Genomic DNA, 50,883 nt, shown 5'->3' with positions numbered 1-50,883 from the left:
GAAGGTCACGCCGTCGCGGCGGTCGCCTTCCGGCGCCTTCCGGCTCGTTCCCACCGTCTCGAAGCCCGCTGCGGCGAGCGCGAGGGCGGCCGCCTTTCCGATGCCGGTGGACGCGCCTGTTACGAGTGCTACCGGCCGAGTTGTCGCCATTACTAGCTCCCTTGAGTTTGCAGTACGTTCGTATGTCTTACGTTCGTACGACCATACGGGGGTCGTCGGTCGCTGGCAAGTGGCCGCATCCGGTGATCCGGGAAAGATCTGAGAAAGGTCCGCAAGCGTGGGGTGCGTTAGAGGAAAGAGCATGAGCAGAGGCATAGTGGACGTCTTCCACCGCGTGCCGTCGGTGCGGGGCGGTGTCGCCCGGTCAGCGGATCCGGCAGGGCCTTGTCCGGGTGCGCGGCGTGTACGTACTGCACGGCGATGCTGGGACGGATACCGAAGCGGTGGGCGAGGTGGACCGGATCGGCGCTCTCTCGGGCCTCGTCCCAGGATGGGGCCGGCCCGTACCTGCCGTGGCAGTGGCCCTATCTGGTCGAACGCGGCCACCCTTGAGGGACGCCTCGAACAGGGGTCTCCTGCCTGCTGACTTCGCCTGATCGCGCCCCTGGTCGCCGCTCAGGAACCCGTGCGTACTCCAGTGACGACATGGGCGGGCAGGTCCTCGGCGAGACGGTGCGCGGGCTGGGGTGGACAGGGCGCGTGGGTGCGCGCCGCGAAATCGATCCTGCCGTGGGCGTAGAGCACGGCTTCGCCAGTCCAGTGCCGTCGTGTCCGGCAGTCGGCTGCTCCCGGATTCGATCTGCGGGAACGAAGCCGCCAGGTTCGTGCCCCGCCGTGAGTGCAGCACTGCTCGGCCCGCGTCGGCACCGACCAGGGCCCGCCCCTCGTCCCGCTTCGGCTCACCCGCCCGCCCGGCGGCAGCGGCGCGGGGTCGGACACAGGGGCGGCGGGCATCGGTTGCGGCGGTGTACGTGTCACAGGCGATGCCTTCCGCCCAGTCCGCCCGTCGGCAAACCGGGTGCGCGTACGCACCGGGCTACCGGCCCGGCCATGGCAGGTCAGCGCACACCCCGGCGCACTGCGACACCTCGCCGGGGTGTCGCAGTGCGCTGAGCTCCTGGCGCACGTCCGGGTAGCGGCGCGGCCGGACACCGGCTGCCGCGGGTCCCGTGTCGTACCCTCTGGCGTCGCGCTCGCCCACCGTCCCGGGCGGATCTCACCGCACCCGGCGGGTGCCGCCGGGTGCGGCCGAGAGATCTGAACCAGTACCGGGAATCAGGCGGCGACGAGCTCCTGCTCGCGGTCCGGCGTTTTGACCGTGGGCTTCTTGTTCGGCAGCGAGAGCCGGAAGACCTTGTGCCACGCGGAGAACACCTGCTTGGGCAGCGGACCGGTGACGTACTCCAGCTCGTACTTCTCGAACAGGGCGCGCACCTTCACCGCGACCTCGGCGTACCGGTTGCTCGGCAGGTCCGGGAAGAGGTGGTGCTCGATCTGGTGCGAGAGGTTGCCGCTCATGAAGTGCAGGGCCTTGCTGCCGCTGATGTTCGCCGAGCCCATCATCTGGCGCAGATACCACTGGCCGCGCGTCTCGCCCTTGATCGACCGGCGCTCGAAGACCTGTACGCCCTCGGGGAAGTGCCCGCACATGATCACCGAGTGGGTCCAGATGTTGCGGACCAGGTTCGCGGTGAACGTGGCGGCGAGCGTGGGCAGGAACGACGGGCCCGACAGCAGTGGGTGGATCACGTAGTCCTTGAGCACCTGCTTGCGGATCTTGCGTCCCACGGCCCTGGCCCGCGCACGGAACTCCGGGTTCTTGCGGCGGCGCTTGTTCAGGTTCTTGCCGAGCTCCAGGTCGTAGGCGGCGATGCCGTACTCGAAGAAGCAGGCGTTGAGGAAGTTCCACAGCGGCTGGCCGAGGTGGAAGGGGTGCCACCGCTGGTCCTCGTCGACGCGCATGATGCCGTAGCCGAGGTCGTTGTCCTTGCCGATCACGTTGGTGTACGTGTGGTGCAGCTCGTTGTGCGAGTGCTTCCACTGCTCGGACGGCGAGACGTGATCCCACTCCCAGGTGGTGGAGTGGATCTTCGAATCCCGCATCCAGTCCCACTGGCCGTGCAGGATGTTGTGGCCGATCTCCATGTTGTCCATGATCTTCGCCACGGACAGTCCGGCGGTGCCGAGCAGCCACGCGGGCGGGAAGATCGAGAACAGCAGTACGCCCCGGCTGACCAGTTCGAGCTTGCGCTGCGCCGAGATGACCTTACGGATGTAGGCGGCGTCTTTCTCGCCGCGGGCGGCGATCACCTCGTCGCGGATCGCGTCCAGCTCGCGGCCCAGCTCCTCGATCTGCTCCGCACTCAGGTGGGCGGTGGGGTCGATGGCGGTCAAGGTGCTCCTACCGTTCGATGTCGCAGGGGCCCGCCGCGGCGGACACGCAGGTCTGGATGAGGACGCCGGGTTCGGCCTCGGTGATCTCGCCGGTGCGCAGGTCGCGGACGGCGCCCGCCTTGAGCGGCGTGACGCAGCCGAAGCAGATGCCCATGCGGCACCCGGAGGGCATGAGCACGCCGGCCTCCTCACCGATGTCCAGCAGCGGCGTGGCGCCGTCCGCGGCGACGGTCTTGCCGGTGGCGCTGAACGTGACCTCACCGCCGCCGTCGCTTGCGACGACGATGCTGGGGCGGAAGCGTTCGGTGTGCAGGCGCTCTGGGACGCCGTGCTCGCTCCAGTGCTCTTCGGCGGCGTCGAGCAGGCCCGCGGGCCCGCAGGCCCAGGTCTCGCGCTCGGCCCAGTCGGGCACGAGGGCGTCGAGACGGGTGATGTCGAGCTGGCCGTCCGTGTCGGTGTGCACCTCGGTGAGCCGCAGTTTCTTGTCCGCGACCAGGTCGTGCAGTTCGTTGCGGAAGATCACGTCGTGCGGCTGTGGCGCGCAGTGGACCATGACGACGTCGTCGAACTCGGTGTCGCGCAGCATGCCCATCACGGGCGTGATGCCGCTGCCGGCCGTCAGGTAGAGCACCTTGGCGGGCTTGGTCTGCGGCAGTACGAAGTCACCGGTCGGCTGGTCGAGATGGATCAGCGTGCCCGGTGTGGCCTTGCGGACCAGGTGGTTGCTGACCTTGCCGTCCAAGATCGCCTTCACGGTGATCGTGACGCGGCCGTCTGGGCGGTTGGTCGGAGAGGTGAGGGAGTAGGCACGCCACAGGCGCACCCCGTCGACGTCGACCCCGATCCGCACGTACTGACCGGCGGTGTGGCCGCGCCAGCCCCGTCCCGGCCGGATCACGATGGTCGCGGCGTCACCCGTCTCGGGGTGCACGGCCTCGATGCGCCCACGCAGGTCGGCGCCCGCCCGCAGCGGGCTGACCAGGTCGAGGTAGTCCGACGGCAGCAGCGGCGTCGTGACCATCTCCAGCAGTTTCCACGCCCTGCTGCGGAGGGCTGTACTCGTCATGACTCCAGCTTGCTGCGCCTGAAGGCGTAAAGTCCTGACCGCAGGACGTAAATCTGGTCGGCTGAATTGTTCGCAGGGAACAAAAAAGTGAGCTATGCAATCCGGAGGGCCAGCGAACTGGCCCTGGATGAGACGACGGTCACCGCACTGCGGGCCGTGCTGAGGAGCACCGCCGACGAGGTCGTCGAGGCGATCATCGACGAGGTCCCTCCCTACGCCAACGCACTTTCGGGCCGTATGGGCGCCACCATCCGCCGAGCCGTCCGCACCGCCCTGGGGCACTACCTGGACCTCGCGAGCGGGAACGCCACAGGCGGCGACGCCGGTGACGCGGCCTATGAGCTCGGCCGCGGCGAGGTGCGCGACGGCCGTTCGATGGACGCCCTGCTCAGCGCTTATCGCGTCGGCGCCCGCGTGGCCTGGCGTGGCCTGGCGGCGGGTGCCGTGCCCGCCGGTCTGCCCGCCGCCGAGGTCGCCAAGTTCGCCGAGCTGACCTTCGCCTACATCGACGAGCTCTCCGCCGCGAGCGCCGCGGGCCACGCCGACGAACTGGCCGCCCGGGGCAGGGACCAAGAGCGCCACCTGGAACACCTGGCCCGCGACCTCCTCGCCGGCGCGAGCCCCGACGTGCTGCTGGCCTCTGTTCAACGGGCAGGGTGGCAGCCTCCGGTTTCGCTGACCGCGGTCCTGCTGCCCGCCGCCCAGGCCCGGCCCGCCTACCGCACGCTCGACCCGAGCACCCTTGTCCTGGACGATCTTGCGGATGCCACGGGTGTGCTGCTCGTCCCCGATGCCGACCGATCACATCTCCTGCGGCTGCTGACCGACCGCACCGCCGTGGTCGGCCCGGCCCGGCCATGGACTCGTGCGTCCGCCTCGTACGCGCGAGCCGTACGCGCCCGCCTGCTCTCCGCCGATATCCGCGACACCGAGGACCACCTGCCCGAGCTGGTGCTGAGCGCCGACGCGGAGGCGTTCGCCGACCTGCGTGAGCGGGCCCTCGCACCGTTGCGGACCGTGCCCGACGCGACCGCACGGCGGCTGGAGGAGACGTTGCGGGCGTGGCTGCTGCACCAGGGCAGGCGGGAGGAGGTGGCGGCGGCGTTGTTCGTCCACCCCCAGACAGTCCGGTACCGGATGTCGCAGGTGCGGGAGCTGTTCCCGGATCTCGCATCGCCCCACCGGGTCCTTGAACTGACGCTGGCGGTCGGCCTTCGGGTCAGCTGACGCGTACGTCGGCCGTCCACGACTGCGTCCGCGAGCGGTCCAGTAATCGTGCCTCGTTCCCGGTTGTGAGCGTTCAGGGATTTCCCCACGATCGAGGCCTTGAGCGTCACGTAATTCCCCAGGCGGAGACGCTCCATGGCGAAGGGGTGCCTGTCTGGAGGGAGTGATGGGGCAATCCCTCATGAAGGGCCCTACTCCTGTGCGGGTGTAACTCAACGCAGCAGGAGCACGCTCCTGACTCCGGCGTGGTCGGAGGGCCACAGTCCTGACGGAGTGCGGTCGGCCTGAGTGTCGCCCACCCGGTTGCTCGTCAGTGCGGTGACATTGCCGCGGAAGAGCACGTAGTCGATGCGCTGGGCGAGGCTGGACGTGGGATTGATCAGGTTGGCGGCCTGGCAGCAGGTGAAGCCGGGGTTGCCTGGGCGGGTGGCGGTCCAGGCGTCGGTGAAGCCGGCGGCCAGCAGGTGGTTGTAGGTCTGGGTGGCGGACCCCGGTGTTGCGCCGACTCCGCCGGCGGCCGAGTTGAGGTCGCCGAGAAGCACGGTGGGGAGTGCGGTGTTCAGCGGGCCGGTGAGCAGTTCGTCGGCCTGTGATTCTTGGACGGTGGGAGAGGCGGGCTCCAGATGGGTGGTGACCACCCGGGTGGTGTTGCCACGCACGGTGGCGTCGGCAGCGACCCAGCCACGCTCGACCCGGATGGGAACGTTGGAGGGCGGAACGCAGCCGAACAACGGGCGGCAGATGGGCACGTGGGCCTGGAACCGGGCCGCCTGAGGGTTGGCCACGGAGAAGACGCGCGCGGGCAGGTCGGTGCGGGCCAGGAGCACGTCGCGGTCGGTGAGCCGGATGTCCTGCAGGCCGCCGCCGGGCAGGGAGCGCGGGGCCTCGAAGTCGCTGCCGACGGTGACGGTGGCCACGGCCGCGTAGTGCTTGCCCCGGGAGGCCAGCTTGTCGAGCAGGATCTGCAGGAAGTCGTACTCGACGTGGGTGGCGCTGCCCGGTCCGGCTGGGGTCTGGCTGCGCCACAGCACGGCTTCTTGGAGGCCCACGAGGTGGGGGTCGCTGTCGGCGATCTCGTCGGCCAGTGCCTCGGCCCGTTCGGGGAAGTTCGTCGCCTGGACGTTCGCGTATACCGCGGTCACCGCGGCGACGAGCGCTTGTGGGTTACCGGCGGCGAGGACGGGCGCGAGGTCGGCACCCAGGTAGAGGTTGCGGGTCATGACCCGAAAGGGGACGGGAGCCTCGGCGGCAGAGGCCGCAGTGAGTGCCCCGGGCGTGAGGAGCAGGAACGCGCCCAGGACGGCTGTGAACCAACGGCGAACCATGCAAGCAGACCTTTCGGCGTATAAGTGGGTGAAAACGCCCATCTTCGGCAACAGCTAAGACGGCCGGACGCGATGTGTCGATCCAGGTGTAGGCCGGGTAGCCGAAGCTCTTCGCAAGGAAGGGCCGCTCTGATGGGCGGGCGCGCCAACGGAGTCGGCTCCGGGATCCCCATGGGGAAGCACGGGAACTTCTGGCTGGGGAAAGGGGAAATACGTGACCGTCTACACCGGTGCCATCAGCCGGCTCGTGCGGCCCGTCGAAGAGCGGTATGAGCCGGCGGAGACGGGGGGTTGACGTGAAGGCCGGGCAAGGCCTCGTCAAGCCCGTCGGGGGCGCTGCCTCTGACAAGCGCGGTGACGGATACGGCTCGACCGGATCCGGTGGACGATGCGCACCGGCCCGCTCGTCGACGCCCTCAACGAGCATCTGGACGGTGATCTGGACCGCTACGCCCTGGAAAACAGCTTTCATGCCGTCACGGAGGGCGCTGTCCTGGCACGAGCTGACCCACGGGCGAGGGCACGGGCGCGCGGCGGGCTGCAGCCGGGTGACCGGCCAGGCGGCCAGGCCGGGTCACGAGGGGCCGGGAGCCGGGCCGCTCGCGCCGGGGACCACCGTGGTTCTGCGACGGCCCCGTGCCTGCCTTCCGGCAGGTCGGCCGGACGACCGACCGGGTCGGCCCGGCACACCGCGCGAGGGATGATGGGGAGGGAATGACGGAACGTGAGGTCAGGAGCTTCCATGGCGAAGACGGTTCACCGCCCCCGTGAGGACGCGGAGTTCGATTTCATCCTCGGGATGAGCGCAGTTCCGGTCCTCGCATACTTCACCGGGACATGGCCCAAGGCGATCGAGCCCTGCCGGGTGATGGACCTCGTCGTGGGCGGTATCGCCGACGACTACACGGGCCGCCTGACGGCCGTCCGCACCGACATCACGCGTTGTCCGGCCGCAACCGAGCGATACGGGATCACCGCAGCCCCGTCCTACGTGCTGCTGAAGGAGGGGGAGACGGTGGCGCACGGCACGGGGCCCATGACCATCGCCGAGGTACGGAAGTTCCTGGACGGCCACCTCTGAGCGGCCGCTGCGGCGCCACCGGTTGAGACACCCCCACAGATCACATGACGCCGTCGAATGCGACGTCCTCACCTATCGCCGAGGCGGCCTCGGTGATCTCCGGGCACGATGACTCGGAAGCCGTCGGGTCTCTGCTCTGTGCCGAGGTCGCCGGGAAGTGCCCCATCGGGAGGCAGTTGGTCGCGCGCGGCGGCGAGCATCGGTCGAGAGCGCCGGTATCAGGGGCACTTTTTCCCGCGTACGCCGCTCCGGCCGACTTCGCTCGCTGGGGACAGATGTGATCCGGCTACCCGACCACAAGGTGACGGAGCACCGTGGCTTGCGAGGTGGCGAGGGAGGACCTGGTCGGGGGCCTGGAGGTGCGCGATGGCTTGCGAGTCGGGCAGGCCGAAAATTGCGAACCCGTAGTCGTTTCGGTCACCTGCCGTGACGGTGAAGTGGCCTGGTGGGCTCTGTTCATCAGGACGGACAGCAGATGTTCACCGCCTTCAAGCACTCGGCGGTCACCTGCGGCGCCGCCGCGGTCGAGGCCGCGCAGAACGTCTTTGCCGACCTGTGCCTCCTCGGCGTCACCGGCGTCCACCCCGAGGCCGGACTGACCACGGGGGACGCCGAGGAGGCGGCGATGAAGCGTGCCCTGTCCGCGCGGGGCGCGGACACCTACATCCTCGCCTCTTGCGAGAAGATCGGCACGGCCTCGCCGTACCGCGTCCTGCCGCGGGAGAAGATCACCGGGCTGATCACCGACGCCGATCCTCACGACACGGTCATCGAGCAACTCAAGACACTCGGCGTGGAGGTCCTCGTAGCCTGATGAGAGCCGAATGGGGGATCTCGGACCAGCAGGAGCGCCCTCTGAGGTGCTGAGCCCATAGCGAATCGCACAATCCCCACGCGCAGTGCCTCCCGACGTGGTGGACATCTGCTGTCCGTTCTGATGAGCAGAGCCACCCGGTCGGGCGCTCGGTGAGGGTGCCTCGCAACGCCAGGCGAAAACGGGGCGAGCAGCGTGGGACCGACCCCGTAGACAGGACACGGAGAACCAGGTCACCACCTGGCGCGCAGCAGACGGTATCGAGGCTGTTCTCGGTGAGACGGTGTCGGCGGGTGGCGTTGCGGAGGTAGGTCTCCTCCAGGAGAGGAGCATCTGCGGTGGGGCCAGTTCTGCGCGTGCTCGTTCCCAGGACTCCTTGTCCGCAGCCTGTGTCACCTCTGGTTCCTCAAGGTCTGCGGCGTAGGCGATGCGGTGATCGGTTTTGCGAACAGGCCGGGCTCGCGGGTCAGGGCGACGGCTGCTTCACAGGGCTGGGCGCTGCCGACGTACAGGTATGGATCCCACCCGACGTGCACGGTGAACATGTCCTGCTGCTCCAGCCGGCACCAGGCGTCCTGGTCACGGAGCATGGCCCGGACCAGCTCCGGCGCGACCGGCGCTGCTCCCGGCCGGAGCCCGCGCATTCGTCGCCGAGGTGACGGACATCCGGGTGTGAACCCCGTCGGATTGTCGATGAGTTGTCGATGTAACGACAAAATCTGACCCCTGCCGATAGGCTCGGACAATCTGTCACCGACAAGCCCATGGGGGGTCTCGTGACACAACGTCAGCTCGCCGGATCATTCAGAGGGTTACGCCGTATCGCGGTCCTGACCGTACTCGCCCTGACCGTCCCACTGACGGCCACCACCGCCGAGGCACACAGCGGTGTGGAGGCCGCCCCGGGCAATCCCGTCATCGCCTGGAACATCCATGCCCAGACCGCCATCTACGACACCGCCAGGCAGTCGCCCACCACCAGCACCCGCAGCTTCGCCATCGTGCAGGGCGCCGTGTACGACGCGGTGAACGCCGTCGCCGGCCGTCCGTACGAGCCCCTGGTGAGCGCGCCCCGCAGCCGCCCCGGGGACTCCACCGCGGCGGCGGCGGCGGTGGCCGCGGCCGCCCACGACACGCTGCTGTGGCTCTTCCCCGGGCAGGCCGAGTCGCTGAACGCCCGGTACGACGAGGCGCTGGCCGCGATCCCCGACGGCCGTGCCGAGGACGGCGGGGTGGCCGTCGGCAGGGCCGCCGCCGCGGCGATGACCGAGAGCCGCCGTGACGACGGCTTCGACCCCACCGCGCCGTGGACCGTCGGCACCGAGCCGGGCGAATACCGGCTCACCCCGCCCGGCTACGTCAACGCCGGCGCCTGGGTGCCGAACCTGAATCCGTTCGTCGTCCCCGACGCCGGCGCCTACCCGGTCAAGCCCCCGCCGGCCCTGACCAGCGCCGCCTGGGCCCGCGACCTGAACGAGGTCAAGAGCCTCGGCGCGGCCACCAGCACCGTCCGCACCTCGGATCAGACCGAGGCGGCGATCTGGTGGGACGACCCCCGGATGGTCGAATGGTCGATCACCCGGCAACTCGCCGGCGCGCACCGCCTCAGCAGCCTCCGGACGGCCCGGCTGCTCGCCATGGTGTACGTGGCCTCCGCCGACACCCTGATCGCCTGCTACAAGGCCAAGGCGCACTGGAACTTCTGGCGACCAGTGACGGCCATTCCGCTCGCCGGCACCGACGGCAACGCGGCCACCGATCCCGACCCGGGCTGGACGCCGCTGCGGGTCACCGCCCCGTCGCCGGAGTACCCGTCCGGCCACGCCTGCTTCACCACGGCGGTCACGACGGCCCTGGGGTCGTTCTTCGGCCGTGACGACCTCACGTTCGCCGCGTACAGCCCCGCCTCCGGCACGACCCGCCACTACGACAGTCTTCGGGCGGCGACAGCCGAACTCCTGGAGGCGCGAATCTGGGCCGGCGTGCATTACCGCTTCGCCTCCGAGCACGGGCACCGGCTCGGGCTGGCGGTCACCCTCGACGTCCTGAATCGCGCCTTCCAGCGGCGCTGATGCGGCCGTCCCTTCCACCACCGCCGGGAGGACAGCCTCGGGACAGCACCCGACACCGGCGCCCTGGCCCGTCGCCTCGAAGCCGACAGACACCGCTTACGGCCGGTCCGTCGCCGTATCCGGTCATGCTGCCTGGTTGGTGCGGGCAGGGTGCGACACCGAGCATCCAACGGAGTTCCTCGTGCGACAGAAGGATCTTGGCCGATCTCCTGTCTGTGGGGAACTCCGTTGCCGCGTGGGGCTTTCGCCGGACAACCGCCCAAATCGGGGCAGAGTTCACAGAGTCAGAGCCCTTACAGACTCGCTCACCAACCCCTGCCACCTGTGGAAACACGCTAAGTAACCGGCATCGCTGTGAGCGGCACCGGTGGTGGTCGGCGGACGGCACGTGGGACAAGATCTTCGCGGTCGTGCCGGCCGACGCTGATGCCGAGGGCCGTATCGACTGGTCGATGGTGAGCGTGGACTCCACGTTCTGCCGGAGCCATCAGCATGCGGCAGGAGCGCGCAGCAGACCTCCGCGGGTGCCGGGAAAAGAAACATGCCCCGCCACCAACGCCCAGACGAGGGACTCGGATGCTCCCGGGGCGGCCTGACCTGCAAGATCCACCTGGCCAGTGAAGGCGGACGCCGCCCGCTGGCGTTGCTGATCACGCCGGACCAGTGGGGCGACGCCCTGCAGCTCATCCCGGTCATGGAACGCATCCGTGTCCACCGCCCGGGCGGCGGGCATCCGCGCACCTGGCCCGACCACCTGGGCGCCGACAAGGCGTATTCCTCGCCGTCGCCAGATCACGCACACCATCCCCGAGTCCCGAGATCAGCGGGCCCACCGCAACAGACGCGGCAGCAGGGGCGGACGGCCCGCCGGCTTCGACAAGACGATCTGCAAACGCAGGAACGAAGTGGAACGGACGATCAACGCGTTGAAGAACTTCCGGGCCGTGGCCACACGCTTCGACGAACGCGCCTACGTCTTCCGCGGGACCGTCACCCTCGCCCTGATCCGGCTCTGGCTCCGCCCATGATCAGCCGGACAGGCCCCAGGCCTGCCCGGCGAGGGGACGCCTTCACGTCTCGGCGCGGCGGAACTTACGGTTTGTGGGTTACCCAGAGCAGTTCCGCCGGCCAGCGGTGTGCCCAGTCGGCTGGGTCGGTTTCGTTGTAGCCGTTGGGTGTTCCGAGTTCGGGCCGCGGCTCAATGAGGTCGTCGATGATGAGACCCGCGCCGCGCAGGACCCTGACCCAGTCGCCGTAGGTGAGCTGATAGCTGGTGGCGCCGTCGTCTTCGGCGATGGTGTTCAGCCCGAAGTAGTCCTGCTGCAGCGTCGTGGTCACGCGGCTGGCGGCTTCGTCGTAGCAGGCTTCGAACCATGGGCTGGCGACGTTGAACACCAGGCGCCCGCCTCGGCCCAAGACGCGTGCGGCCTGCGGGACGGCCAGGTGCGGGGGCGCCCAGCTGAGCCCACCGAAGTCGCAGAACACCAGGTCGAAGCTGTCGGCGGCGAAGGGGAGTTGTTCGGCGGCGCCTTGCACCAGCGGGTAGCGGGCCGCTCCCATCGCGCGGGATGCTGCGGCGAGTTGGGCTTCGGACAGGTCGAGCCCGACCACGGTGGCGCCCTCGGCGGCGAGAGCCCTGGACCACTGGCCGGCGCCGCAGCCGAGTTCGAGGACGCGCTTGCCGGTGACGTCGCCCAGGGCGTGCAGGTGCGCGTCGGGGATGGAGTACATGCCCCACAGCCTGGGTGTGGCGCCGATCTGCGGGTCGTGCTCGTGCTGATAGGCGCTGCTGATCCGGTTCCAGAGCCGCCGGTTGGCGGGGATGCTGTCCACGTGCCGACTCCAGCACTGCCTGCCGGGGGCGGTCAACACGATTAGGGCACTGGCCGGCCCTCGCCTCGGTCCGGCCGGGACTTCCCCACGCTGATGGCAAGCCGCCTCGACGATCAGGAGTGGAGGGTCGTAGCACTCTCTGTCACGGAGTATCGCCCACAGAACGTTGACACGGCGGCGGGCGAGGGCCAGCAGAGCCTGCTTGTGTCCCTTTCCCTCGCTTCTCTTCCGCTGGTAGTACGCCGTGGACGCGAGGCAGGACTTCAGGCTGGCCATCGCCGACAAGTACATGGTCCGCAGCAGGCCGCGGTGGTAGCGGCGAGGTCTGTGCAGGTTTCCGCTGACGCGGCCGGAGTCACGCAGGCGCCGGGCGGTCAAGTCCCGTAAGTCATCCAGCGGCTCAGCCTTTACAGCCATACCCGAAGCCCCGGGCTCTCCGGTCCTACGAATGATCGGATCAGATCCACGCGTGAAAGGCAGGACAGCTTTTAGGGTCTTTCGTTTGAACGGCCTGACCAGGGTGCGGTGCCAGACCCGGCGAGCCCGGCCTGTCCGACCCCCGCGAGCCCGGCGTGTCCAACGAGAGGCCCTGGGACCGGGGCAGAACGGCGTGGCGCGGGCGGGGGCGGCCCACATGCGCCGCACGCGCACGGACCGGGCGCCGTCGAAACGCTGCCTCACGCGAACCCTTGACGCTGAACCGTTTCATTGCTTCTCTCGGAAGGCTGCTTTTGGGAGCGCTCCCACCCCATGCCGAAAGGGATCCCGTGCAGACCACCCCCCACGCCACCCCCCACGTCACCTCCTCACGCCGCCTCGCCCGTACCCTCCCCGCCCTCGTCACGGCCGTTCTCGTCGCCTGCCTGCTGTCCTGGGCGGGGAGCTCTCCCGCCCAGGCCGCGGCGGGTGACGGCTCGGTCTCCGACCCCAACATCGTCTACGTCGGGCGCTGGGACACCAGCGCCGGCACGGCGGCGGTGCCCTCCTGGACCGGCGCCTATCTGCAGACGGCCTTCACCGGCACCACGGTGAAGGTCAAGGCGAGAGACGCGGTCAACCTGTACGCCAGCATCGACGGCGGCCCCGACGTCTTCCACCCCGGCGTGCGCGGCACGGTGAACCTCACTCCCCAGCCGTTGTCCGCCGGCACCCACACCCTGCGCATTTCGTACCGCTCCGGCGACACCGTCTTCCAGGGCCTGGTGCTGGACCCCGGTGCGCGCACGGTCGCGCCGAACGCCCCGTCCCGGCTCGTCGAGTTCGTCGGCGACTCCATCACCGCCGGCGCGCTCACGGACCGGCTCGCACTGGACTCGTACGCCTGGAAGACCGGCGAGCAACTGGGGGCGCGCCACACCCAGATCGCCCGGTCCGGCTACTGCCTCGTCGCCCAGTCCGGATGTACGGGCCTGAGCACGCAGTTCTTCAGGACGGCGAGCACGGGCAGCCAGAACTGGGACTTCTCCCGCTACCGGGCGGACGCCGTCGTCATCAACCTGGGCACCAATGACATCGGCCACGCAGTGAGCGGCGCCTCCTTCCAGTCGGCGTACACCACGTTCCTCGCCGATCTGCGTGCCACCTACCCGAACGCGCGTCTGTTCGCCGTGCAGACGCTCAAGAAGCGCTACGTCACCGAGACCAGAGCGGCCGTCACCGCCCGCACCAACGCCGGTGACAGCAGGGTGCACTACGTCGACACCACGGGCTGGCTGACCGACACCACCGACTACGAGGACGGCAACGGGCATCCCAACGAGGCGGGCCACACCAAGTTCGCGAACCGCCTCGCCCCCGTCATCGCCGCCCGACTCGACACCCCCGCGTCCACCCTGGCGGCCGCTCCCGGCCAACCAGGCGACCCGAACATCAAGTTCGTGGGCCGCTGGGACACCAAGACCTCCGCCACCGCTTACACCCCGTACTGGGCGGGCGCCTACTACAGGGTCGGCTTCACCGGCCGGACCGTCCAGCTCAAGCAGCGCGGGACGATCGACTTCTGGGCGAGGATCGACAACGGCCCGGTGAAGTTCTACGACGACGTCAAGGGAACGGTGAACCTGACCCCCTCCCCGCTGTCCGCCGGCAACCACACCCTCCAGGTCAACTACCAGGTGGTCGCCGGTTCCTACCGGGGTGACGCCGTCTTCCAGGGACTGGCCCTCGACAGTGGCGCCACGACGTTCGCACCGCAGGCGCCCGGCAAGCAGATCGAGTTCGTCGGCGACTCGATCACGGTGGGGACGACGTCGTCGCAGAACGCCCGCACCGCGTACGGCTGGCTGATCGGGGAACGGCTCGGCACCGAGCACACCCAGATCGCCCAGGGCGGCGCCTGCCTGGTCGCCGCGGCGGACGGATGCGTCGGCCTGGAGCGGCAGTTCACCAAGCTCAACCCGAACGCGGCCACCCCCGACTGGGACTTCTCCCGCTACCAGGCGAACGCGGTCGTCCTCAACCTTGGCACCAACGACGTGGGCCACGCAGTCAGTTCCGCGCAGTTCCAGGCGGCGTACACCAGCCTGCTGGGCAAGGTCCGCGCCGCGTACCCACAGGCGTGGATCTTCGCATTGGAGACCTTCCGCGGCCGGTACGTCCCGCAGACCCAGGCGGCGGTCAAGGCCGCCGTCGACGGCGGCGACTCCCGGGTCTCCTTCGTCGACACCACCGGCTGGCTGGGTTCGGGCGATCTGACGGACGCGGTCCACCCCAACGACCAGGGACACCGCGTCATCGCGGACCGTCTGGCGCCGGTCATCGCGGCGCGGATCGGTATGTGAGGGAGGGCCGGGGCCGCCGGACCGCGACGAGCAGACGGGCGCCTCCGCTGCCCTGCGCGGGCCCTCGGCCCCGGCACCACCATCGGTGACCGCCGGAGGACGGAACTTCAGGCAACCGACGCCCTGAAAGGATCGGTGGGGATGATCTCTGCCTCGTCGAAGAGCTGCTCCAACGCCTCGTGTCCGTGACGCCTGCGGAACTCGATCTCGGCTGTCGTTACGGGCAGGGTCCACAGGATGCGGGCGTGGCCCTCGGGAACGGGACAGTGTTCAAGGTCTGGTCCGTGGAGGTAGGGCAGGCTGATCAGCAGGTGATCGCAGGTTGACCCCGGCACCCACGGTTCACCGATCGGCATGCTGTGCTCCAGGTCGAGCTGATGTCCTCCGCAGTGGTAGTAGGCGATCATCGACATGAGCTCGATGAACCGCTGGTCGCGGACGTGGGCGGTCATGACGAACTCAAGGCCGTGACCGTCCTTCTCCATCACGGCCCAGCACCCGGCGGTCACATAGGCCCAGCTGTCGCTGCGGGGACCGGGCCCCACAACGAGAACGCGCAGATCGGGCGCCACCTCTCGCCGTTCCGGCCCGAGGTCGTAGTCGACGACCTCCACTGAGTGCCCTTCGAAGAACGCCCGGACATGGGACTCCACGGCCTCCGCGGCCAACACACTCGCATCACTCACCGCGCGATCATCCCACCGCGATCGACCGCCCCTGACGGCTCACTGAGCGTCACGGGCGCAGGGGTACGGAGTCGAGCGGTACCGCAAGAACCAGGACCCGCCCACCAATGAGGGCATGGTTCACGCCGCGTGCCGGGACGTTCGCACCGCGCTCGCTGACCGCCGCGCCGAACTCAACGATGACGTAGACGAGTTGCGCGCGCTGGAGGCCGACCGACTCGACCGGCTGTTCTTCGTTGCCTACAAGAAGGCCGTCCGGGAGCAGGACTTCGCTGCCATCGACCGCACCCTGCGGATCACGGAGCGCCGCGCACGGCTGCTCGGCCTCGACATACCCGTCAAGGCGGAACTGTCCGGCCCGGACGGCGGACCGGTCCAGGTCGAGAACGTGACCGTCGACGAGCTTGACGCCCTGATCGCGCTCACCGATTCGGACGGCGAATGACTCCGCGCGACCACGAAAGCGTCGTCGCCCACTACAGGACCCTTCCGCCGGCGCAGTGCCGCACCATCGCGCCGGCCGCATCTCCCACGCTGCGCGCCGAGTTGGTGCGCGTCGAACGCCAACTCGCCATGGACCGCTCGCCAGGCGCGCTCGCCGCCGTCCTCACCGGCGGGCGCGAGATGCAGGCCCCCCATCTGGATCTCATCGACCAGGCGTTCATCGACATGGCCGCAGGCCGATGCGACCGCGTGATGTTGACCATGCCCCCGCGGCACGGCAAGAGCCGACGTGCCTCCCGCTGGGCGCCCCTCTGGTACCTGCGGCGCACCCCCGGTCGCCGCATGATGATCGCCAGCTGCTCCGCCAACCTGGCTGACGACCACGGCCGGTGGATCCGGGACGCCATCAACACCTGGCGCGACGACCTCGGCATCCAGCTCAAGGCAGGCAGCCAGGCCGCCAACCGCTTCGACATCGTCGGCGGCCAAGGCGGCCTCCTCGCGGCCGGGTATCGGCGGCGGGCTCACCGGACGCGGCGCACACATCGCCATCGTCGACGACCCGGTCAAGGACATGGCCGACGCCGACAGCCCCACCATGCGCAAGCGCGCCTGGGACTGGTGGACTTCGGTACTGCAGACCCGACTCGAACCAGTCGGCGCCATCTGTCTCATCCAGACCCGGTGGCACGAAGACGACCTCGCCGGACGCACCTTCGCCACCGAACGCGCCAAGCAGATGATGGCGCCGGGGCGTCCCGGCGGTCGGGCCGGAATGCGTCCAGACGGCCACGCCTCCGAAGTGATCTGGCTCACATGCTGTCACAGGGATCGATGAGGCGGTGTCTTGTGCTCGAACCGCTCGAACCGCTCGAAACGGGGGAGACATCATGGCTGAGAACACCGATGTGGTGGTGATCGGCGGCGGGTACGCCGGCGTCATGGCGGCCAATCGCCTGACGCAGCGCGACGACGTGACCGTGACGCTGATCAACCCGCGCCCGACCTTCGTCCACCGGGTCCGCCTGCACCAGCTGGTGGGCGGGACCGACGCCGCCGTCGTCGACTACCGGGAGGTCCTGGCGGAAGGCGTCCGGCTGGTGGTCGACAGCGTGACACGGATCGACGCGGCCGGGCGCGGTGTGGAGCTGGCGAGCGGTGGTGCGGCCGGCTACGACTACCTGGTCTACGCGGTAGGCAGCGGCAGCGCCGACCCGCAGGTGCCCGGAGCGGCCGAGTTCGCCTGTCCGATCGCCACCCTGGAGGAGGCGGAGCGGCTGCGGCCGGTTCTCGACTCCGCGCCCACGACGGCCGCGGTGACGGTGGTCGGAGCCGGGCCCACCGGCATCGAGACCGCCGCCGAACTGGCCGAGCAGGGCCGTACCGTCACCCTGGTCTGCGGCGGCGTGCTCGGCCCGTACCTCCACACCCGAGGCCGGCGTTCCGTGGCCGGGCGGCTCGCGGCACTCGGAGTGACCGTGCTCGACGGCTCCGACGCCAAGGTGACGGCGGTGACCCGCGATGCCGTGCGGCTCGCTGACGGCCGGAAGCTGCCGAGTACGGTGACCATCTGGACCGCCGGCTTCGGCGTGCCGGACCTGGCCGTGCGCAGCGGGCTGAGCACCGATGCCCTGGGCCGCCTGCTCACCGACGAGACGCTGACCAGCGTGGATGACAACCGCATCGTCGCGGCCGGCGACTCGGCGGCACCGTCGGGCCTGCCGCTGCGGATGAGCTGCCAGGCCGCGATGCCGCTGGGTGCGCGGGCCGCCGACACGGTGCTCAGCCGGTTGACGCAGGAGCAGCCCGAGACCCTCAACCAGTCGTTCGGAGCGCAGTGCATCAGCCTGGGCCGCGGCACCGGCATCTTCCAGTTCGGCAACAGGTCCGACGTCGCGGTGTGGTTCCACATCGACGGTCGCCTCGGCGCGAAGATGAAGGAGGGCGTGTGCAAAGGGATCGTGAAGCACCTGGCCGATGAGGCGCACAAGCCCGGTGGGTACAGCCTGCACCGCGTGAAGGGAGGCGCCGGGCGCCAGGAGGCGCTGGAGGCCATGCGCGCAGAGGCGCCGGTCGTCGTCGAACGGGTTTCCTAGGTCCGGGTCGGCCAAGGGGGAGATGATCAGGACATGAGTGATGATCATGCCATTGACCGGGCGACTGGCACATTCGTCGCCCACCGCAATCTGCTCTTCACCGTCGCGTACGAGATGCTCGGCTCGGCGGCCGATGCCGAAGACGTCCTGCAGGAGACCTGGCTGCGGTGGGTCGAGGTCGACCTGGAGGAGGTGCGCGACCAGCGCGCGTACCTGGTCCGGATCACGACCCGGCAGGCGCTCAACCGGCTGCGCACGATGTCGCGGCGCAAGGAGTCGTACGTGGGCCCGTGGCTGCCGGAGCCGCTGCTGACCGCGCCGGACGTGGCCCAGGACGTCGAGCTCGCCGAGAGCGTGTCGATGGCGGTGATGCTCGTCCTGGAGACGTTGTCGCCGACCGAGCGGGCCGTGTTCGTGCTGCGCGAAGTCTTCGACGTCGGCTACGACGAGATCGCGGCGGCGGTCGACAAGACCCCGGCGGCCGTCCGCCAGATCGCGCACCGGGCCCGCCGGCACGTGGATGCCCGGCGCCCGCGCGAGGTGGTTTCCCAGAGCCAGACGCGGGCGGCTCTGGAGTCGTTCTTGCGGGCGCTGGAGGGCGGGGACCTGCAGGGTCTGCTCAACGTGCTCGCGCCTGAGGTCGTCTATATGGGCGACGGCGGCGGCGTGAAGCACGCTGCACTGCGGCCGATCGTCGGCGCCGACAAGGTGGCCCGCCTCTTGGTCGGCGGCCTCGGCAAGAGCACGGTCCCGATCACCTTCGGCCCCACCCTGGTCAACGGCAGCCCGGCGCTGGTGGTCCACATGGACGGTGAGCTGGACGGCATCATGGCAGCCCGCGTAGAGGCCCGCCGCATCACCGGCCTCTACGTCGTCCGCAACCCCGAGAAACTGTCCCGCATCGAATCCGAGACCCCGCTCGCCCTGCGATGAACTCCCAGCGGCGGATCAGCCACTTGAGGATCAGGCTCAGCACTGAACCCCGCACGGTTCACCTCGCGCGTCACAACATCGCCTGCCAGAACACGTCAAGCTCGCCTTGCCGTATGGCTTTGCGCCCCCAGGTATGACCGGGAGCGCAAAGCCATGTTCACCTGCTCGGCGACAGCATCGGCCCTTGGCGTGGGCATGCTGGCACAGCGGGGTGTGGATGGCCGGGTGGTTGAGCAACTCGCCGCGTACGCCGTCAGTTGAAGGTCGGCGACCCACGAGCCGAGGGCACGGTGGTCGGGCCGATGATCTAGGCGGCGCATCGGGACCGGGTGGGGGCGTACGTCGAACTGGGGCGGAAGGAGGGCGCGGTGGTCGTGGCGGAGAGTGAACGGCCGCCGTACGACCGGGGGGTCTACGTCGTCCCGACGCTGCTGGCCGACTGCACGAACGACATGCGGGTGGCGAGGGAGGAGATCTTCGGGCCGGTGGTGACGTCATCCACTTCGAGGACGAGGAGGAGGGCATGGCGCTGGCGAACGACAGCGACTACGGCCTCATCGACTACGTCTGGTCCGGGGATGTGGCGTGTGCGTTTCGTGTCACGCGGCGGTTGCGGGCAGGGGGAGCGGGCGTGAATACCGTCGGGCGGAACGTGGAGGCGCCTTTCGGGGGCAAGCGGGGCCGTCCAGGGCGAGAAACACCTCTGCTTATCGATATGCGTCCCCACTCAGCCTGGCTTTCGTGAATCGCAGGGGGTGGTGGAGTGGCTCCGCATCCCCCACGGCGACCCCGACGACCAGAGCCTCGATCGCCAGCAAAATCTGCCGGGTAGGGAACTCTGGGAAGTACGAGTCGTGAACAGTGATGGAGAGTATGTCGTTGCCGGCACTCCGGAGAGCGAACGACAGGAATCGGCTTCCGCCTTGATACGCGTATTCGCGCGATTCGATGTTCGTCTGTTTCGTGAGGTCGCGAATCTCGTCCGTGGCCCCGCGGTGGGTCTCCACCTCCGTGGAATTTCTCGTGTCGTTGAATGACAAGTCGAAAGCTCTCTTACACTCTCTGCCTTCGTCGAGATCTGTGATCACCGACTGAAGAGCCTGCTCGTCGTAGGAGCTGGATCTGTAACCCTTGAGGCTCGCTTTCCAGGCGTCAACAACTACTGCCTCGAATGGCATATCGAGCGATTCCAGCAGCCCGGGGGCAAATTGCACGAGCTCTCCGACGAACGAACGTTCTTCCTGGTTCAAACGATTGGAGGCCGGCAACAGAAAGGAGGTCTTGCTTCGCCCGATGAGTGCGCCAGTAACCACGGAGACGGCGGCCAGGTAGATAGCGGACGTACTTGTCGAATACTTCTTTGAGATGACGGAAACGGCAGCCCTCAGTGCGCAGGAATCCATTACCTCTGACCGGCCGCCGTCGTGCGGAAGCTTCTCCAGAACTGACTTCCAGTGTTCGAGGGAGCGGGCGCTCTTTTCTTGCCACTTCGTCGATCGCTCCAGCTGCGCTCGGTCCACCGGCTGCAGGCGAGGCACCGATGGTCGATCGTGCTCACCGAAAAAATAGCTATCGAGCGCCCCTCCCAGTGCTTTGAAACCTTGGCCGTCGACTGCGAGGTGAGAAACGAGACAAATAAGGTGTGTGGGAACGTCGGCGCGAGTCGCTATGGCGAACAGGGCCCCAAACTCGGTGGTAATGTCAAAGCGTTCCCACTTGAGGCGATGTATTGCATTTTGAATGTCAGTTTCGGCGGGCTCCCCGGTCGGAATTTTGAGGATCTCCGCTGATCCGACTTTTTCAACCTTTTGGTAGGGATCCCCGTCGGCACCTACCGGAAAAACCGTCCGCAGGGACTCGAACTCCTCGAATGCCCATTTGGCGGCGTTGCCGACCTCTTCGATACTTTTCCCTGGTGGCACGGATTGGGTATGCACGTACGACCGGTACTTGAGGCGAGAGCCTCGCCAAGTCCGCCGCTGGGCCCAGGTGAGAGGGGCGATCGCCCTGCGCTTGCCCTCGAAGCGGATCGTCACTTTTTCCATTTTCTCCCCGTCTCCTTCTCCTGGCCCGCCGACAACGTGTAGGCATTTTCTTGAGCTTTGTAGAGGGTGGCGTAGTGAAGCCCGGCAGACATCAGCTCTTCGTGATTTCCGTTCTCCAGGACCTTGCCGTCCTTGAGAACGACGATCTGGTCCACCATCCGCAGCGTGGAAAACCGATGTGAGATGAACACGCTGATGCCGCCTCTGCGTCTGCCGGCTTCAGCGGCTCGTTGAGCGATCCGCTCGAACAGATCATGCTCTGCTTGCGGGTCGAGAGCGGCAGTCGGCTCGTCAAGAACGGCCAGGAGCGGTTCCTCCCGCATCAGGGAACGGGCGAGGGCGAGTTTCTGCCACTGCCCGTGTGAGAGCTCGGTCCCTGCATGCGACGTGCCCAGCAGTGTGTCCAGTCCGTGCGGCAGCACGTCGATGACGCCGGCGGCACCTGCCCCGTCGACAGCCCGGCGTACGGCCGTCTCGTCGTCCTTGCGCGCCATGTCGCCGATGCCCACCACCTGGCCTGCGGGAAGGTGGAATTTGGAGAAGTCCTGGAACACGGCCGCGTTCCGCGCATACCACTGCGTGGGGTTCATGGCCGATGTCGGTATCCCGTCAAGAACGATCTCACCCTGCGCGGGACGGTACATACCGAGGAGCAGTTTGATCAGAGTGCTCTTCCCGGCGCCGTTGAGCCCCACAATGCCGACCGTTGATCCCGGTGGGACGGACAGGTTGATCCGCGACAGAACCTCGCGGTCGTGATGGGGATATGTGAACGACACGTCCTTCAGCAGAAGTCCCTGACCGATACGGGCCGGAGCGGGTTCCTGGCCCACGGGACGGCTCTTTGCGTAGTCCCGCAACCAGAGGTACTCGACGGCGACCCGCCGGACCTCGCCGATCTCTCCGACGCCGCCCACAGCGTCCGAGACCTGCGTGCGCAGCCGGACGGACAGGGTGATGACCAGTACGAGGTCTCCCAGACCCGCATGACCCCCTTGGACCAGCCGCGCGACGACGGCCAGCGTGCCAATGAGGCCCGCGGCATAACACGCCCAGCCGGCGACGTGCCACAGGGCAGCGTTGAACCGGGCCGTGCGCTCCACCACTCTGCTCTCCTTCCACCGCTGATCGGCGAGATCGGAGAGATAGGCGCCACTGCCCGAGATCCATATCTCCTTGGCCGAATCGGGAGAGACGCACAGCGAGTGGAGTTGCCGCTCATGCCGCATGGTCTCGGCCACCTGGTCCTCCGCGGCCGCCACGATGCGCTGTCCCCGTTTGCCGAACCAGATCGGCGGCGCGGCGAGTACCGCCAGCCCTATGACAACCGGGTTGATGGACGCGAGGAGGACCATCGACAGCAGAAGGCTCAGCGCGGCGGCGGCCGCGTCGGCGATCGTCCAGCAGGACTGGGCGAGTTTCCTGATGCCCCGTTGCAGGACTGCGATGCGATTGAGGCTCTCTGGATCCTCCAGGTGGGTAATCGTGGGAATGGCGGCCGTTGTCCGGAGCGTCTCGTCGGTGAGCAGCATCGCCACTCGGTCCGCCAGGTCGCCTTGCAGATGGGTCTGAATGCGTTGGCACGCCCCCCGGACGACGTGTCCGGCCACGCCGACGCCGACCGCGGCGATGACCCCGAGGGCGATTCCGCCCCGGCTGGACTCCACGATCCAGCGCTGACTCAACGCGATGGCGCTGATGGACAGCGCAAAGGCCACAGTGAGGACCACGATCAGCCGGGCAACTCTGGGGTCGGTGCGAACGGCAAGCCGAAGTACGTGGCGAAGGACGGTGAGGATCCGCGAGAAGGACGCCTCACCGCCATTGCCGTGGGTCGGCCCTGCTTTCGTGAACGGTTTCATGAGTTCGCCTCCATCGCCTGGAAGCGCGAAGCCTGCAACGTGAACAGTCGCGCGTATTCGCCGCCCGCGGCCATCAGCTCCGAGTGGTTGCCCTCTTCGGCAAGCCGGCCGTCCCTGAGGAGCAGGATGCGATCGGCGTTGCGGATCGTCGACATTCGGTGCGAGATGAGAATGACGGTGGCTGACGCCACACTCCGCACGACGTGCTCATAGAAGCCGGCCTCTGCCTGGGGATCCAGGTGAGCGGTCGGCTCGTCGAGGATCAGGCAGGTGCGATCGTGGTCGAGCGCGTACAAGGACCGGGCGATGGCGAGTTGTTGCCACTGGCCGCCGGACAGGCCGGTCGCCGATGCGCCGGCCGACCACAGAGAGGTGCTCATTCCGGCGGGCAGCCGGCTGAGGATCTCCCCGGCGCCGGCGCGCCGCATCGCGTCGGCCAACTGCGCTTCGTCGTCGCCGCCTTCGGGTGCCGACAGCCTCACATTGTCCGCGACGGACAGGGGATAGCGGACGAAGTCCTGGAAGACCACGGTCAGTCTGCGCCGCCAGTCGTCGGGGCGTACCCGTGCGAGATCCTGGCCATCGAGCAGGATCCGGCCGGCGGACGGCCGGTACAGCCCGGCGAGCAGCTTGATCAGTGTGGTCTTGCCGACTCCGTTGCTTCCGACGATGGCCGTCACCTCTCCGGGCCGCACGTCGAGCGTCAGACCGTCGAGTACCTTGCGCGGGGAGCCCGGGTAGCAGAAGGTGACCTCCTCGAAACGGATGGCAGGTCGTGCGGCAGCCGGGGTTGGCTGCCCCGTCCGGGCGGATGACCACTCCTCGGATCGCCGGCGCAGCCGGGACGCGGCCTCGAATCCGCGCAGCCCGATCTCGATGTCGTAGGCCTCACGTCCGATGAAGCTCATGCTGAGAACGGCCCACATCGACACCAGACACGTCGTCAGTGTGGCTATGGAGATCCTGCCGTCCAGTGCGGCAAGACCGGGCACCAGCATGCCGGCCAGCACGGATCCACCGACCAGGATCAGCGTCCAGTGCTGCCGGGCGAGTACGCCACGCAGCACAGCCAGATAGGTGTTGATCCACTGCTGAGTCTCCCGGTATCGCAGCTGCGCGAAGTGCGGGGCCAGCCCGTAGAGCCTCACCTCCTTCGCGTCGGTACCTTCGCTGAGGACCGACGACCAGTAGCGCGTACGTCGTTCGAGCGGGGCGGCGTCGTCCTGCGCACGAGCCAGGTAGAGCCACTGTCGGCGTAGCAGGGTGCGCGTGAGCAGGGCGGTGACCAGTACGGTGGCGGCCAGCGCCCACGAGAACGCGACCGCCATGACGGCGGCGGCGACCACAGCACTGAGCAGTCGGCCGGCCAGGCTCAGTTGTGCCGTGGCCGCTGTCCCCGGGGAACGTTCCCGTTCCTGGTTCGCCGGTCCGATGTCCGAGGCACGCACGATGTCTGCCTGCAGCGCGGAGTCCTCCAGATGAGCGATGGTGTCGGGTGACATCGTGAGGCGCCGGATGTTTGAGCGCAGCCACCCGTCCAGGCGTTGGGCGATGTCGACCTCAAGCACGCCTTTCGCCGCCTCCAGGACGTGCCCCAGCAGGAGAACTCCGCCGAGGCCCACCAGCAGCACCGTGGCCGAACCACCCGACGCCGTCCGCGGGTCGGTCAGCCTCGCCGAGATGGCCGATGTCAGGTGTCCTGCGAGCAGTGCGTTCGCTCCGGGCAACAACGAGTTGACGAGGACGACAACGACGAGAGACGGAAGGGCAATCGGACCGCCGTGCCTCAGGAACAGCAGTAACTCGCACCTGGAGCGCCAGGCCGTTCGGGCACATGGCCGAGCACCGTTTTTCACGCCTGCGTCTCCCCTTGGTCGGCCGACATCGAACGGTGTGCGCAGCATCTCGCCACCTGTGGTGTCCTCACGTGGTGCTGACCGCGATGGTCGGGCGACGAGCACGGTCGCACCGACCTCGTCCGAGTGCTTGTCGATGTCTCGGAAATGCCTGAATTAGCAGTGCTGAAGAGGGATGAATCGGCTCGGCCTCGCGAGCGATGACCAAACGTAGCCCTGGGTCCACGGCACGACAAGGCGTCGGCGACCCTCTATAGGAAATGTTTGCATCCCTTAAGAAAACCCTTACCTTTACATCGAAGATCACCTGAGGGACGGCATTGACACGACAGATCGCCCAGCCCACGATGGACACGTTTCATCTTCCGTTCGCTCTGGGCAACAGGCCGGTGAACAGGGCGAGTTGAACCGCTGATGTCGGCCGCAGACGTGTAGTCCGGCATGCTGTCGGGTAAATCGCGAGTGCGGCAAACGCATTCACTCGACAAGGTTTGCCAGTTTTTTGCAATGCTAATTTTTGAAAGCTTCCGACGCGCGGAACCTTTCTATTCCCGCGCTTGAGTCGGCGCGTACGTCGACAGTTGACCGCTGCGCCGAAAACTGGCCCCGGCATATGCATGCACGAATAGTCTGACGGGATTGGATTCATGGAAGACGACAGTACGGCTCGCGTCGTGGCACTGGTGTGCCAGGTGAGCGAGTCCGCCGCGGACCCGGATGCCATCGGGCTCGACGACGAGCTGCGCGACCTGGGTATCACCTCGTTACTCCTGATCCAGCTGATCACCCAGCTGGAGGAAGAGTTTGACCTGGAGCTCACCGAGGGCGACCTCCTGCCTTCGAACTTCCACACTGTCAGCGCAACTGTGCGACTGGTCGAGGCCCGCCGGAACGGCTCCAGCGAATGCCTCGCGCCTCGGCAGTCGGCCGCGGCGGCGGCCGAGCCCACTGCGAACCCACTGCCGCGTGTGAGCACACTGTCGCGGTGGTCGGATCTCCCGGTCGAGGCGCAACTGCTGCTCAGCACAGCGCGGTTGGACATGGCACCGGACCACGTGGACCTCGCCACGGCGATCCTGCACGACCGCCGACTGGACTGGGGCGCGTTCCTGGACCTGGCCACCCGCAATCGCGTGCTCGCGGTCGTGGCGCGCAACTTCGACCGCAAGCATCTGGGACCACTCGGGACGGTGCGGCGGTCCACTCTGCGTGCCGCCTACCTGTACAACCGCGGGCGCCATCAGGCGACTCTCGCGGAGTGGCGGTCCGTCTTCGCGTTGCTGCGCGAGCGCGGTATCAGCGCGGTGGCGCGGAAGGGGGCGTACCTGGCCAACCACGTGTACCCGGACCCCGCACTCCGGTACATGGAGGACCTGGACCTCTATGTCACCGACGAGGAGCTGCCGGCACTCGTCGAGGCACTCAGTGACCTCGGCTACCAGCAGGGCAGTGACTCCCCGGACCGGCGCCACGTGGTGCCCCTTCAGCGAGAGACGGCGGTGTTCTGGCAGCTCAACGTAGCCGCACTGCCTCCCTTCCTGAGGCCGACCAGCGATCCGTACATCGATGTGTTCTCGATCGACGTACGGCGAGACCTGATGGAACCCGCGAGTGGCAAGAGCGTTCCCGCCAAAGCCTTCCTGGCCAGGGCGCACACCACACAGATCGGCGGCGAGGACGTCCTCGTTCCCGGCAACGAGGACATGCTGCTCGACATCGCCGTGCACCTGCACCGGGAAGCGACGACGCTCAGCTCCATTCACGCCGGCAAGGACCTGGTCCTGCTCCGGTTCCTGGACGTGGCGCTGTGGGTGCGGCACACCGCCGACGTCCTGGACTGGGACGTGCTGGAGCGGGCGATCGACGAACACGGCTTGGCGGGGGAACTGTACTTCGCTCTGCACTGCACTGATGAGGTGTTCCCCGGCGTGATCGACACCGCGGCCCTCGCTCGCTTCCGCCCCGCCGACCTGGACTACCTCGACGCCTACGGCGCGCTCGACGGACAGCCGGCGCGCTGGGACGACGAGTTCCTCTCCCGTCTCGCCGACCGCCACCGTTCTGCGCGGGTGCTGGGGAGGTCCGCTCTGCCTCGGCCGCGGGTGCAGTGGACCGACGACCACGGGGGACGGTGAACGGACCATGGAGAGCGGAACACCACTGGTGGCCGACCGGTTCTTCGAGGCGGCGGCGGAGTGGCCCGACGTGACGTGCGTGTCGCAGGTGGACCACGAAGGGCGCGTGGTGCGCCGGGTGACCTACGGCGAGCTGGCGAGATCCGTCCGGAGGCGGGCCGGTGAACTGCGCGATGCGGGGATCGGCCCCGGTGCGTGCGTCGGTGTGCCGGTGCGCAACGACACCGACAGCGTCGTAGACCTCCTCGCGGTCGCCTCGGCCGGCGCCGCAGCCGTTGTGGTGGACGCGAACGAGCCGGTACTGCGTCGCAACGAGCAGCTCGACGAGTTCTGCACGCATGTGCTTCACGACCGTCGCGCGCACGTGCATCAACCACAGACACATCTGACGGACGACGACTTCGGGCGTACCGCGCTCGCGGTGTTCACCACCGGGTCAACGGCGGCTTCCCGCGCTGTGGCCCAGAGCCACAGCGCTGTCACGGCCAATGTGCTGGCCACTGCGGCGCACCACCGGATGGCGCCCGGGGAGGTCATGGCCTGCGCGCTGCCGATCTCGCACGTCAACGGTCTGCACTTCGGTCTGCTGGCGCCCCTCTACACCGGTGGGTCCTGTCTGCTGTTCGAGAAGTTCGAACCACTGACCTATCTCGGGGTACTGCGCCGAGAACGGGCCACCCGTGCCACGACTGTGCCGAGCCTGCTCCAGGCGTTGCTGGGGCGTAAAAGGTGGCCCGAGCTACCGGACCTGCGCTATTTCGTCAGCGCCGCCGCCGCGCTTCCCCGACAGACCGCATCCGCGGTGGTCGAGCGCTCCGGCCGGCCTGTGGTACAGGGCTATGGGCTGTCGGAGTGTATGAACTTCGCCACGACCCTGCCCGTGGACCTCCCGGAGGACGTGTACCACAAGTGGTTCCTGGCTGCGGACGTGCTGCCCGTGGGCCACGCCGTCGCGGGCTGCGAGGTATCGGTGCGCACGACCGAGGGGACCGATGCGCCGCTGGGTGCCGTGGGCGAGGTGTGCGTGCGCGGCGCGTCACTGATGACCGGCTACCTGGGCGCCCCGGAGGCGACCGGCCAGGCGCTGCGCGACGGCTGGCTGCACACCGGCGACCTCGGACGGCTGGACGCGGGGCCGGACGGGTCCCCGCCATGGCTCACACTGCTCGGCCGCAAGAAGAACATCGCCAAGTGCGGTGGCCTCGCGGTCTCCCTCGAGGAGATCGACCGCTGGCTCCTGACCCTGCCCGGCGTGCTGGAGGCATGCTGTGTCAGCAGACCGGACCCGCAGCGCGGCGAGGCGGTCACCGCGTTCTACGTGCCCAGCGCCGACGCGCCCGGCCACGACGAGATATCCCGGCACGTCGAGCGGTTGTTCAGCGCCGCCGCCCTGGGCCTGCGCCCGACTGCCGTGACCGCGCTGCCCAAGCTGCGGTCGGGGAAGTGCGACCGCCGCGCACTGTCCGCCGAGGCGGCTGCCCACCACGACGTGAACCAGCAGGGGACGGAGCAGAGTCGATGATCCGGATGAAGATGGTGCCCGACAACGAGGACGAATTCGTCAGCGTTCACAGCCACTCCGATTCACTGGCCAACCGGCTGACCCCAGTGGTGCAGCTGCCGGGGGACGTGGCACTGGCCGTGGTGTCCCACCTCGCCAACATGGTCCGCGACGCTCATGCGGACGAGGCCGCGAACCCGACCCCGCAGGGGGAGATCAAGCGGGCACAGCAGTTCGAGGAAGGCGACGTCTACATGCTGGAGGCTCCGTTCGAGGGCTTCTTCGCAGACCGGTACCTCATGGACTTCTACGACGTTCGCAGCCGTGACATCTGCTCTCGCATGCACCTGCACACCGGCCTGCGCTTCGTGCGGATGATGACCGGGCCTGGGACCAGCATCCGGGTGTCGAGTCTGACCGAGCCCGTCGTGACGCCGTCCATCGGGTGGTGCGGGCCGGAACTGCACGCGTTCACCGACCGGATACCCGGCGACGACGGCTCGCCGGTGACCCGTCACAACGTGATCGTGCCGGAGAACTCCTGGGTCGACATGCAGATTCCCCGCGGCGTCTCACACCAGTTCAACGCGGACGGGCCGCACGCGGTGATCGACTCGGTGCACCCGGAGGAGTCGCTGGAGACACTGCGGGAGGAGATGTCCGGCTACCGGATGATGGCGCAGACGATCTTCCTGGCCGAACACAAGAGTCCTGGAGCCACCTGCCTCCAGGACGACGAACGGTGACCGAGGCCGAGCGGTGGAAGGCCCTGGCCCAGGGCGGGCGGCTGACCAGCACCCTGCGTGCGGAGGACCGCGTCACCCGTTTCCGTCCGGACATCGAATACGAGGTCAAGCTCGATGCCCCAGACCACTGCGGGGACGACCCCGGCGAGTTGCTGAACCTGGTGTGCCGAGACATCGGCGACGGTCACCTCCTGCTGGATGCCTGCGGTACGCGGGCGCAGATGAGCCCGCGTTACCTCCTCGACGGCACTACGGAGTTGTCCCTGTTCCGGTACGAAGGCGAGGACTTACTGAAGATCAAGAACCACGAGGTGCTGGACTTGGCCGGCTGCCCGGTGATGCGTTCCTTCGAGGCGTTCCGGTACGGACGGCGGGACATCGACGCCGAGCTGGCCCGCCGCGACGCCCGTCCCATCGGCGGTCTCCACAAGCTGCGGGCCAAGAACTTCCTGCTCGACCTCGCCGAGACCGCTGTGTACTCGATCGCCGCCACCGTGTGCGTGAACACGTCCGGCGACGTCCAGCGTCAGGTCGAGATCGAGTACTTCGGCACGGTGCGGCCCGACGCGCTGCCGGCCGACGAGGGCGACTGCGTCTCCAGCCTTGTCGCTGTGGCACAGGCGGTCCGGCTCCGATCGGCGATCACGCTGACACCTACGTCGGCCCGCAAATTCGATCTGGTGCGGGTGGCGGCCGAGGGCCGGCACCCGCGGGAAAGAGGGTGATCACATGCTGAGCTCGGCGTTCTTCTCCGGCCCCCACGGAGGCGGCAAGACCACGCTCATCGACCGGTTGCTGGACACGTCCGACCGCTACCGTCCACCGGCGTTCGAGATCGACTTCCTGTCGGAGTTCCGCAGCTTCCCCGCCCTGGAGGACTGGGAGCGCTGCCTGCTGCGGCTGTACCACCGGATGTACATCGCCCAGAGCAACACCGAACCGTCCGAGCCCGGTACGTGCACGTTGGTGAGCCGCGGCGTGCGTGATTCGGAGGCGTACATCCGTGCCTACGGCAAGCTTGGCATCATCCCGGCCGAGAAGGTGAGAATTCTTGAGCACGTCCTGGCCGGTTACCGGCAGCCGTGCCCCACGGTGCTGCTGAACCCACCGCTGGAGGTCGTCCGGGAGCGGCTCGGCGGGCGACGCAAGGCCAAAGTGCGCGCCCAGCGCGACGCCGTGTTCTCCTTCGAGGACACCGACGACTTCCTCGTCGCCCTGTGGGAGGCGTTCGAGGACATGTCTTCGCGTGAGGACGTGCTGCTGCTGCGGGACAACGAAGCGGAGGACATCGCCCGCGTCAGGCAATGGCTCGCCGGGACCGCGTCATGACGGACGTCGTCAACCCGGAGCGCTGGGACAGGCTCACGTCCCGTTGGTACTCGCGCAGGCCGATCCATCGCTACATCCACCGGGACAAGGTCGAACGCCTGCTGCGGGTGCTGGAACCCGGCGACACCGTGCTGGACGTCGGCCGGGGCGGCTCCGTCGACGGCGTGCTGGGTGTGATGGCGGCGGCACGGGGCCACGACGTACTCATCTGCGTGCCGCACGAGGAGCAGGCACGGGTGGTGCGGCGTTTCGCCGCCGAGAACGGCGTGGCGGTGCACGTCTCCGTGACGCCGATCCAAGAACTCGATCAGTTGCTCACGCGGTACGACAAGGTCTTCGCGCTCCACATTCTGGAACACGTGGACGACTTCGGGGCCGCTCTTGCCGCACTGCGGCGCCGGACCGCCGGTCAACTCGTCGTCGGCCTGCCCACCTGCCTGAATCCGGCGGTGTGGTGCCGACTCGGCGGTGGCGATCCCTACGCGTTCGGCGCCGGCTCCGTACGGTCACTGCTGCGCGGTGCCTTGAGGGTGGCCCTCGCCCGTGTCCAGGGGTACCCGGGTGTGGACGAGAACGTCGTGGAGATGAGCGTGCCCTTGCGCCATCGCTGGTTGTTCCCCCGCCGTATGCGCACAACGCTCAGCGACGCCGGTTTCCGGGTTGACGCGTTCCGCCCGGACGGCGTCGTGCTGCCGTGGTTCGACCGACTCATCCCGCTCAGCCGCAGGCTCGACGCACTGGCGTTCCTGCCCCTCCTGCGAGACCTCGGTTTCGGCAGTCACGCCGTACTGACCCCCGTACCGTGAAAGGAGCCCATGGTGAATTGGAGTACGTTCGTCCGCTCCCTGGAGACCGACATCGATTGGCAGGGTGACTGGCTCTCCGGGCCTGCTCTCGAACTGGAAGCACTGCTGCGCGAAGTGCAGGTCACGTCGACGGCGATCACGGAGTGCGTTGATCACCTGCTTCAGGACGATGCCGCCTTCAACACGTTCGTGGACTACAGCCAGTACCCGCGGGTTCTCATGGACAAGTTCACGGTGCATGTGGACCAGGAGGACCGATTCCGGGTCCGGCTGCACCGGTTCTGGCCACGCAACATGACCGGGGGCGTGGTGGAGAAGGTCCACTACCACAAGTGGCACATGAGCACGGTCATCCTGTCGGGCTCCTACGTCGAGCGACGATTCGTGGTCGAGGGCCTGGACGAAGAGCGCAAGCACGCCAAGGTGGTGGAGACCTCCGCCGCGGAGCTGCGGGAGGGGATGAGCAACTCACTGCCCTATCGACAGCCGCACCAAGTGGTCAACGAGAGCTTCGAGGTGCCCTGCCTGACGCTCTTCGTGCGCGGGCCGTCCTTGCAGCCGAACGCGCGAATCTTCAACACCGAGGACGAGACGTTCTACGACACGTTCAGCCCTCGAAAGCAGTACCGGGACGCGCTGCGTTCACTGCGCGGTCTGGACGGCTACTTCCACCCGCTGTTCCCGAAATCGGTCGGCTGAGCCTCAGTTGTGCAGGCCCGTGAACACCACGTCGCCAAGCCTTGTGCCATCGGTCAGGATCGCGCAGCTCACCGCGACCCTGAACCGACCGTCCAACGCGTTCCACACCGCCTTGGGCAACTCACCCACCGGGTCCGCCACGGACAGCCAGCGTGGCGTGCCGTCGGTGCTGACGTTCTGGGCACCGCCCCGGTAGGTGTTGACCGTCAGCACCCAGCCGGGCGGTACGTCGTCTGCGGACACGCACACGCGGTCGGACTCGTCCACCGAAGCCGGGCAGGACCGCGCGCCACCGACGGCGACAGCCATGGCATCGCCTCGCAGCGACGCGACACCCGCGATGCGGGGCGTTCGGATGGGTGCGTCGGGTTCGAAATCGTGCTCGGCGAGGGCGGCCGGGAAGTCACGCGTAGTACGCACAGCAGCGGCGATGTCACTGACGTGCGTGCCGTTGCCCACGGTCACGATGCCAGGGCCGACCTCGTAGGCAGCGTAGTGACGGAGCGGGTCATCGGCCGAACCGGTGGTGTCGTGGACGAGAACCTGCCCGTCGGAAGGCCGGGAGAGGCGACGCTCCTGCGAGGCGGGACTGCGCCCGGTGAGCCAGTAGAGCGCGAAGGGCTGTCCGCCCGAATCCCGCCCCAGGGCAAGCCCGCGACCGGGGTACTCAACAGCAGCCAGCGACTCGACCAGTTCCGCAACACGCGATGACATGGCCGCCAGCCTATCCCGGCCACCTCGGTGCCCGGACCACCAGGCGTCGTCCGCCGGGACGGAAGACGGACCCCGGCGAACAAGGCCTGGAGGTCCCGTCGCGTCAGTCCTTGCAGTCAGGAGCGACCTGCTCCACCAGCCGCAGCAGCGCCGACCAGGCGAGTTCGTACGCCCTGTCGTCCTGGAGGTCCGAGCTGTCGTCCTCGCCCGTGAGCCGGCGGGCGGGGAGTTCGCAGATGTCGGCGGCGGGGATGACGAGCCGGGTGCCCGCAGCCGCGGTGGCCGTGGTCTGGATCTCGCAGGCCTTGTCCAGGTAGTACATGCGCAGGAACGCCTGCGCCGGGCTCTCGCCCACCGTGAGCAGGCCGTGGTTGCGCAGGATCATCGCGGGGTGACTGCCGAGGTCGGCGACGAGACGCCGCTGCTCGGCGTGGTTGAGGGCGACGCCTTCGTAGTCGGGGCAGCTGAGCCTGCCGTAGAACTCCATGGAGACCTGGTACAAACTGCTGACCGCCGCCCGGTGCCAGGCCGCCACCGACGCCGGCTGGCAGGACGAATACCGCAGATGGCGGCCACCCGTCGAACGCGCCATCGCCTGGCTCGTCGCCAAGGGCAACCGGCGGGTTCCCTACCGAGACGTCATCGCCAACAACCTCGGGCTCCACCACCGCGCCGCCGCCCTCAACCTCCGCCGACTGATCACCTTAGGACTCACCCGGAGCAGCAACACCTGGCACCTCGCCCCGGCCACCGCATAACGAAGAGGGCCGCCCGGCCCGCGGCCGGACAGCCCCTCGACAAGATTTTCAGCAGCCTTCTAGTGTCCTGAGTCCTTGATCCGTCGGCAGTACGCGGCGAGGGATTCGAGGATCTGGTCGGCGCTTTTGGTCCAGACGTAGGGGCGGGGGTTGTTGTTCCAGTCGGCGATCCAGGCGCGGATGTCACGTTCCAGGGCCTGGACGGAGCGATGGACGCCACGGCGGAGTTTCTTGTTCGCCATCTCGGCGAACCACCGTTCGACCATGTTGAGCCAGGACGAGCTGGTGGGTGTGAAGTGCAGCTGGAACCGGGGGTGGGCCAGCATCCACTTCTTGATCGCCTCAGTTTTGTGGGTGGCGTAGTTGTCGCAGATCAGGTGCACGTCCAGCCCGGCAGGGACCTCCCGGTCGATCTTGGCGAGGAACCGCTTGAACTCCGCGGCGCGGTGGCGGCGGTGGAGGGAGCCGATGACCTTCCCACTGGCTATGTCCAGGGCCGCGAACAAGGTGGTGGTGCCCGAGCGCACGTAGTCGTGGCTGGCGCGCTCGGGCACTCCGGGCATCATCGGCAGCACCGGCTGGGACCGGTCCAGAGCCTGGATCTGCGACTTCTCGTCGACGCATAACACCCAGGCCCGCTCGGGCGGGTCGAGGTAGAGCCCGACTACGTCGTGGACCTTGTCCACGAAGAACGGGTCGGTGGACAGCTTGAACGACTCGGCTCGATGCGGCTGCAGACCGAACGCGCGCCAGACCCTGGAGACGGTCGACTGTGAGAGGCCCACCCGGCTCGCCATCGACCGGGTCGACCAGTGCGTGGCGTTCTTCGGCTTCGTCTCCAAGGTGGCCCGGACCAGTTCAGCGACCTGCTCGTCGGTCACCGTGCGCACCCGGCCCGGACGAGGCGCGTCCCCCAGGCCGTCGAGCCGGCCCTGCAGGAAGCGCCGCCGCCACTTGGCCACAGTCTCCGTGGTCACGCCCACCCCGCCGGCCACCGCAGTGGCCGAACGCGGCAGACCGGTCGGCTCCGTCACGGCGCAGGCCAGCACGATCCGCGCTCTCAACGCCAGTGCCTGCGGAGTCGATTGCCCCCGCTCCCAACTGCCGCTCGACATCCGACAACACCAACTCAACCAGTTTCGGCCCAGAACGTCCCATGCACTGAAAACGACGGATCAAGGACTCAGGACACTAGGCATCTGGCGCCGCTCCTCAATTACTGCCAGAGCCAACGGACGAAAGCGATGAAGCCAACCACCCAGATGGCGAAGAACCCCAGCACCATCAGAACCACGCCAGCGACGACGAGACAATCGGTGAACGAGCTCCTCTCATCTTCCAGTTCATCGTCGCGGTCGAGGGGGATCGTGGCCCAGTCGACGGGACGGCCGACGTAGTCCGAGCTGGCTTTGCGCACGGCCGCAAGTTGTTGAGCTGCGAATGCGGTACTGGCGAGGGATTCAGGCGCGCGCCAGGCCAGCGCCCGCATCCGCCGCAGCGGCGTGGAATACCGCTCCTCGAAGGCGGAAGTCTCCGCAGGGTCCCGATCCGCTTCGAGATACATCCACCGCCCTGCTTCCGCCGGCTCTCTGTACAGCCGGTAGACCTCACCCAGACGGCGCCGCAGCAGCAAGTCCTGAGGGAAGGAGGACACCAGGCCGCGCAGACGCTGCCGCGCTATGGGTACCCGCCCCGCGGCAAGGTCCGCGTCCACACGAGCGAGGGTATCGATGAGGGTCATGGCTGCATGATCGCTGATGGAATGAGCTGGCCACCACAACGGTCCACGCGCCGGCGCCCTCCGGGAGCAGTGGCGCCAGGCGTCGCTCGATCAGGTGACGGGTTATCTCCCACCGGATCGCCGAGCAAGACCAATCGACTTGCTGTCACAAGGGTACAGGTGGCTTCCAATCTCGTTGCCCGGGTGGCTCTCATGGAACCTGTCGAAAACAATCCTGCCGATACGGCGGCGACGAACCCACCGCACTTTCGAGCACATCCGCAGAAGACGCTGTGGGTTCCCGGTGAAAGTCCCTCAGTCACGCTGAACTCACGGGCGTCGTGCCGGTAAGAACGCTGTCACCGATCCTGCTGGCTTATTCCGTGCCCGGAAGGGCTGGCAGCTCGTTGGCCAGGGCAGTAGCGGCCGTCCGGACGTTCCCGGTCGCGGGTGGGGTGTGGGATGACGACGCGGCCGAGGCCGTGGCCGAAGGTGCCCGAGCTGACCGCGCAGGTGGCGCGGGCGGTGGCGGCACGGGGCCCGTACCCGTTGGCGATGCGGGCCCGTGACGAGCTGGGCGAGTTGTTCGTGGACGCCGAGTTTGCCGAGGCGTTCGGATCCAGAGGGCGGCCGGGCTGGTCACCGGGCCAGCAGGCGCTGGTGACGGTGTTGCAGTTCGCCGAGAACCTCAGCGACCGGGCGGCAGCGCATCGGGTGCGGTACGGCATGGACCAAAAATACGCGCTCGGCCTGGAACTGGATGATCCCGGGTTCGACGCCTCGGTGCTGTCCGAGTTCCGCACGCGGTTGGTCGAGCACGGGATGGAGGAGAAAGGCTTGACCTGTTGCTGACCGCGCTCAAGGACCGGGGCCCGGTGAAGCCGGGCGGCAAGCAGGCCACCGATTCGCCCCGCGTGCTGGCGGAGGTACGCGATCTTCGCTTCCCGCAGTGGAACACGGCGACCGCGAACAGTCCCAGCCCTGTGCAGGAGGCGAGAAGCGGTGCATCCGGGGGAGGCAGACCGAGCCGGGACGAGGGCAGATGCCCGTGGAGATGGGCGCGGGTGGCACAGCGCCACCTCCTCCTGCCGCTCCCCGGCCCGGTTCGACACCCCGTCTACAGGCGCCAGCTGCGGGCGGCGACGAGCTTGCCCTGGGCGAATCCGTCCACTCGCACCGACTCGGCGGCCGTGGCCCCCGGAACCACGACTTCGGCCTGGCCGTCGGGGATGTCCACGGACGTGCGGGGCCGCTGGTCGAGGTACACGTCCACGCGGTCGACGTTGGCCGTCTTGAGCTTGAGACGGAGCGAGCCGTCGGCGCGTGTGGCGTCCGTGATGGTCAACTCCCGTACCGGCTGCGCCTTGAGGAGTTCACCGGCACGTGCCATGAGATCGACGTTGCCCTCCAGGAGGTCCCGGCGAGTCATCCGGTGACGTTCGTCCGGTACAACGCCGAGGTCCTCCAGGGGCGTACCGGCCCGGTCACTGACCCGCAGAGACCGGCGGATCGCCACACGCATGCCCGCTCCGTTCGGCAGGGGGCGGTACGGCGAGGGGGTGACCGGGAAGAGAGTGATGATGTCGCCCTGCGCCCAGACATTGGCGCCGCCGGCTCCCGTGTTGTCGTCGGTGCCGAGCACGGTGCCGATTTTGTGGTCCTGGAATCCGGCGGCGAACATGTCGGTGGCGGAGTAGCACCGGGCGTTGGTGATGAGAACGACCGGGCCGAAGTACTGCTGTCCGATGGCGTTGGCGGAGTCCTCCGGGGTGAGGGGCAGGCCGTCGGAGAAGGCGGCCCCGGTCTCGATGGCCTGCTCCATGGATTTCACCCAGGGGCGGAGGCGGGGGCTGCTGTGACAGATCCGCAGATTGAGGGGGGTGCAGATGAACTGGAACGGTTCCGGCGTGATCCGGCGTGGTGTCAGGGTTTGGAGGGTGAGCTCCGATGCCCAGACCAAACCGCCGCCGTTGTCACGCACGTCGACGATCAGACCGTTCTGGGGCAGCAGCCCGATGAGCCGGACGAACTCCTCGACGAAGGGACCGGCGTCCTGGACGGAGAAGGTGTGGATACGGATATGACCGAAGGCGCCCGAGGGGGTCTGGACGGTGCGGGCGGTGAAGACATTCGGCATCATGCTGACGATCTCGCCCGCCGCGGAATCAGGGGACTCACCCGCCTCCACGGCCCGCTGCTGCGCAACGACGCGCGGGGCGAAGAGCATGACGTTGGCCCGGGAGATCTCGTCGCCCTCGTAGTCCATGCCCATGAGGAGCGCGGCCTCACCGAGCGGGCCGGTCATCGGTGGGAGGTTCTCCACGATCTGCCAGTTCTCACGCAGCTCGTGCGCGTCGCCGTCTGTGCCTGTGTAGCTGACGGTCACCCATTCCTCGAACGGGGGCAGATGGGCCGAGAGGGAGCGCACCGTCAGTGACTGGATGCCTCGGCTGCGGCGCGCAGCCGTGTTGCTTCCGGCGAACCGGGCGGCGTTGAGCTCGACGGCCTGCTCGATGGGGATGCCGCTCCAGTGGGTGATCTCGACGCCCGGTGCGAAGCCCGGTACGGAGAAACCCTGGGTAATGCGCGTGACCAGGAAACGGGGCTTCGGTCCATCGGTGCACTCTTCGACCCGGAAGGGGAGGAAGGCGATCTTCTTGGCGAACGGCGCGGGCAGCTGGTAGTTGGTGTGCAGGTCCCGGACTGAGTGGAACACCTTGGACATCTCCGAGTGGAAGAGCCACTCGGGCGGCATGCTGTCGTCCGTCTGCTGCTCCAGCTGTCGGCGGATGAGGCGGAGCCGTTGTACGGGGTTGACCGCGTGCATCGCGATCTTCAGGGGCAGGTGTACGTAGTTCTGCTCCATCAGCACCAGGGCCTGATCGACGAGGAGCATCCTCTGCTCCAGCGTGAGCGCTCCGGCGCCCGCCAGGAAGGTTTCGAGTTGCGTGGCGGCCGCCAGACGCTCGCGGACGGGTGGGGCCGTTCGCGTGAGGTACTCGGCAGTGGCGTCGGTGGTGACTCGGCCCATGATGCCTCCGTTGGTCGGTGTGCAACTGTTCCCTGTTATCGGCCGACTGTGCCCCGATCGGTAGAGCCCACGAATCACTTCACCCGTCCAGCCTCTGCGGCGTCATCCAACGAATGAATGTGGGCCGGGGTCAAGGTGAGTCAACACGGTCGTCGTCTGCGGCATGGCCTCGTACGGAGGAACTCCAGGACGGCAGCTTTTTCGGCATCTCACTGGGGGTCGACCAGGACATCGTCCGCTTGTCTCACCCCGGATACCACGTGCTCGACAGCCTGACCCGGCTTGACCTTGGCCGGCTCCGCCGCTCCCCGCGCACCCGAGGACTACTGACCACTCATCGCGAGAGCGGGAGCCACGCACCCCAGACGACGTGAAGCCCCGGCTGGACGGGGGAGACCAGCCGGGGCGGTAGGTGGTGGCGTGCGGAGGGCGGTCGCCTCGCGGCGAAAGGCTCCATGGGGCTTCAGCCGAACGACCGTCCCCATGGGCTGGAGGTGAGGCCCGGGGACACTGTCCCCTCCGCAGCCACATACAGATGAACCGTCAACCACCTCTGGATGTTCCGCAGTTGGTCCCGCGGGACGTGTGAGCTGGGGCCCCGGCTGGTTGCGGCCGGCGGCGGAATCGGAATTCAGAGCAGGTGATCGAGCCGGTGCTCGGGCGACATCGGAGGTGGCTCGGTCGGGGCGGGCTACCGGGCGCCGTCGCGACAATCGGGCGGCAGTTGCCGCCCGGGCAGCGCTGTCTATGCAGGTGAGGGCGGCTGGCCGGGCATGGTCGGCTGAGCGAAGTAGTCGCTTGCGGAGACTGCTGGCCCGGTGGCGACAGCAGCGTTGTAGGAGCGATCCGCAACGCGCGCGAACTGCCGGGTCCGCCGGTTCGCTCCGCTGGTGCGCCCGGACAACACCGCCGGCCGCACCCTGTACGAACGCCTCGGCTACACGTACGCGGGCCCGTACCGCAACGAGCCCGGTGGACCGGTCTACGACCTGCTGCTCCTGAAGGTCGACAAGGAGGCCGCCGCACGGTGACCACACGCAGCCCGTGACGACCACCAAGACGACCGCCTCCTTGGAGGACTGGCCCAACACCCGTGTCCTGGTCCCAGTTCCGTGGTGGTTTCCCGCGCCGGCGTCGCTCGCCGCGACATAGGAAGCCTTGGGTGACCTCGGTGGCGGTGCGTCGTTTCAGGATCGTGCTATCAGAACGTCTTGAATCAGCGATGCAGCAACTGGCCTGCTCCCGGGAGCAGATGGACGGCATCGCCGCGGCCCTCACCCCTGATCAACTGGTTGGCGCCAGCGCGCAGGAGCGCGCCGCCCGCACAGAACTTGCCGGTGACGCCCTGCAACTCCTGGACGACGCCGTAGCGGCGGTCGATTCCGGCGAGGGGGAGGACGTCCTCCTGGCCCTGGTCAGCGCGATTGACGGGCTCGCAGTCCAGCTGCGCGACCGGGTCCTGGACGGTGTCGTGGCGTCCAGCCCCCCGCCGGACTGCTGGCCGACGTAAGCCGCGGGCCCAACCACGACGGCGGACACCCCGGCCCCGACCACGGCAGGTCAGCGTGCTGGCGTACCGCGCCGACCGCCCGCTTGCCGGGCGGTCCTCGAGGAAGCCTTCGGGGAGGGCGCCTTCTTCGCGGGCGTGTCCGGCGCTTCGGCCGTATCCGTGTCGAGCGTCTCGCTGCGCGCCACCCGGGCCTTGCTGACGGACTCCTGCAGCGTGGCCATCAGGTCCACCAGCTCCCCTGACCGGGACGCCGGCGCCGGGGCCTGCGGCGGTTGGCGGTCTTCCTGTTTGGCCTGGATTACCTGGTGCAGGGCGTGGGTGTATCGGTCGGTGAACTCCGGGCCGGTGAGGTCGTCGCGGGTCATGGCCTCGATCAGGGTCACCGCCTGGTCGATCTCGTCATCGTCCAGCTGGACCGGAGCCGGGGCCGCGGCGGCGGGGTCTCGGACTTCGTCCGGCCAGAGGAGACCGTGCAGAAGCGATCACGTCCCCGCGGACCCGGAGCAGACCGGCCCGCCCACGGCCGTGCCACGCGTACCGGGCGACCGCGACCTTCGAGGCCCGTTTCAGGGCCCGGCACAACAGCACGTACGGCCCGCAACCAGCCCAAGCATCCCGAAGCCCACGCACACTACACCCACGATCAGCAATTTCACGATGCACGTCCCGCACTAGGGTGGTCGCCCATTTGCGGTCCTACCTCCCCGTGGCCTGCAGCGCAGTTGACACAGAATGCCCGCATCAGTCACACGCCTCACGCACCCACGACCGCCTTGTCTCCCCCTACGCTCCTACCGCATGCTGCGCGCAGGACCCGGCCCTCTGGCACGGGGTACCCGCGTGGCCAGAGTCCATGGGGGAACTCTCGCGATGAGAAGAACATTACTGCGCCTTGTCACCGTCCTCGCCCTCGGCATCGGCCTGTTGGCCGTACCGTTCGGCCCTGGCGCCACGAAAGAAGCAGAGGCCGCGACGAGCAACGGGAAGATCTACAACAAGGACGGCGACATCGTCATGGCGGCGTCCTTCAACTCCGGTCTGTGGTACTACCACGCACACGAGAACGCCAGCCCTGACAAGCCCAACTTCTTCCAGGTGATGGACAAGTGCGACGACGGCGAAGGTCCCGTCGTCAGCTGGACGATCGAGGGACGGGCCGTCGACGGCTGGAGCGCGGACGACTGCACCGGTGGCTTTCTCCCCTTCAAGCTGTACTCGGTCGAGACCGGTTACGAAGAGTCGGTCATGGCGTCCCTGCAGTGGCACCTCACCGCCAAGGATTCCGACGGCAACCAGCTGGGCAGCACCAATGTGATCAACGACTGGGTCGGCTCCTACACCGACGACGGTAGCGACCTGTACACGCACGCCAGCTTCTATCGCGACGAGTACGACACCGGCGGGGACACCCTGGTCGTGACGGTCGTCCCCACGGACAAGGCGAAGGGGCTCGATGTCGACGCCATCGTCGACTCCTATACAGCGCAGATCTGGGATCACGTGACGGATCGCCTTCCGCGGCCGGGCACCGTCACCGACGATCAGGCGGAGTCGCTCTACAAGCAGCTGTGGTGCCATGTGAGATTCAACGCCTATGGCGTCCTCGGCGGCCACACCTGGGACCTGGAGGCGGAGCGTCCGAACATCGCCTGGGAACTGGTGACCGAGGACATTGCCATCCACGGCTGCAACTGGGGTACGACGGAAGACCAGGGCTGGTTCAGCCGCCCACCCACCGATGGCGGCGACCCCGAGAACCTCGCCCCTATGGTCGACGCCGGCCCCGACGTGAGTGTCGACGAGGGTTCAGCGGTCACCCTCAAGGGCACGGCCGCCGACGACGGTGGCACCCCTGCCACGAAGTGGACGTACACCCCAGGCGACAACGTCGACGAGGGCGCAACCTGCGCCTTCGCCGACCCCACCGCCCCCCGCACCACCCTCACCTGCACCGACGACGGCACGTACACCGTCAAGCTGACCGCCGACGACGGCGTGAACCAGCCTGTCAGCGACCGCGCCACGGTCACCGTCCGCAACGTCGCCCCGACGCTGGACGTGATGGCGCCCAAGGACTGGGACGTTCACCGCGTCGAGAGCGAGGTCGCCGTGTCGGCCTCCTTCACCGACCCCGGCAGCAACGACACCCACACCTGCAAGGTCACCTGGGACGACGGCAGCACCTCCAACTTCCCTGCGGAGAACGGCCGTTGCGACACCAGCCACGTCTACGACGATGCGGGCATGGACACCGTCGCCGTCGAGGTGACCGACGACGACGGCGGCGGCAAGGACGACGCGGAGCACATGGTCGTCGTGTACGACCCGCGCGCCGGTCTCGCCTCCGGCGCCGGAACATTGGACGACGGCCTGGGTTTCACCGCTCTGGCCAAATACCCGACGGCGGGCTCCACCGTGCCCGCCGGGGCGGTCAAGCTCTCCGTGCCCACCGCAACCGGTCAGCTCACGATCGTTTCCACCGACCTCGACTGGCTGGTGATCACTCCGGACGCCAAGGCCGCAGTCAAGGGCCGCTCCGCGACCCACGGCTTCCTCGGATACCTGGAGTCGGGCCGCTTTCGCGGCGTGACCTGGCCGCTCTCCCAGGGGGAGATCCCGCCCGCCGTCCCCTCCTACGACAGCACCCCGGGCGCAAGCTGGGACCTGGACGAGGCGCAGCCGAAACCGCTCCGTACCGGCCTCACCGTGATCGACACAGGCTGGCTCCCGGGCGTGCCACAGCTCCCGGCCCCGCTCGGCGACACCGTGGGCAACCTCCTCGACGCCCTGCCCGCGCTCCGCCTGGACCTGCAGGAGGACACGGCGGCCTGATCCGCACACCGCACGAGTAGAAGCATGTCCCGGTAACCGGCGGCTGGCCGGGAGGCCGTGATCGGTGGGATCCGGTTGCCGCCTCCCGGCCAGTGCCGGTGCGCGGCTCGGTTCCGGGTCTCGGTGGTCCGGCCCGGGTGGGCGTCGGAGATCACCGCCTGCTGGTCCTGACGAACCACGAAGTCTCCCTCAGACCGACGATCTTCGCCGAAGTCATCCGCCCGCGGCCAGCCCGATCATCCCGAACCCTGCGCACACCAGGCCCGTGGCCAGCAACTTCACGATGCGCAGTGCTCATTGCGGCGGCCCTGGCCATCGCCCGAGCCTTTGATGCCGGTGAGGGCCAAGACCGCCGTTGAGGGATGAGCCGTCCCATCGAGTGCTGGGTCCTGCTGATCAGACCGCAGCCAGGACGTCCACGACGAAGACCAGGGTGGACCGGGCGGGTATTCCCTTCTGGTCCTGGGCGCCGTATCCGAGCGTCGGGGGTACGACGATCAACATCCTGCTGCCCACCTTGGTGCCGGCGAGTGCCCGGTCGAGTCCTTGGATGAGGTTGGCATGGCCGACGACGACCGGCGTTGGGCCTGTGCTCCAGGAAGCGTCGAACAGGGTGGCCTCATCCTTGCCCCGGTTGGTGTTCCACACCGCGCCGGCTCGTCTGAGAACAACCGTCTGGCCTGAGCGCACACGTGGTCCCGCGCCGTCGACGATGCTGCGGGAAGTCAGTTCCTTCGGGGGAACCGTGTCGGGCACGCCGATGGAGACAGTCGATGACTCCGCCTGGACACTCGGCAGTTCTCCACCGGTGTCGTGTTGCCGGCCCTTGACGGTGGCGCGGGCGTCCACGGTGCCGACGATGTCCACCGCGAACACCACGGTCTCGGTCGGGGCCACCCCGATGCTGGAGTTGCCCGAGGTGCCGTAGGCAGCCGACGGCGGTGCGATCACCAGGATCCGGCTGCCGACTCGCTGGACCTGCACCGCGCGGTCGAGCGCTGGGAGGACCGTTCCTTTCCCGACGGTGAACACGAGCGGTGTGCCGGCCTTCCCGTCTTTTCGGAAGGTGGAGGGCAGGTCCTTGCCCGCCTTCCACGCGCGGGCGGTGTAGTTGACGACCGCGATGTCGTGGTTGGAGACGGCCGGGCCGCGCCCGGTCAGTGTGGGCACCACGGGGCCGGTGGTGGCCGTTGCAAACCACCAGGCGGCGCCCAGCCTCGTCCGTCTCGGCAGCCAGCTCAGCTATGTATTGGTTGACTTCGGCTTCCAGCGCGGCGGCGAGCATCCGCCGGGCGCCCTCGCGGACGATCTCGTCGATCAAGGAGCCGGACTCGGTCGAACCGTCGGCGTTCACTACGCTGAGCATCGGTGGCGTGCCTTCCCGACCCGCGCAGCGAACGCGGGCCTACTCGGTGACCATCAAAGGATCAGTCGGGAAGGTACGCCCTCCGCGTCCCGCCCCGAGGACCGATCCACAAGTCCCGAGCATTGCTCCAGAAGCTGAGAGAAGAACTTGAAGCCGGGACGGGAGTCGCTCGCCTGACCTCCATCCCTTCCATGCGGTCAGCAACCAGCTGAGGAAGTGGTCAACCGTCAACGGCAAACCCTGGCCACACGGCCGAGCCACCGGGCTGCTCACCCTGCGGACGAATACTGCACCTCTCGAATACCGACACTTCACCAGTGGTCCCGCATCACGTCGGAAGCGGTGATCGGCGCGGTCACCGGCTCGCCGAAGAGTCCGCTCACCATCCTGCTGGGCCGCTACGACGATTCAGGTGACCTGCGCCTGGTCGCCCGCACCACTGCACTGAACACCTCGGTCCGCCGCGAGCTGGGCCAGCGGCTGGTACCCGCAGGCCCCGAACACCCCTGGCACGGGCGGCATTTCAGCGCCAGATGGGGAGCTGGTGGCGAGCTGGAGTTCCGCACAGTGAGACCGGAGATGGTGGCCGAGTTCGTCTCCGACACCGCCGTCGACGCCGGCCGTTACCGCCACCCGGTCCGCTTCGTACGGCTGCGCGACGACCTCCTCCCGCACCAGACCGCCCTTCACCGCCTGACCGACGCCCGCCGTCGAGATCACCGTTCGGGCGGACTGACCGAGGACTCCTCGGGGTTCGCAGCTCTTCGCTTCGGGTCACGGGCGGGCCCCGCCGCCGGTCTCGGGTACCGGTGCACCCGGGGGCGTGAAGGCGGCGAGCACCGTGGCGGTGATGTGGTCGGCGGCGCGGTCGGAGGTGAGGCGACCGGCGCGGATCTCTTCTGCCGCGCTGTGCATGACCGCGTGCAGGACATTGACCATCCAGGCGATCGACAGGTCCGTGCGGAAGGCTCCCTCGGCGCGGCCACGGGCGACCAGCTCCTCGACCCGGGCGGCGGGCCCGGCATGCAGTTCGCGGATGCGTCCGGCGGAGAGTTCCCGCTGCGCGGCGGCGAGCAGCGCCCTCGCCTGGTCAACCAGGTGCCAGCCGGCCTCGATGTACCGCGCCAGGGCGAGCCGTGGGTCACCGGTGAGGTCGACCGTGTCCAGGACCTCGTTGCCGCGGTCGATGGCGCGGCTCATCGCCGCGTCGACGACCTCCGCCCGGGAGGCGAAGTGCGCGTACAGCGTCACCCGGCCCACGCCTGCGGCCCGTGCGATCTCGCTCATGCTCGCCTCGGGGTTGCGTCCTAGGCATTCGGCTGCGGCCTGCACGATCGCCTCGATGCTGCGCAGAGCGTCGGCGCGCTTGGTGGCCGTGGAGTTCTTGCTGCCCATGCGCCCACGGTACCCCAGTAAGTCGTACAGCACTGTTTGGCTTATACCCCCCGGGCGTATAACGTGAACACACCTGTACGACTTAACGACGAGGGGTGAGCGTCATGAGCGACACGGAAACCACCACCACACGCGCACCGGATGCACCGCATCCGCTGCGCTGGACGGCCCTGGGGCTGCTGGGGCTGGCCCAGCTGATGCTGATCCTCGACATCACCGTCGTCGCGATCGCACTGCCGGACATGGGCGTGGAACTGGACCTGGGCCGCGCGGCACTGACCTGGGTGGTCAGCGGATACGCCCTCACGTTCGGGAGCCTGATGCTGCTCGGCGGCCGGGCCGCGGACCTCTTCGGTCCCAAGCGGGTCGTCCTGGCCGGGCTCGCCGTGTTCACCGCTGCGTCGCTGGCGGCCGGGCTCGCCACCGGCGCCCCGCTGCTGCTCGCCGCACGGATCGCCCAGGGGGTAGGCGCCGCGATGCTCTCGCCTGCCGCTCTGTCGGTGGTGGTGCGGTTGTTCGACGGCGACGAGCGCAACCGCGCGCTGGGCATCTGGTCGGCGCTCGGCGGCGGGGGTGCCGCGCTCGGCGTGCTGCTGGGCGGGCTGATCACGGCAGGTCCGGGCTGGGCCTGGGTCTTCTTCGTCAACGTCCCCGTCGGCCTGGTCGTCCTCGTCTCGCTCGCTCGGATCCTGCCCGGCCTGCCCCGTGCGGCCACCGGTTCCCTCGACATACCCGGCGCCGCTCTGGTCGCCGCCGCGACCGGCGCCCTCATCTACGCGCTGATCCGTGCCGGTGACCACGGCTGGCTCGACATCGTCACCGTGGTCCTGGTCGGCGCCTCGGTAGCCGGTTACGCGGCGTTCGCCCTCTGGCAGGGCCGGGCGGCGGCGCCGCTGATGGACCTGCGTCTGCTGGGCCGACGCCCGGTGGTGGCGGGCACGTTCGTCATCGCCGTCACCACGGCCCTGATGGTGGGGGCCTTCTTCCTCGGCTCCTTCTACCTCCAGAACCGCCAGGGCCACGGCGCCCTGATGACCGGCGTGCTGTTCCTGCCGGTGGCGCTGCTGACCATGGCCGCCGCAGCGGCCGCCGGCCGCGTGATCGGCCGTCTGGGAGCACGGCTCCTAGCGGTGGTCTCCCTCGCTGTCGCAACCGCCGGGTTCCTCCTGCCGGTGTTGTGGTCCGGAACGGTCGCGATGGTCACCGGCGTGAGCGTCGCCGCGGCAGGACTGGGCGCCCTGTTCGTCGTTGCCTCCGCCACCGCACTCGCCACCGTCGCTCCCCACGAGGCCGGGGTGACATCGGGCATCGTCAGCACCTTCCACGAGTTCGGCGCCGCGGCCGGCGCCGCGGCCGTCTCCAGCGCCGCCGCCACGAGCATCGCCGCCCACACCGGCACCCAGACCGGCTCCGGCTTCGACGACGCGTTCCTCGTCGCCACGGGCCTGGCCGCGGCTTCCGCCGTCATCGCCCTGTGGCTGATCCCCGCCAAGCACCAGTAAGCCCAAGCCGATGACCAGCCCGATGCGCCCTGTTGGTCACCGCATCAGGGCGATCCCACCCACAACGGGGCCCGCGTATTGCACGCCCTCGACAGGCTCACGGAGGCACTGGATGAATCACCGCAAGCGTCGGATGCTGACAGCTGGCATCACCGCGGCAGGTGTCGGCGCGGCACTGGGCACAGCACTCCTGATCGGCAGCCCCTGGCAGGACAGTGACGAGGGACGGACCGACCGGCAGGAGGCGGTCGCCGAGCGCGGTCGTACCGTGATGCCCTTCGACCTCGAACAGACCACCCACCGCTTCACACCCACCGAGACGGGCGGCATCCAGGACGTCGTCGCCGACCAGCCCGACGACGCCAAGCAGGTCACCCTCATACGCACCCACCTCCAGCAGGAGGCCAAGGCGTTCGGCCAGGGCGACCTCGGCGATCCCGCACAGATCCACGGGGACAGCATGCCGGGCCTTGCGAAACTTCAAGAGGGCTACAAACGCATCGAAGTCCGCTACCGGGAACGGCCCGACGGAGCCACCCTCACCTACACCACCGAAGAGCCCGCCCTGGTGGACGCCCTGCACGACTGGTTCGAGGCACAGCTCGGCGACCACGGCGACCACGCCGAAACCGGCCACTGACCAACGAGACGAGCACGGCGGCAGTCCGTCGCCGCACACATCGCACGATCGGAAGTGGACAGCTTGAACGACCCGTACGAGGTGAGCGAGGGCGTGCCCTCTGTGGCAGTCTTCCGCCGCCTGCGCACCGATGCCGGCCTCTCCGACAAAGCCCCGGACGCGGTGGCGCTCGCCCTGCCCAACACCTGGCACGGGGTGGTCCTCCACCACGAGGGAGAGCCCATCGGCATGGGCCGCGTCATCGGTGACGGCGGTACCGCCTTCCAGATCGTCGACATCTGCGTCCACCCCGCACACCAGGGCCGCGGCCTCGGCAGGCGCATCATGACCGCGCTCACCGAGGAACTGGAGCGCCGGGCACCCGCCACTGCCTACGTCTCTCTGATCGCGGACGGCCCCGCGCGCACCCTCTACGAGAAGTTCGGCTTCGCCGACACCGCCACGCACGACTCGATCGGCATGTACCGCGTGATGGGCACCTGATCTCCGGCCTTCACCGGGGCAGGGTCTGAGTGATGCGCCACAGCCGGCGCGGCAGATCACCCTCCTCGAAGGCGTGGACCTCGTTCAGTGTCCAGCCGTCGGCGAGAGCGTCGACGAGGGCGCGGCCGAAGAAGTGCACGGCGAAGCCGCCGTGCTCGAAGATGTGGTCGCCGTGAGCGGTACCGGAGCCGTAGTGGGCGTCGCCGGTGTGACGGACGGTGTAGACGAAGGCGCCGCCGGGCCGCAGCACCCGGCCGACCTCGCCGACAAGAGCGCGGATCTCCTTCGTCGACAGCGCCATGCACAGCAGCATGTGCGCGAACACCGCGTCCACGAGGCGTCCGGTAGAGGCAGCGGGTCGCGAACGTCGTGCACGACGACGGTCACACGATCGGCCACCCCCTGCTGCCGGGCGGCGGCCCGCAACTGGTCGAGGCCGGTGGTGGAGAAGTCGGCGGCCTGGACGCTGAAGCCCTCGCGGGCGAAGTAAGGTCGAGGTGGTCGAGACCGAGGCGGTCGAGCGAGCGGTCGAAGGCGCGCTCGGCGCTGTCCTGGCCGTAGGCCTGGACCCACAGTTTCGTGGTGATGAAGAGGTCTTCGCGGGGGATGCCGCTGGCGGCGATGGCCCGGCCCACGGCTCGCTCGTTCTCATACGCCGCGGCGGTGTCGAGCAGGCGGTAGCCGGCTTCGAGCGCGGCCTCCACCGCCTGCTGGGTCTGGTCTTCGGGGATCTGGAAGACGCCGAAGCCGAGAATCGGCATGTGCACGCCGTTGTTGAGGGAAACCTGGGGATCTTGCTGGTCATGGCTGAGACCTTCGCTTTCTGGCTGTGTGTGGGGGCGTCGGCCGGGCAGCAGCCGTCTGCTCAGCGGTGCTTGATGCCGGCCTGCGGTTCCCAGCCGGCGCAGCGAGTCCTCGACGGCCCGCATGATCCAGCGTCGGGAGTTGCCGCGCTGGTTGGGGTCGTCCCCCATGGGGTTGTGGAACTTGGTGGCCAGGACGATGTCGTCCCGGCGGCCCTTGATGGCCCGTCCGACGATCTCCTCGGACTCGCCGTGGGAGTAGACGTCGGCGGTGTCGATGAAGTTGATGCCGGCGTCCAGGGCGCGCTGGATGGTCCGGGTGGCCTCGTCGTGGTCGGGGTTGCCCCACGGGCCGAACATCATCGCGCCCAGGCACATTTCGCTGACGGACAGGCCGGTACGGCCCAGCAGACGGTGCTCCATGGTGGTCTCCAACTGTCTTGTACGGCTTGCTCGGATCGAGGTGTCGGATGCTGCACGGGGAGGGCCCGGCCTCTCCGACCGGTGTCAGCTCCGCGCTGATTCCGCGTTGCGGTGGGAGGCGGCCAGCAGGCCCAGCGGCAGCAGGGCTGCGAGAGCGAAGGCGAAGCCGGTCAGCGACGGGCCTTTGAGGCCCAGGCTGGAGGTCAGGGCGATGCCGCCGAGCCAGGAACCTGTGGCGATGCCGACCTGGAAGGCGGACGTGGCCAGGGCCATGGGAAGGGACCGGCCGGCTCCGGCGATGCGGACGACCTCGCCGACGACGATGGGGTTGTTGGCGAAGCCGGCTGCGCCGAGCAGCACGACCAGGACCACGGCCACGACACTGTTGGTCGCCCACAGGGTGATGGCGCCCAGGATCGCGGCCGTGACTGCGGTGGCCGGGATGAGCGTGGTGTAGGGCCGGCGGTCGCCGAGGCGTCCACCGACCGTGGTGCCGGCCAGGGCGCCGATGCCGAAGCCGAGCATCGCCAGCGGCACCACGGCACTCGCGAGGTGGGCCCGCTCGGTCAGCAGCGGGGCGACGTAGCTGTAGGCACCCATGATGCCGGCCTGGATGAGCGCGATGGCCAGGTAGACCAGCCACAGGCGCGGATGCTTGAGCGCGGCCGTCTCGGCGCGCAGGGAGGTGTCGGTGCGTGTGGTGTCGGCGGGCAGCCGGCGGGCCACCACCACGGCGGCGGCCACGGCGAGAGCGGCGAGCATCCAGAAGGGGGCCTGCCAGCCGCTCAGTTGGCCGGCTGCCGTACCGAGCGGGACGCCGACGATGTTGGCGAGGGTGATGCCGCCGACCATGACGCCCGTGGCACGGGTGCTGGCGGCCGGTCCGGCGGCGGCGGTCGCCACCACCGCGCCCACGGCCCAGAAGGTCCCGTTGCCCAGCGCGGCGGCGACCCGGCCGACGAGCGCGAGCCCCAGGCTGGAGCTGAGCGCGCTGACGACGTGACCCGCGGCGAAGACCAGCAGCGCGGCGACCAGGGCCGAGCGACGCGGCAGGCGCCGGGTCGCAATCGACATCACGGGTGCGCCGATCATCATGCCGACGGCGAAGGCGGTGATCAGCGTTCCGGCGCTGGAGACGCTGACACCCAGGGCGCCGGAAATCTCCGGCAGCAGGCCGGAGACGACGAACTCGCTGGTGCCCATGATGAAGGTGATGGCACCCAGCAGCCACACCACCGGCGGCAGCTTGACCTTCCCGGCAGGCGCTGCTGTGCCGCTGTCACCCGTGAGGGGTGCGGCGGCCGAGGGATCCGGCTTCGTGGACGAGGGGGAACTCACTGACGATCCTTTCAAGAGAGCCGGCGCGGGCCCCGGTCATCCGGAGGCGTTCCGCCAAAGCGGCGTGCGCGCCGTAGGTGGTGCGGGCGGAGCACTTCTGGCCCGCCGCAATCCACGAAACCAGCAGTCGAGAGCGGCAGACAGTCACGCCTGTGAGGGGTAACAGCAGGGACCCCCTCATGCCGAGAACGTGAGCGTGTGCACCGTGAATCGGGGTAACGGCCGCGGCACGGGAGGCGGGCCGTCCTCACCGATGCTCGCGCAGGTGGTCAGCACCGCCGCACGCCGGGCGGAGCAGCTCGAGCCGGACCGTGACGGTGACGCCTCCTGCTATCTGCACGAGGCCGCCGCCCTGATCACCGACAGCGCCGGGCAGCGCCTGAACTGGGCTGCCCGCTCCCGTCACCCGCAGGGAGATCCACCTCGGTGCTGTACCCGGGCCTGCCCGAGAACAGACTTACCGGAGCCCTCGGCGCGAGCAAGTCGACGCTGGCCCGTACCTGGTCGGCCTCGCAGGTCCTCTCGCTCGATGATCTGCGCGGTGTCGTTGGTGACGACTTCCCTGCCACGTCCTGCGTGGCGTCCCTGCACCCCGCTCTACTCGACCGAGGGCTTGGACCATGGAGGAGAGCCAGCTC

General features: G+C 68.4%; 44 protein-coding genes and 6 pseudogenes. 26 read left to right on the top strand and 24 right to left on the bottom strand.

All coding sequences use genetic code 11. The features are described 5' to 3' along the window. From ACH4TV_RS42955 to ACH4TV_RS42945, 3 genes are all read right to left on the bottom strand, one after another. On the bottom strand, positions 1 to 150 hold a 150-nt coding region (locus tag ACH4TV_RS42955), incomplete at its 3' end, for an SDR family NAD(P)-dependent oxidoreductase (RefSeq protein ID WP_398406840.1). Between the two features lie 1,125 nt (positions 151 to 1,275). Continuing rightward, positions 1,276 to 2,394 (bottom strand): fatty acid desaturase family protein, encoded by a 1,119-nt coding sequence (locus tag ACH4TV_RS42950; protein WP_398406832.1) that lies wholly within the window; start codon positions 2,392 to 2,394, stop codon positions 1,276 to 1,278. 7 nt (positions 2,395 to 2,401) lie between these two features. Beyond that, positions 2,402 to 3,460 (bottom strand): ferredoxin reductase, encoded by a 1,059-nt coding sequence (locus ACH4TV_RS42945; protein WP_398406831.1) that lies wholly within the window; start codon positions 3,458 to 3,460, stop codon positions 2,402 to 2,404. Between the two features lie 87 nt (positions 3,461 to 3,547). Here ACH4TV_RS42945 and ACH4TV_RS42940 point away from each other — a divergent pair, with 87 nt between their 5' ends. Next, entirely contained in the window at positions 3,548 to 4,687 is a 1,140-nt protein-coding gene (locus tag ACH4TV_RS42940; protein WP_398406830.1) for a PucR family transcriptional regulator, read from the top strand. Between the two features lie 212 nt (positions 4,688 to 4,899). Here ACH4TV_RS42940 and ACH4TV_RS42935 read toward each other — a convergent pair whose 3' ends face one another. Next, positions 4,900 to 6,012: an endonuclease/exonuclease/phosphatase family protein gene (locus tag ACH4TV_RS42935; protein WP_398406829.1), complete on the bottom strand. Its 1,113-nt coding sequence runs from the start codon at positions 6,010 to 6,012 to the stop codon at positions 4,900 to 4,902. 742 nt (positions 6,013 to 6,754) lie between these two features. On the opposite strand from ACH4TV_RS42935, the gene ACH4TV_RS42930 reads away from it, so the two are divergent. Both ACH4TV_RS42930 and ACH4TV_RS42925 read left to right on the top strand, forming a co-directional pair. Further along, the gene (locus tag ACH4TV_RS42930; RefSeq protein WP_398406828.1) at positions 6,755 to 7,093 is read left to right on the top strand and encodes a thioredoxin family protein; all 339 of its coding nucleotides are present in this window, start codon (positions 6,755 to 6,757) and stop codon (positions 7,091 to 7,093) included. Positions 7,094 to 7,580: 487 nt separating this feature from the next. Continuing rightward, positions 7,581 to 7,907: pseudogene (locus ACH4TV_RS42925) on the top strand (DeoR family transcriptional regulator); the annotation flags it as partial. 392 nt (positions 7,908 to 8,299) lie between these two features. On the opposite strand, the gene ACH4TV_RS42920 reads toward ACH4TV_RS42925, so the two are convergent. Continuing rightward, positions 8,300 to 8,497 (bottom strand): hypothetical protein, encoded by a 198-nt coding sequence (locus tag ACH4TV_RS42920; protein ID WP_398406827.1) that lies wholly within the window; start codon positions 8,495 to 8,497, stop codon positions 8,300 to 8,302. 186 nt (positions 8,498 to 8,683) lie between these two features. Between ACH4TV_RS42920 and ACH4TV_RS42915 the strand changes: the two genes are divergently transcribed. Further along, a complete protein-coding gene (locus tag ACH4TV_RS42915; protein WP_398406826.1) occupies positions 8,684 to 9,979 on the top strand; it encodes a vanadium-dependent haloperoxidase in 1,296 nt (431 codons plus the stop codon). Positions 9,980 to 10,335: 356 nt separating this feature from the next. Next, a pseudogene (locus ACH4TV_RS42910) lies at positions 10,336 to 11,007 on the top strand (IS5 family transposase); the annotation flags it as partial. A 64-nt stretch (positions 11,008 to 11,071) separates the two neighbouring features. On the opposite strand, the gene ACH4TV_RS42905 reads toward ACH4TV_RS42910, so the two are convergent. Then, positions 11,072 to 11,812: a class I SAM-dependent methyltransferase gene (locus tag ACH4TV_RS42905; RefSeq protein ID WP_398406839.1), complete on the bottom strand. Its 741-nt coding sequence runs from the start codon at positions 11,810 to 11,812 to the stop codon at positions 11,072 to 11,074. A 123-nt stretch (positions 11,813 to 11,935) separates the two neighbouring features. Then, positions 11,936 to 12,172, bottom strand: a pseudogene (locus ACH4TV_RS42900) (IS110 family transposase); the annotation flags it as partial. 407 nt (positions 12,173 to 12,579) lie between these two features. Here ACH4TV_RS42900 and ACH4TV_RS42895 point away from each other — a divergent pair. Then, positions 12,580 to 14,592, top strand: coding sequence for a GDSL-type esterase/lipase family protein (locus ACH4TV_RS42895; protein WP_398406825.1), 2,013 nt, complete (start codon positions 12,580 to 12,582; stop codon positions 14,590 to 14,592). 107 nt (positions 14,593 to 14,699) lie between these two features. Here the strand turns inward: ACH4TV_RS42895 and ACH4TV_RS42890 are convergent, their stop codons facing one another. After that, the gene (locus ACH4TV_RS42890; RefSeq protein WP_398406824.1) at positions 14,700 to 15,278 is read right to left on the bottom strand and encodes a suppressor of fused domain protein; all 579 of its coding nucleotides are present in this window, start codon (positions 15,276 to 15,278) and stop codon (positions 14,700 to 14,702) included. A gap of 115 nt (positions 15,279 to 15,393) precedes the next feature. Between ACH4TV_RS42890 and ACH4TV_RS42885 the strand changes: the two genes are divergently transcribed. The 5 genes and pseudogenes from ACH4TV_RS42885 (at position 15,394) to ACH4TV_RS42865 (ending at position 19,496) form a co-directional block, all read left to right on the top strand. Then, the gene (locus tag ACH4TV_RS42885) at positions 15,394 to 15,723 is read left to right on the top strand and encodes a hypothetical protein (RefSeq protein WP_398406823.1); all 330 of its coding nucleotides are present in this window, start codon (positions 15,394 to 15,396) and stop codon (positions 15,721 to 15,723) included. A 372-nt stretch (positions 15,724 to 16,095) separates the two neighbouring features. Continuing rightward, positions 16,096 to 16,560 carry a terminase large subunit domain-containing protein gene (locus tag ACH4TV_RS42880; protein WP_398406838.1) on the top strand — a complete coding sequence of 155 codons (465 nt, stop codon included), beginning with the start codon at positions 16,096 to 16,098 and terminating at the stop codon, positions 16,558 to 16,560. Positions 16,561 to 16,612: 52 nt separating this feature from the next. Continuing rightward, positions 16,613 to 17,818: an NAD(P)/FAD-dependent oxidoreductase gene (locus ACH4TV_RS42875; RefSeq protein WP_398406822.1), complete on the top strand. Its 1,206-nt coding sequence runs from the start codon at positions 16,613 to 16,615 to the stop codon at positions 17,816 to 17,818. Positions 17,819 to 17,851: 33 nt separating this feature from the next. Further along, entirely contained in the window at positions 17,852 to 18,751 is a 900-nt protein-coding gene (locus ACH4TV_RS42870) for an RNA polymerase sigma-70 factor (protein WP_398406821.1), read from the top strand. A 329-nt stretch (positions 18,752 to 19,080) separates the two neighbouring features. Next, a pseudogene (locus ACH4TV_RS42865) lies at positions 19,081 to 19,496 on the top strand (aldehyde dehydrogenase family protein). Here ACH4TV_RS42865 and ACH4TV_RS42860 read toward each other — a convergent pair. Genes ACH4TV_RS42860 through ACH4TV_RS42850 form a run of 3 tightly spaced genes read right to left on the bottom strand, consistent with a single transcriptional unit; the run spans position 19,459 to position 24,385 of the window. Beyond that, the gene (locus ACH4TV_RS42860; protein ID WP_398406820.1) at positions 19,459 to 20,796 is read right to left on the bottom strand and encodes a condensation domain-containing protein; all 1,338 of its coding nucleotides are present in this window, start codon (positions 20,794 to 20,796) and stop codon (positions 19,459 to 19,461) included. The pseudogene ACH4TV_RS42865 and the gene ACH4TV_RS42860 sit on opposite strands and share 38 nt — an antisense overlap. Continuing rightward, the gene (locus tag ACH4TV_RS42855; protein ID WP_398406819.1) at positions 20,784 to 22,658 is read right to left on the bottom strand and encodes an ATP-binding cassette domain-containing protein; all 1,875 of its coding nucleotides are present in this window, start codon (positions 22,656 to 22,658) and stop codon (positions 20,784 to 20,786) included. The genes ACH4TV_RS42860 and ACH4TV_RS42855 overlap by 13 nt, the downstream gene beginning before the upstream one ends. Beyond that, positions 22,655 to 24,385 carry an ABC transporter ATP-binding protein gene (locus ACH4TV_RS42850; protein WP_398406818.1) on the bottom strand — a complete coding sequence of 577 codons (1,731 nt, stop codon included), beginning with the start codon at positions 24,383 to 24,385 and terminating at the stop codon, positions 22,655 to 22,657. The genes ACH4TV_RS42855 and ACH4TV_RS42850 overlap by 4 nt, the downstream gene beginning before the upstream one ends. Positions 24,386 to 25,161: 776 nt before the next feature. Between ACH4TV_RS42850 and ACH4TV_RS42845 the strand changes: the two genes are divergently transcribed. From ACH4TV_RS42845 to ACH4TV_RS42815, 7 genes are read left to right on the top strand one after another with little or no spacing between them, the layout of a single operon-like run. Beyond that, on the top strand, positions 25,162 to 26,649 hold the full coding sequence (locus ACH4TV_RS42845; RefSeq protein ID WP_398406817.1) for a nucleotidyltransferase family protein: 1,488 nt from the start codon (positions 25,162 to 25,164) through the stop codon (positions 26,647 to 26,649). A gap of 7 nt (positions 26,650 to 26,656) precedes the next feature. Further along, positions 26,657 to 28,171, top strand: coding sequence for a class I adenylate-forming enzyme family protein (locus ACH4TV_RS42840; RefSeq protein WP_398406816.1), 1,515 nt, complete (start codon positions 26,657 to 26,659; stop codon positions 28,169 to 28,171). Next, entirely contained in the window at positions 28,168 to 28,896 is a 729-nt protein-coding gene (locus ACH4TV_RS42835) for a hypothetical protein (protein WP_398406815.1), read from the top strand. The genes ACH4TV_RS42840 and ACH4TV_RS42835 overlap by 4 nt, the downstream gene beginning before the upstream one ends. Further along, positions 28,893 to 29,621, top strand: a complete 729-nt coding sequence (locus ACH4TV_RS42830; RefSeq protein WP_398406814.1) for a hypothetical protein — start codon at positions 28,893 to 28,895, stop codon at positions 29,619 to 29,621. The genes ACH4TV_RS42835 and ACH4TV_RS42830 overlap by 4 nt, the downstream gene beginning before the upstream one ends. Positions 29,622 to 29,625: 4 nt before the next feature. Next, entirely contained in the window at positions 29,626 to 30,225 is a 600-nt protein-coding gene (locus ACH4TV_RS42825) for a hypothetical protein (RefSeq protein WP_398406813.1), read from the top strand. Continuing rightward, positions 30,222 to 31,031: a class I SAM-dependent methyltransferase gene (locus ACH4TV_RS42820; RefSeq protein WP_398406812.1), complete on the top strand. Its 810-nt coding sequence runs from the start codon at positions 30,222 to 30,224 to the stop codon at positions 31,029 to 31,031. Before ACH4TV_RS42825 ends, ACH4TV_RS42820 begins: the two co-directional genes overlap by 4 nt. A gap of 9 nt (positions 31,032 to 31,040) precedes the next feature. After that, entirely contained in the window at positions 31,041 to 31,730 is a 690-nt protein-coding gene (locus ACH4TV_RS42815; RefSeq protein ID WP_398406811.1) for a hypothetical protein, read from the top strand. 3 nt (positions 31,731 to 31,733) lie between these two features. Here ACH4TV_RS42815 and ACH4TV_RS42810 read toward each other — a convergent pair whose 3' ends face one another. After that, positions 31,734 to 32,444, bottom strand: coding sequence for an IMP cyclohydrolase (locus ACH4TV_RS42810; protein WP_398406810.1), 711 nt, complete (start codon positions 32,442 to 32,444; stop codon positions 31,734 to 31,736). Between the two features lie 103 nt (positions 32,445 to 32,547). After that, positions 32,548 to 32,931, bottom strand: a complete 384-nt coding sequence (locus tag ACH4TV_RS42805) for a class II aldolase/adducin family protein (RefSeq protein ID WP_398406809.1) — start codon at positions 32,929 to 32,931, stop codon at positions 32,548 to 32,550. A 19-nt stretch (positions 32,932 to 32,950) separates the two neighbouring features. Here ACH4TV_RS42805 and ACH4TV_RS42800 point away from each other — a divergent pair. After that, positions 32,951 to 33,202: pseudogene (locus ACH4TV_RS42800) on the top strand (transposase); the annotation flags it as partial. Positions 33,203 to 33,261: 59 nt separating this feature from the next. Here the strand turns inward: ACH4TV_RS42800 and ACH4TV_RS42795 are convergent. After that, positions 33,262 to 34,317, bottom strand: a complete 1,056-nt coding sequence (locus ACH4TV_RS42795; protein ID WP_398406808.1) for an IS630 family transposase — start codon at positions 34,315 to 34,317, stop codon at positions 33,262 to 33,264. A gap of 101 nt (positions 34,318 to 34,418) precedes the next feature. After that, positions 34,419 to 34,943 (bottom strand): DUF6584 family protein, encoded by a 525-nt coding sequence (locus ACH4TV_RS42790; RefSeq protein ID WP_398406807.1) that lies wholly within the window; start codon positions 34,941 to 34,943, stop codon positions 34,419 to 34,421. 441 nt (positions 34,944 to 35,384) lie between these two features. Here ACH4TV_RS42790 and ACH4TV_RS42785 point away from each other — a divergent pair, with 441 nt between their 5' ends. Next, positions 35,385 to 35,774 (top strand): transposase, encoded by a 390-nt coding sequence (locus ACH4TV_RS42785; protein ID WP_398406806.1) that lies wholly within the window; start codon positions 35,385 to 35,387, stop codon positions 35,772 to 35,774. Between the two features lie 265 nt (positions 35,775 to 36,039). On the opposite strand, the gene ACH4TV_RS42780 is transcribed toward ACH4TV_RS42785, so the two are convergent. Next, positions 36,040 to 37,953 carry a S41 family peptidase gene (locus tag ACH4TV_RS42780; RefSeq protein WP_398406805.1) on the bottom strand — a complete coding sequence of 638 codons (1,914 nt, stop codon included), beginning with the start codon at positions 37,951 to 37,953 and terminating at the stop codon, positions 36,040 to 36,042. A gap of 890 nt (positions 37,954 to 38,843) precedes the next feature. On the opposite strand from ACH4TV_RS42780, the gene ACH4TV_RS42775 reads away from it, so the two are divergent. Together ACH4TV_RS42775 and ACH4TV_RS42770 are read left to right on the top strand one after the other, a co-directional pair. Further along, positions 38,844 to 38,984 carry a hypothetical protein gene (locus tag ACH4TV_RS42775; RefSeq protein WP_398406804.1) on the top strand — a complete coding sequence of 47 codons (141 nt, stop codon included), beginning with the start codon at positions 38,844 to 38,846 and terminating at the stop codon, positions 38,982 to 38,984. Positions 38,985 to 39,175: 191 nt separating this feature from the next. Continuing rightward, on the top strand, positions 39,176 to 39,463 hold the full coding sequence (locus ACH4TV_RS42770; protein ID WP_398406803.1) for a hypothetical protein: 288 nt from the start codon (positions 39,176 to 39,178) through the stop codon (positions 39,461 to 39,463). Positions 39,464 to 39,513: 50 nt separating this feature from the next. On the opposite strand, the gene ACH4TV_RS42765 is transcribed toward ACH4TV_RS42770, so the two are convergent. Further along, on the bottom strand, positions 39,514 to 39,846 hold the full coding sequence (locus ACH4TV_RS42765; RefSeq protein WP_398406802.1) for a hypothetical protein: 333 nt from the start codon (positions 39,844 to 39,846) through the stop codon (positions 39,514 to 39,516). Between the two features lie 487 nt (positions 39,847 to 40,333). On the opposite strand from ACH4TV_RS42765, the gene ACH4TV_RS42760 reads away from it, so the two are divergent. After that, positions 40,334 to 42,295, top strand: a complete 1,962-nt coding sequence (locus tag ACH4TV_RS42760; RefSeq protein WP_398406801.1) for a DUF2599 domain-containing protein — start codon at positions 40,334 to 40,336, stop codon at positions 42,293 to 42,295. A gap of 396 nt (positions 42,296 to 42,691) precedes the next feature. On the opposite strand, the gene ACH4TV_RS42755 is transcribed toward ACH4TV_RS42760, so the two are convergent. The 4 genes and pseudogenes from ACH4TV_RS42755 to ACH4TV_RS42740 all read right to left on the bottom strand — a co-directional run bounded on the left by ACH4TV_RS42755 (position 42,692) and on the right by ACH4TV_RS42740 (position 45,056). Further along, entirely contained in the window at positions 42,692 to 43,465 is a 774-nt protein-coding gene (locus ACH4TV_RS42755; protein ID WP_398406837.1) for an FKBP-type peptidyl-prolyl cis-trans isomerase, read from the bottom strand. Between the two features lies 1 nt (position 43,466). Further along, positions 43,467 to 43,661 (bottom strand): annotated as a pseudogene (locus tag ACH4TV_RS42750) (IS256 family transposase); the annotation flags it as partial. 408 nt (positions 43,662 to 44,069) lie between these two features. Further along, complete coding sequence (locus tag ACH4TV_RS42745) at positions 44,070 to 44,381, bottom strand: hypothetical protein (protein ID WP_398406800.1); 312 nt, start codon at positions 44,379 to 44,381, stop codon at positions 44,070 to 44,072. 54 nt (positions 44,382 to 44,435) lie between these two features. Then, positions 44,436 to 45,056, bottom strand: coding sequence for a TetR/AcrR family transcriptional regulator (locus ACH4TV_RS42740; protein WP_398406799.1), 621 nt, complete (start codon positions 45,054 to 45,056; stop codon positions 44,436 to 44,438). Between the two features lie 104 nt (positions 45,057 to 45,160). Here ACH4TV_RS42740 and ACH4TV_RS42735 point away from each other — a divergent pair, with 104 nt between their 5' ends. The 3 genes from ACH4TV_RS42735 to ACH4TV_RS42725 all read left to right on the top strand — a co-directional run bounded on the left by ACH4TV_RS42735 (position 45,161) and on the right by ACH4TV_RS42725 (position 47,681). After that, positions 45,161 to 46,558 carry an MFS transporter gene (locus ACH4TV_RS42735; protein WP_398406798.1) on the top strand — a complete coding sequence of 466 codons (1,398 nt, stop codon included), beginning with the start codon at positions 45,161 to 45,163 and terminating at the stop codon, positions 46,556 to 46,558. 112 nt (positions 46,559 to 46,670) lie between these two features. Next, the gene (locus ACH4TV_RS42730) at positions 46,671 to 47,198 is read left to right on the top strand and encodes an aspartate carbamoyltransferase (RefSeq protein WP_398406797.1); all 528 of its coding nucleotides are present in this window, start codon (positions 46,671 to 46,673) and stop codon (positions 47,196 to 47,198) included. A gap of 54 nt (positions 47,199 to 47,252) precedes the next feature. After that, positions 47,253 to 47,681, top strand: a complete 429-nt coding sequence (locus tag ACH4TV_RS42725) for a GNAT family N-acetyltransferase (protein ID WP_398406796.1) — start codon at positions 47,253 to 47,255, stop codon at positions 47,679 to 47,681. Between the two features lie 10 nt (positions 47,682 to 47,691). Here the strand turns inward: ACH4TV_RS42725 and ACH4TV_RS42720 are convergent, their stop codons facing one another. The 3 genes from ACH4TV_RS42720 to ACH4TV_RS42710 all read right to left on the bottom strand — a co-directional run bounded on the left by ACH4TV_RS42720 (position 47,692) and on the right by ACH4TV_RS42710 (position 50,245). After that, a complete protein-coding gene (locus tag ACH4TV_RS42720; RefSeq protein WP_398406795.1) occupies positions 47,692 to 48,015 on the bottom strand; it encodes a hypothetical protein in 324 nt (107 codons plus the stop codon). Between the two features lie 49 nt (positions 48,016 to 48,064). Then, positions 48,065 to 48,907 (bottom strand): aldo/keto reductase, encoded by an 843-nt coding sequence (locus tag ACH4TV_RS42715; protein ID WP_398406794.1) that lies wholly within the window; start codon positions 48,905 to 48,907, stop codon positions 48,065 to 48,067. Positions 48,908 to 48,991: 84 nt separating this feature from the next. Beyond that, entirely contained in the window at positions 48,992 to 50,245 is a 1,254-nt protein-coding gene (locus ACH4TV_RS42710; protein WP_398406793.1) for an MFS transporter, read from the bottom strand. Positions 50,246 to 50,883 lie beyond the last annotated feature (638 nt).

The sequence above is a fragment of the Streptomyces sp. NPDC020898 genome, assembly GCF_044333925.1.
Lineage (GTDB): Bacteria > Actinomycetota > Actinomycetes > Streptomycetales > Streptomycetaceae > Streptomyces.
This window is presented reverse-complemented; position numbering and strand designations above follow the sequence as displayed.

Excerpts from the sequence above, each read along its gene's own strand:
- ACH4TV_RS42820 (WP_398406812.1), top strand. The coding sequence starts at position 30,222 with ATGACGGACGTCGTCAACCCGGAGCGCTGGGACAGGCTCACGTCCCGT.
- ACH4TV_RS42715 (WP_398406794.1), bottom strand. The coding sequence starts at position 48,907 with ATGGAGCACCGTCTGCTGGGCCGTACCGGCCTGTCCGTCAGCGAAATG.
- ACH4TV_RS42885 (WP_398406823.1), top strand. The coding sequence starts at position 15,394 with ATGGTTCACGCCGCGTGCCGGGACGTTCGCACCGCGCTCGCTGACCGC.
- ACH4TV_RS42730 (WP_398406797.1), top strand. The coding sequence starts at position 46,671 with ATGAATCACCGCAAGCGTCGGATGCTGACAGCTGGCATCACCGCGGCA.
- ACH4TV_RS42795 (WP_398406808.1), bottom strand. The coding sequence starts at position 34,317 with ATGTCGAGCGGCAGTTGGGAGCGGGGGCAATCGACTCCGCAGGCACTG.
- ACH4TV_RS42835 (WP_398406815.1), top strand. The coding sequence starts at position 28,168 with ATGATCCGGATGAAGATGGTGCCCGACAACGAGGACGAATTCGTCAGC.
- ACH4TV_RS42875 (WP_398406822.1), top strand. The coding sequence starts at position 16,613 with ATGGCTGAGAACACCGATGTGGTGGTGATCGGCGGCGGGTACGCCGGC.
- ACH4TV_RS42735 (WP_398406798.1), top strand. The coding sequence starts at position 45,161 with ATGAGCGACACGGAAACCACCACCACACGCGCACCGGATGCACCGCAT.
- ACH4TV_RS42855 (WP_398406819.1), bottom strand. The coding sequence starts at position 22,658 with ATGAAACCGTTCACGAAAGCAGGGCCGACCCACGGCAATGGCGGTGAG.
- ACH4TV_RS42760 (WP_398406801.1), top strand. The coding sequence starts at position 40,334 with ATGAGAAGAACATTACTGCGCCTTGTCACCGTCCTCGCCCTCGGCATC.
- ACH4TV_RS42785 (WP_398406806.1), top strand. The coding sequence starts at position 35,385 with ATGACGACGCGGCCGAGGCCGTGGCCGAAGGTGCCCGAGCTGACCGCG.
- ACH4TV_RS42935 (WP_398406829.1), bottom strand. The coding sequence starts at position 6,012 with ATGGTTCGCCGTTGGTTCACAGCCGTCCTGGGCGCGTTCCTGCTCCTC.
- ACH4TV_RS42740 (WP_398406799.1), bottom strand. The coding sequence starts at position 45,056 with ATGGGCAGCAAGAACTCCACGGCCACCAAGCGCGCCGACGCTCTGCGC.
- ACH4TV_RS42790 (WP_398406807.1), bottom strand. The coding sequence starts at position 34,943 with ATGACCCTCATCGATACCCTCGCTCGTGTGGACGCGGACCTTGCCGCG.
- ACH4TV_RS42945 (WP_398406831.1), bottom strand. The coding sequence starts at position 3,460 with ATGACGAGTACAGCCCTCCGCAGCAGGGCGTGGAAACTGCTGGAGATG.
- ACH4TV_RS42860 (WP_398406820.1), bottom strand. The coding sequence starts at position 20,796 with ATGGAAAAAGTGACGATCCGCTTCGAGGGCAAGCGCAGGGCGATCGCC.
- ACH4TV_RS42870 (WP_398406821.1), top strand. The coding sequence starts at position 17,852 with ATGAGTGATGATCATGCCATTGACCGGGCGACTGGCACATTCGTCGCC.
- ACH4TV_RS42920 (WP_398406827.1), bottom strand. The coding sequence starts at position 8,497 with ATGCTCCGTGACCAGGACGCCTGGTGCCGGCTGGAGCAGCAGGACATG.
- ACH4TV_RS42810 (WP_398406810.1), bottom strand. The coding sequence starts at position 32,444 with ATGTCATCGCGTGTTGCGGAACTGGTCGAGTCGCTGGCTGCTGTTGAG.
- ACH4TV_RS42780 (WP_398406805.1), bottom strand. The coding sequence starts at position 37,953 with ATGGGCCGAGTCACCACCGACGCCACTGCCGAGTACCTCACGCGAACG.
- ACH4TV_RS42840 (WP_398406816.1), top strand. The coding sequence starts at position 26,657 with ATGGAGAGCGGAACACCACTGGTGGCCGACCGGTTCTTCGAGGCGGCG.
- ACH4TV_RS42770 (WP_398406803.1), top strand. The coding sequence starts at position 39,176 with ATGCAGCAACTGGCCTGCTCCCGGGAGCAGATGGACGGCATCGCCGCG.
- ACH4TV_RS42805 (WP_398406809.1), bottom strand. The coding sequence starts at position 32,931 with ATGGAGTTCTACGGCAGGCTCAGCTGCCCCGACTACGAAGGCGTCGCC.
- ACH4TV_RS42815 (WP_398406811.1), top strand. The coding sequence starts at position 31,041 with ATGGTGAATTGGAGTACGTTCGTCCGCTCCCTGGAGACCGACATCGAT.
- ACH4TV_RS42930 (WP_398406828.1), top strand. The coding sequence starts at position 6,755 with ATGGCGAAGACGGTTCACCGCCCCCGTGAGGACGCGGAGTTCGATTTC.
- ACH4TV_RS42825 (WP_398406813.1), top strand. The coding sequence starts at position 29,626 with ATGCTGAGCTCGGCGTTCTTCTCCGGCCCCCACGGAGGCGGCAAGACC.
- ACH4TV_RS42845 (WP_398406817.1), top strand. The coding sequence starts at position 25,162 with ATGGAAGACGACAGTACGGCTCGCGTCGTGGCACTGGTGTGCCAGGTG.